The 57,671-nt window shown below is 39.3% G+C and carries 59 protein-coding genes and 3 pseudogenes (1 of these 62 running past the window's edge); 57 read left to right on the top strand and 5 right to left on the bottom strand.

Going from position 1 to position 57,671, the window contains the following annotated elements:
- From fliY to COJ96_RS02275, 3 genes are all read left to right on the top strand, one after another.
- Nucleotides 1-818, top strand: partial view of a flagellar motor switch phosphatase FliY gene (gene fliY, locus COJ96_RS02285; protein WP_098571389.1) — the 3' portion only. The gene continues 304 nt to the left of window position 1, outside the view; only the last 818 of its 1,122 coding nucleotides appear in the window; the start codon falls outside the window, past its left edge; the stop codon is at nt 816-818.
- A 25-nt stretch (nt 819-843) separates the two neighbouring features.
- Nucleotides 844-1,206, top strand: coding sequence for a response regulator (locus COJ96_RS02280; protein WP_098571388.1), 363 nt, complete (start codon nt 844-846; stop codon nt 1,204-1,206).
- Nucleotides 1,207-1,268: 62 nt separating this feature from the next.
- Nucleotides 1,269-1,664 (top strand): flagellar protein, encoded by a 396-nt coding sequence (locus COJ96_RS02275; protein WP_098571387.1) that lies wholly within the window; start codon nt 1,269-1,271, stop codon nt 1,662-1,664.
- Between the two features lie 188 nt (nt 1,665-1,852).
- On the opposite strand, the gene COJ96_RS02270 is transcribed toward COJ96_RS02275, so the two are convergent.
- Both COJ96_RS02270 and motA read right to left on the bottom strand, forming a co-directional pair.
- Nucleotides 1,853-2,611: an OmpA/MotB family protein gene (locus COJ96_RS02270; protein WP_098571386.1), complete on the bottom strand. Its 759-nt coding sequence runs from the start codon at nt 2,609-2,611 to the stop codon at nt 1,853-1,855.
- A 16-nt stretch (nt 2,612-2,627) separates the two neighbouring features.
- Entirely contained in the window at nt 2,628-3,413 is a 786-nt protein-coding gene (motA, locus tag COJ96_RS02265; RefSeq protein ID WP_098571385.1) for a flagellar motor stator protein MotA, read from the bottom strand.
- Between the two features lie 278 nt (nt 3,414-3,691).
- On the opposite strand from motA, the gene COJ96_RS02260 reads away from it, so the two are divergent.
- The 17 genes and pseudogenes from COJ96_RS02260 (at nt 3,692) to COJ96_RS02185 (ending at nt 20,441) form a co-directional block, all read left to right on the top strand.
- Complete coding sequence (locus tag COJ96_RS02260; RefSeq protein ID WP_098571384.1) at nt 3,692-5,695, top strand: chemotaxis protein CheA; 2,004 nt, start codon at nt 3,692-3,694, stop codon at nt 5,693-5,695.
- 18 nt (nt 5,696-5,713) lie between these two features.
- Nucleotides 5,714-6,139, top strand: a complete 426-nt coding sequence (locus COJ96_RS02255; protein WP_098571383.1) for a chemotaxis protein CheW — start codon at nt 5,714-5,716, stop codon at nt 6,137-6,139.
- A gap of 58 nt (nt 6,140-6,197) precedes the next feature.
- Complete coding sequence (locus tag COJ96_RS02250) at nt 6,198-6,677, top strand: chemotaxis protein CheW (protein ID WP_098571382.1); 480 nt, start codon at nt 6,198-6,200, stop codon at nt 6,675-6,677.
- Nucleotides 6,678-6,745: 68 nt separating this feature from the next.
- Nucleotides 6,746-8,896 (top strand): HAMP domain-containing methyl-accepting chemotaxis protein, encoded by a 2,151-nt coding sequence (locus COJ96_RS02245; RefSeq protein WP_098571381.1) that lies wholly within the window; start codon nt 6,746-6,748, stop codon nt 8,894-8,896.
- 62 nt (nt 8,897-8,958) lie between these two features.
- A pseudogene (locus COJ96_RS29545) lies at nt 8,959-9,435 on the top strand (MCP four helix bundle domain-containing protein); the annotation flags it as partial.
- Nucleotides 9,436-9,591: 156 nt separating this feature from the next.
- Entirely contained in the window at nt 9,592-11,112 is a 1,521-nt protein-coding gene (locus COJ96_RS02240) for a methyl-accepting chemotaxis protein (protein ID WP_373561648.1), read from the top strand.
- A gap of 78 nt (nt 11,113-11,190) precedes the next feature.
- The gene (locus tag COJ96_RS02235; protein ID WP_098571379.1) at nt 11,191-11,985 is read left to right on the top strand and encodes a CheR family methyltransferase; all 795 of its coding nucleotides are present in this window, start codon (nt 11,191-11,193) and stop codon (nt 11,983-11,985) included.
- Between the two features lie 116 nt (nt 11,986-12,101).
- Entirely contained in the window at nt 12,102-12,545 is a 444-nt protein-coding gene (locus COJ96_RS02230) for a YaaR family protein (protein ID WP_098571378.1), read from the top strand.
- A gap of 33 nt (nt 12,546-12,578) precedes the next feature.
- Nucleotides 12,579-13,001 carry a flagellar basal body-associated FliL family protein gene (locus COJ96_RS02225; protein WP_098571377.1) on the top strand — a complete coding sequence of 141 codons (423 nt, stop codon included), beginning with the start codon at nt 12,579-12,581 and terminating at the stop codon, nt 12,999-13,001.
- 79 nt (nt 13,002-13,080) lie between these two features.
- Complete coding sequence (locus tag COJ96_RS02220) at nt 13,081-13,527, top strand: DUF6115 domain-containing protein (RefSeq protein WP_098571376.1); 447 nt, start codon at nt 13,081-13,083, stop codon at nt 13,525-13,527.
- A 15-nt stretch (nt 13,528-13,542) separates the two neighbouring features.
- Nucleotides 13,543-14,433 carry a flagellar hook-basal body protein gene (locus COJ96_RS02215; protein ID WP_098571375.1) on the top strand — a complete coding sequence of 297 codons (891 nt, stop codon included), beginning with the start codon at nt 13,543-13,545 and terminating at the stop codon, nt 14,431-14,433.
- Nucleotides 14,434-14,460: 27 nt separating this feature from the next.
- On the top strand, nt 14,461-15,318 hold the full coding sequence (locus tag COJ96_RS02210; RefSeq protein WP_098571374.1) for a flagellar hook-basal body protein: 858 nt from the start codon (nt 14,461-14,463) through the stop codon (nt 15,316-15,318).
- 226 nt (nt 15,319-15,544) lie between these two features.
- Nucleotides 15,545-17,113 carry a flagellar filament capping protein FliD gene (gene fliD / locus COJ96_RS02205; RefSeq protein WP_098571373.1) on the top strand — a complete coding sequence of 523 codons (1,569 nt, stop codon included), beginning with the start codon at nt 15,545-15,547 and terminating at the stop codon, nt 17,111-17,113.
- Nucleotides 17,114-17,468: 355 nt separating this feature from the next.
- Nucleotides 17,469-17,792 (top strand): carbon storage regulator, encoded by a 324-nt coding sequence (locus COJ96_RS02200; protein WP_098571372.1) that lies wholly within the window; start codon nt 17,469-17,471, stop codon nt 17,790-17,792.
- Nucleotides 17,793-17,947: 155 nt separating this feature from the next.
- Nucleotides 17,948-19,261 (top strand): flagellin N-terminal helical domain-containing protein, encoded by a 1,314-nt coding sequence (locus tag COJ96_RS02195; RefSeq protein ID WP_098571371.1) that lies wholly within the window; start codon nt 17,948-17,950, stop codon nt 19,259-19,261.
- 341 nt (nt 19,262-19,602) lie between these two features.
- A pseudogene (locus COJ96_RS02190) lies at nt 19,603-19,719 on the top strand (flagellin); the annotation flags it as partial.
- Between the two features lie 146 nt (nt 19,720-19,865).
- Entirely contained in the window at nt 19,866-20,441 is a 576-nt protein-coding gene (locus COJ96_RS02185; protein ID WP_180229954.1) for a DUF6470 family protein, read from the top strand.
- Between the two features lie 122 nt (nt 20,442-20,563).
- On the opposite strand, the gene COJ96_RS02180 is transcribed toward COJ96_RS02185, so the two are convergent.
- Entirely contained in the window at nt 20,564-21,598 is a 1,035-nt protein-coding gene (locus COJ96_RS02180; protein WP_098571369.1) for a GGDEF domain-containing protein, read from the bottom strand.
- 295 nt (nt 21,599-21,893) lie between these two features.
- Between COJ96_RS02180 and flgM the strand changes: the two genes are divergently transcribed.
- The 7 genes from flgM (at nt 21,894) to COJ96_RS02145 (ending at nt 29,946) form a co-directional block, all read left to right on the top strand.
- A complete protein-coding gene (gene flgM / locus COJ96_RS02175; protein ID WP_098571368.1) occupies nt 21,894-22,169 on the top strand; it encodes a flagellar biosynthesis anti-sigma factor FlgM in 276 nt (91 codons plus the stop codon).
- Between the two features lie 11 nt (nt 22,170-22,180).
- Nucleotides 22,181-22,666: a flagellar protein FlgN gene (locus tag COJ96_RS02170; protein WP_098571367.1), complete on the top strand. Its 486-nt coding sequence runs from the start codon at nt 22,181-22,183 to the stop codon at nt 22,664-22,666.
- A gap of 35 nt (nt 22,667-22,701) precedes the next feature.
- Nucleotides 22,702-24,249, top strand: coding sequence for a flagellar hook-associated protein FlgK (gene flgK / locus COJ96_RS02165; RefSeq protein ID WP_098571366.1), 1,548 nt, complete (start codon nt 22,702-22,704; stop codon nt 24,247-24,249).
- A gap of 10 nt (nt 24,250-24,259) precedes the next feature.
- Nucleotides 24,260-25,168: a flagellar hook-associated protein FlgL gene (gene flgL / locus COJ96_RS02160; protein ID WP_098571365.1), complete on the top strand. Its 909-nt coding sequence runs from the start codon at nt 24,260-24,262 to the stop codon at nt 25,166-25,168.
- A 135-nt stretch (nt 25,169-25,303) separates the two neighbouring features.
- Nucleotides 25,304-28,033, top strand: a complete 2,730-nt coding sequence (locus tag COJ96_RS02155) for a bifunctional diguanylate cyclase/phosphodiesterase (RefSeq protein ID WP_180229953.1) — start codon at nt 25,304-25,306, stop codon at nt 28,031-28,033.
- A gap of 48 nt (nt 28,034-28,081) precedes the next feature.
- On the top strand, nt 28,082-28,696 hold the full coding sequence (locus COJ96_RS02150) for a flagellar brake protein (protein WP_098571363.1): 615 nt from the start codon (nt 28,082-28,084) through the stop codon (nt 28,694-28,696).
- A gap of 344 nt (nt 28,697-29,040) precedes the next feature.
- A complete protein-coding gene (locus tag COJ96_RS02145; protein WP_098571362.1) occupies nt 29,041-29,946 on the top strand; it encodes a hypothetical protein in 906 nt (301 codons plus the stop codon).
- 100 nt (nt 29,947-30,046) lie between these two features.
- Here COJ96_RS02145 and COJ96_RS29540 read toward each other — a convergent pair whose 3' ends face one another.
- On the bottom strand, nt 30,047-30,217 hold the full coding sequence (locus COJ96_RS29540) for an aspartyl-phosphate phosphatase Spo0E family protein (RefSeq protein WP_180229952.1): 171 nt from the start codon (nt 30,215-30,217) through the stop codon (nt 30,047-30,049).
- 183 nt (nt 30,218-30,400) lie between these two features.
- On the opposite strand from COJ96_RS29540, the gene COJ96_RS02135 reads away from it, so the two are divergent.
- The 29 genes and pseudogenes from COJ96_RS02135 to COJ96_RS29100 form a co-directional block, all read left to right on the top strand.
- Nucleotides 30,401-30,733, top strand: coding sequence for a flagellar protein FlaG (locus tag COJ96_RS02135; protein WP_180229951.1), 333 nt, complete (start codon nt 30,401-30,403; stop codon nt 30,731-30,733).
- Between the two features lie 68 nt (nt 30,734-30,801).
- On the top strand, nt 30,802-31,182 hold the full coding sequence (gene fliS, locus COJ96_RS02130; protein WP_098571359.1) for a flagellar export chaperone FliS: 381 nt from the start codon (nt 30,802-30,804) through the stop codon (nt 31,180-31,182).
- Nucleotides 31,183-31,195: 13 nt separating this feature from the next.
- Nucleotides 31,196-31,543, top strand: a complete 348-nt coding sequence (gene fliT / locus COJ96_RS02125) for a flagellar protein FliT (protein ID WP_098571358.1) — start codon at nt 31,196-31,198, stop codon at nt 31,541-31,543.
- 279 nt (nt 31,544-31,822) lie between these two features.
- On the top strand, nt 31,823-32,128 hold the full coding sequence (locus tag COJ96_RS02120) for a hypothetical protein (RefSeq protein ID WP_098571357.1): 306 nt from the start codon (nt 31,823-31,825) through the stop codon (nt 32,126-32,128).
- A gap of 198 nt (nt 32,129-32,326) precedes the next feature.
- Nucleotides 32,327-33,004: a glucosaminidase domain-containing protein gene (locus tag COJ96_RS02115; RefSeq protein WP_257148388.1), complete on the top strand. Its 678-nt coding sequence runs from the start codon at nt 32,327-32,329 to the stop codon at nt 33,002-33,004.
- The gene (locus tag COJ96_RS02110; RefSeq protein WP_098571356.1) at nt 32,991-34,472 is read left to right on the top strand and encodes a sensor domain-containing diguanylate cyclase; all 1,482 of its coding nucleotides are present in this window, start codon (nt 32,991-32,993) and stop codon (nt 34,470-34,472) included. Before COJ96_RS02115 ends, COJ96_RS02110 begins: the two co-directional genes overlap by 14 nt.
- A 175-nt stretch (nt 34,473-34,647) precedes the next feature.
- Nucleotides 34,648-35,040: a flagellar basal body rod protein FlgB gene (flgB, locus tag COJ96_RS02105; RefSeq protein ID WP_257148387.1), complete on the top strand. Its 393-nt coding sequence runs from the start codon at nt 34,648-34,650 to the stop codon at nt 35,038-35,040.
- A 5-nt stretch (nt 35,041-35,045) separates the two neighbouring features.
- Nucleotides 35,046-35,501 (top strand): flagellar basal body rod protein FlgC, encoded by a 456-nt coding sequence (flgC, locus tag COJ96_RS02100; RefSeq protein ID WP_098571354.1) that lies wholly within the window; start codon nt 35,046-35,048, stop codon nt 35,499-35,501.
- Nucleotides 35,502-35,512: 11 nt separating this feature from the next.
- Nucleotides 35,513-35,812: a flagellar hook-basal body complex protein FliE gene (fliE, locus tag COJ96_RS02095; protein WP_098571353.1), complete on the top strand. Its 300-nt coding sequence runs from the start codon at nt 35,513-35,515 to the stop codon at nt 35,810-35,812.
- 29 nt (nt 35,813-35,841) lie between these two features.
- On the top strand, nt 35,842-37,428 hold the full coding sequence (gene fliF, locus COJ96_RS02090) for a flagellar basal-body MS-ring/collar protein FliF (protein WP_098571352.1): 1,587 nt from the start codon (nt 35,842-35,844) through the stop codon (nt 37,426-37,428).
- Between the two features lie 5 nt (nt 37,429-37,433).
- Nucleotides 37,434-38,447, top strand: a complete 1,014-nt coding sequence (fliG, locus tag COJ96_RS02085) for a flagellar motor switch protein FliG (protein ID WP_098571351.1) — start codon at nt 37,434-37,436, stop codon at nt 38,445-38,447.
- Nucleotides 38,428-39,255, top strand: a complete 828-nt coding sequence (locus COJ96_RS02080) for a FliH/SctL family protein (protein ID WP_098571350.1) — start codon at nt 38,428-38,430, stop codon at nt 39,253-39,255. Before fliG ends, COJ96_RS02080 begins: the two co-directional genes overlap by 20 nt.
- Entirely contained in the window at nt 39,239-40,558 is a 1,320-nt protein-coding gene (gene fliI, locus COJ96_RS02075; RefSeq protein WP_098571349.1) for a flagellar protein export ATPase FliI, read from the top strand. Before COJ96_RS02080 ends, fliI begins: the two co-directional genes overlap by 17 nt.
- Nucleotides 40,555-40,989 carry a flagellar export protein FliJ gene (gene fliJ / locus COJ96_RS02070; RefSeq protein WP_098571348.1) on the top strand — a complete coding sequence of 145 codons (435 nt, stop codon included), beginning with the start codon at nt 40,555-40,557 and terminating at the stop codon, nt 40,987-40,989. The genes fliI and fliJ overlap by 4 nt, the downstream gene beginning before the upstream one ends.
- A gap of 14 nt (nt 40,990-41,003) precedes the next feature.
- Complete coding sequence (locus tag COJ96_RS02065) at nt 41,004-41,855, top strand: MotE family protein (protein WP_098571347.1); 852 nt, start codon at nt 41,004-41,006, stop codon at nt 41,853-41,855.
- A 26-nt stretch (nt 41,856-41,881) separates the two neighbouring features.
- Nucleotides 41,882-42,454, top strand: coding sequence for a flagellar biosynthetic protein FliO (locus COJ96_RS02060; RefSeq protein ID WP_098571346.1), 573 nt, complete (start codon nt 41,882-41,884; stop codon nt 42,452-42,454).
- Entirely contained in the window at nt 42,451-43,197 is a 747-nt protein-coding gene (gene fliP, locus COJ96_RS02055) for a flagellar type III secretion system pore protein FliP (protein ID WP_098571345.1), read from the top strand. The genes COJ96_RS02060 and fliP overlap by 4 nt, the downstream gene beginning before the upstream one ends.
- A 16-nt stretch (nt 43,198-43,213) precedes the next feature.
- Nucleotides 43,214-43,483 (top strand): flagellar biosynthesis protein FliQ, encoded by a 270-nt coding sequence (gene fliQ, locus COJ96_RS02050; protein ID WP_098571344.1) that lies wholly within the window; start codon nt 43,214-43,216, stop codon nt 43,481-43,483.
- A gap of 3 nt (nt 43,484-43,486) precedes the next feature.
- Complete coding sequence (gene fliR / locus COJ96_RS02045) at nt 43,487-44,263, top strand: flagellar biosynthetic protein FliR (RefSeq protein WP_098571343.1); 777 nt, start codon at nt 43,487-43,489, stop codon at nt 44,261-44,263.
- A 2-nt stretch (nt 44,264-44,265) separates the two neighbouring features.
- Nucleotides 44,266-45,360 (top strand): flagellar biosynthesis protein FlhB, encoded by a 1,095-nt coding sequence (gene flhB, locus COJ96_RS02040; protein ID WP_098571342.1) that lies wholly within the window; start codon nt 44,266-44,268, stop codon nt 45,358-45,360.
- A complete protein-coding gene (gene flhA / locus COJ96_RS02035) occupies nt 45,357-47,390 on the top strand; it encodes a flagellar biosynthesis protein FlhA (protein ID WP_098571341.1) in 2,034 nt (677 codons plus the stop codon). The genes flhB and flhA overlap by 4 nt, the downstream gene beginning before the upstream one ends.
- Nucleotides 47,387-48,742, top strand: coding sequence for a flagellar biosynthesis GTPase FlhF (flhF, locus tag COJ96_RS02030; protein ID WP_098571340.1), 1,356 nt, complete (start codon nt 47,387-47,389; stop codon nt 48,740-48,742). The genes flhA and flhF overlap by 4 nt, the downstream gene beginning before the upstream one ends.
- Nucleotides 48,699-49,583 carry a MinD/ParA family protein gene (locus tag COJ96_RS02025; protein WP_098571339.1) on the top strand — a complete coding sequence of 295 codons (885 nt, stop codon included), beginning with the start codon at nt 48,699-48,701 and terminating at the stop codon, nt 49,581-49,583. The genes flhF and COJ96_RS02025 overlap by 44 nt, the downstream gene beginning before the upstream one ends.
- Nucleotides 49,584-49,596: 13 nt before the next feature.
- Nucleotides 49,597-49,962: a hypothetical protein gene (locus tag COJ96_RS02020; RefSeq protein ID WP_098571338.1), complete on the top strand. Its 366-nt coding sequence runs from the start codon at nt 49,597-49,599 to the stop codon at nt 49,960-49,962.
- A 26-nt stretch (nt 49,963-49,988) separates the two neighbouring features.
- Entirely contained in the window at nt 49,989-50,792 is an 804-nt protein-coding gene (locus tag COJ96_RS02015) for a sigma-70 family RNA polymerase sigma factor (protein WP_098571337.1), read from the top strand.
- A 268-nt stretch (nt 50,793-51,060) separates the two neighbouring features.
- On the top strand, nt 51,061-51,696 hold the full coding sequence (locus COJ96_RS02010) for a response regulator transcription factor (RefSeq protein ID WP_098571336.1): 636 nt from the start codon (nt 51,061-51,063) through the stop codon (nt 51,694-51,696).
- Between the two features lie 48 nt (nt 51,697-51,744).
- On the top strand, nt 51,745-53,607 hold the full coding sequence (locus tag COJ96_RS02005; protein WP_098571335.1) for a PAS domain S-box protein: 1,863 nt from the start codon (nt 51,745-51,747) through the stop codon (nt 53,605-53,607).
- Between the two features lie 213 nt (nt 53,608-53,820).
- The gene (locus tag COJ96_RS29535) at nt 53,821-54,006 is read left to right on the top strand and encodes an Ig-like domain-containing protein (protein WP_142332949.1); all 186 of its coding nucleotides are present in this window, start codon (nt 53,821-53,823) and stop codon (nt 54,004-54,006) included.
- Nucleotides 54,007-54,278, top strand: a pseudogene (locus COJ96_RS29100) (ABC transporter permease); the annotation flags it as partial.
- Between the two features lie 84 nt (nt 54,279-54,362).
- Here COJ96_RS29100 and COJ96_RS01990 read toward each other — a convergent pair.
- Nucleotides 54,363-54,815, bottom strand: a complete 453-nt coding sequence (locus COJ96_RS01990) for a staygreen family protein (RefSeq protein WP_098571333.1) — start codon at nt 54,813-54,815, stop codon at nt 54,363-54,365.
- A gap of 422 nt (nt 54,816-55,237) precedes the next feature.
- Between COJ96_RS01990 and COJ96_RS01985 the strand changes: the two genes are divergently transcribed.
- Entirely contained in the window at nt 55,238-57,289 is a 2,052-nt protein-coding gene (locus tag COJ96_RS01985; RefSeq protein ID WP_098571332.1) for a choice-of-anchor J domain-containing protein, read from the top strand.
- Nucleotides 57,290-57,671: the final 382 nt, after the last annotated feature.

Below are 57,671 nucleotides of genomic sequence, written 5' to 3'. Positions count from 1 at the left end.
TGATTAAAGAAGAAGATGCTAAAATTATTGCTAATTTAATGATGGGCGGAGATGGCACTGTTCTCGACCCTGAAATTTCAGAACTTCATCTAAGTGCTGTTCAAGAAGCCATGAATCAAATGATGGGGTCAGCTGCTACGTCTATGTCGACAATGTTGCAGCAAAAAGTGGATATTTCACCACCGTCTATCGATTTGCTTGATTATCCCCAAAATAAATTAGAACAACTGGATGATGATATCATCATCAAAGTTTCCTTTCGTTTGAAGGTAGGAAACCTCATTGATTCCAACATGATTCAGCTCATCCCTCTGTCCTTCGCGAAGGAGATGATCCAGCAGGTCTTTATGGCCGGAGAAGGAGCACCAGCCAGTACAGCTCCGGAGGAACCAGCACCAGTCACATCCAATCAGGAAGTACCAACACAAACTAGTTCGGCTTCACAGGTTGAAGAAAGTATGGTTCCACAAAGCCGGGCCCATACACCGGCAAATGCGAATGTACAAAAAGTCGAATTTGCAAATTTTTCCGAGGCAAATAAGGGAAGTAATGGCGTCGGTAATATCGATTTGTTATACGATATTCCATTGGCGATTACTGTTGAGCTGGGGCGAACGGAAATGCAAATACGCAAAATCCTTGAATTGGGGCCGGGCGCTGTTATACAGCTGGATAAATTGGCAGGTGAGCCTGTAGATATTTTAGCTAACCATAAGTTAATAGCTAAAGGGGAAGTGGTCGTAATCGAAGAGAGCTTCGGTGTTCGTATTACTGACATTATTAGTCCAGTCGACCGTCTAACTAAAATGACCATGTAAATATAACAATTGGAGGAGAATATGTATGGCAAAGGTATTAATCGTTGATGATGCGGCTTTTATGCGCATGATGTTAAAAGATATTTTAAATAAAAATGGGCTAGAAGTTGTTGGGGAGGCTGTGAATGGTGCAGATGCCGTTGAAAAGTACCGGGAATTAAAGCCTGATGTAGTGACGATGGATATTACGATGCCTGAAAAGGACGGAATTACGGCGGTTAAGGAAATTAAGGCTCTTGATCCGCAGGCAAAGGTGATTATGTGTTCCGCAATGGGACAGCAGCCAATGGTATTAGAAGCGATTCAAGCAGGTGCAAAGGATTTTGTTGTAAAGCCTTTCCAAGCCGATCGGGTCATGGATTCCATCAACAAAGTGTTGGGAAGTTAAAGGCTCTTACGCAACCTGTAGTAATGTTAAAAACGAATATGCAAAAAAAAGGGGAGGGTCCTTTGGGTACACCAAAACTGGGGAATTGTCCGAAATGTAGAAAGTTATTCCTGAGAACGAGAGATTTATGTGATGCTTGTTATCAAAAACAAGAAGATGATTATCTGAAGGCATCGGCTTACCTGCGTGAAAATCCGGGCAGCACAATTCAAGAAGTCAGCGATAAAACAATGGTATCCGTCACTCAAATTCGCCATTTTATAGTAGCCCGTCGAATTTTCGCGGGTCAGTTCCCTAACCTGTCTTACCCATGTGAAACGTGCGGGGAGATGATTCGAACAGGGAGAACATGTAACAGCTGTATGGATACTCTTAACCAGCTAGCCGCGCAGCTGGAGAAAAATGAAGGACAGCAGCATAACAAACATCATTTAAAAGTGATGACGCAACGGCTATAGGAGCTCCCTAATTTCAAAGATTCTTTTTTGTTTTTTTTGATTGCCTGTATTGAAATGAAATTATATATAACAGAAAGGTCAGTGCAGTTCACCGAGATTGCACTGCTTTTTTACGAATTTGTTAAAACAAAAATAGATTCATTGGTGGTTGTCCACAAAAAAAGCGAGAGTTCTGTACTCTTGCTTTTTTATTTACGTAAAATAATGATATTTACACGGCGATTAGCTTCCCTATGTTCAGGGGTATTATTTGGGTAAACCGGTTTAAACTCACCATACCCGCTAAAACGTAAGCGATTTGGAGCAATGTTATGATTTTGAAAATAATGGACTACAGATAACGCTCTGGCACTGGATAATTCCCAATTGGATGGAAAATTCGAACTATGGATCGGCTGATTATCGGTATGTCCTTCAATGATGATTGAATTATCGACCATTTTTAGCATCTTGACGATATCTTCAAGGATGGGATCAAAATTCCGATTGATATGATCACTCCCGGAATCAAAAACAATTCGATCTTTTAGGGTGATTTGGATTCCTTCGCGCAAATCGGTAAGACTGATCTCCGCATTTAATTTGTTTTCATCAATAAATTTCTGCAATCGTTTCATTAACTGTTGCAGTCTCTTTTCATCTTCACTATCTTTTTTATCTTTATTCTCCGATTTAGGATTTGGAATCGGTTCGGGTTTGATTTCATTGTTTGTGTTATTGGTATTACTTGGTGTCTGCCCTCCGCTGTTTGTCTCAAACACGGAAACCGTGTTAAAGGCGTTGTAGAGGGATTCCATCATGGCAGATGTCTTTGCTGTATCTTCGGAGCGCTGAGCAAATAAAACGATGAATAAGGCGAGAAGAAGGGTTAGCAAATCGGCATAAGGGATCAGCCACGACTCATCAACATGTTCTTCATGCTCCTCGTGAAGTTTTTTCTTGGCCACGGGTTACCTCCATATACTAGTCTGTTTCTACATTTCTCTTTTTTAATTCGTCTGGAGTTAAGAATACATTTAACTTATGCTCTAATTGTCTGCTGTTAACCCCTTCCTGTAAAGAAAGAAGCCCTTCCACCATAATTTGCCGAATTTCCAACTCTCTTTTGGATAGTAATTTTAATTTGTTAGCCATTGGATGCCATAACACATATCCTGAGAAGATCCCCAAAAGTGTAGCAATAAAGGCTGCGGCAATCGAATGCCCCAGTTTATCAATGTCTGATAAGTTCCCTAATGCAGCAACGAGCCCCACAACGGCTCCCAGTACTCCTAAGGTTGGAGCATAAGTTCCTGCCTGTGTAAAAATCAAGGCACCTTTTCTGTGTCGTTCTTGCATGGCACTCATTTTTTCTATTAATATGTCACTGGCAAAATCAGAATCCGTTGAGTCAACGATGAGCTCCATTCCCTGCTTAAGGAATAGATCATCAATAGTTGCAACCTCACTCTCTAGACCCAGCAAGCCTTCTTTTCTCACGATCGTTGACCAATTGGTAAACATATCGATAACATCTGCCTTAGAAGGAAGTTTTTGACCCCCGCCAAATATAATTTTGATTAACTTTGGGAATTTTTTAACCTCTGACAGAGGAAAACTTACAAATAGCGTGGCCGCCGTTCCTCCGAAGATAATTAAATAAGCGGCAGGATTGACTAATGCTACTAGACTGGCTCCTTTCAATACCATCCCTACTCCAATGGCCACTAACGCTAAAACAATCCCTATTAGCGATGAAGGATCTTTCATCGTGTGTCCCCCTTTTATATGAATTAAGAATCCTGATTTTTATTTTATGGGATTTTGATAGATAAGACAACAGTTTGTTTGATAGAATTATCAAAAAAGGCTTAAATAAAAAAGTTCTTGCGAAAAACCACCCAATAAAAATGAAAAACTATCAAAAAAATTATTTGTAAAATCAAAATATATGATAATATGAAGTATATATTTTGATTTTTTTACGACTATTACCCCAATGTCGAGGGGGAAGCTTTTTGTATGCTATTTAGCGAGGGGAGTTTGTAATGGATTTAAATGGGTATTTAGAGATGTTTATTGAAGAATCAAAAGATCATTTGCAGGCCATAAACGATGAACTTTTAAAACTGGAAGCAGAACCGGAAAACACAGCCATCGTAAACGAGATCTTTCGTTCGGCTCACACTCTTAAAGGGATGGCTGGTTCTATGGGGTTTGAAGACTTGGCCTCATTGACCCATGAAATGGAAAATGTCCTGGATCTTCTCCGTAATGCCAAATTGAGGATCACTCCAGAAATCATGGATGTCATTTTTAAGTGTGTTGACCTTATAGAAAAAATGGTGGACAGCATTGAACAGGGCGGAGATGGAAAAGAAAATGTCAAGGACATTGTCACTCAACTAACAAGGATACAAGCCCCATCCCCATCCCCTCATTCCGAAGATTTTGATTCATCTCAAGAGGTCGCTGCTGCATCAGAGATTTTGATAGATGAGTATCAAGTTTCTGTAATCAATGAAGCGAGGAAGACAGGCAATAACGTATATGAATTCAAGGTTACACTAGATGAAAACTGTGCAATGACATCGGTACGAGCGTACATGGTATTTCAAGCCGCGGAAGAACTTGGTGAAATCATAAAGAGTCATCCATCTGTTGAGCAAATAGAAGAAGGAGATTTCGGTCAATCTTTTACTATTTTGATGGTGTCTGAGTTTGAAGCGCAAGAAATCCAAACACAACTAAGCAATGTCTCAGAGGTAAAAGAAGTAATCCTGTCTGAGAAAGTTCATCAAAGTTTGGGAGATTTTTCGAAATCTGATATCTCCAAAAAAGAACAAACAAACCGACCGCAGACCAAAGAGGGGTTGGATGGAAGTAAGAAAAAACAACGGACAAAATCAATTCGTGTGGATATTGAAAAACTGGATCACTTAATGAACCTATTCAGTGAATTAATCATTGACCGAGGAAGACTGGAACAGATTTCGCGGAAGTCTCAGCTTTCCGAACTGACCGAGACAGTGGAACATATGACCCGCATATCAACTGATTTACAAGGGCTCATTTTGAATATGCGGATGGTTCCGGTAGAGCAGGTATTTAATCGTTTCCCGCGGATGGTACGAGACCTAGCCAAAGATTTGAATAAGAAAGTCCAATTGGTGGTGGAAGGCGCAGAGACAGAATTAGATCGTACGGTCATTGATGAGATCGGAGATCCTTTGGTACATCTCTTGCGAAATGCTTTAGATCATGGGCTTGAGACTACCGAGGAAAGATTAGCAAGCAAAAAACCAGAAGAAGGCAAGATATTATTGAAAGCCTTTCATGGCGGAAACCATGTATTTATAGAAGTCACTGATGACGGAAAGGGAATTAACCGCGAAAAAGTTCTGAACAAAGCCATTGAGCGGAGCGTTGTTACTGAAGAGGAAGCCAAATCGCTTACTGATCAACAAGTTTATGCGCTTATTTTCTCCTCTGGATTTAGTACAGCAGATAAAATATCAGATATTTCCGGGCGAGGTGTTGGTCTAGATGTCGTGAAAACCAAGATTGAGTCTTTGGGTGGGGTGATCAGTATTGATTCCACACTAGGACAAGGATCTATTTTCCGCATCCAGCTGCCATTAACGTTATCCATCATCAATTCGATGTTAGTGAAAGTGGAAGAGGAAACTTATGCGATTCCATTTAGTTCGATTGTGGAAATTACAACAGTATCACAGGAGCATGTTTCTACCCTTCATGGTCAGAAAGTAATCCAATTCCGTGGACAAGTCGTTCCTTTAGTTTATTTAAACGAGGTCTACCATGTACCACCGGTTGAAACAAAGTCTAATAAAGAACAGCTATTTATTGTTATTGTTCGAAACGGAGACCAGACAGTGGGGTTAGTGGTGGACTCAGTTCTGGGACAGCAAGAAGTAGTATTAAAATCCTTAGGCGGCTTTTTAAATAACCTATTTGCTATTTCAGGAGCGACCATCCTTGGAAACGGAGAAGTGGCATTAATTATAGATTCCAATCAGTTTATTAAATAGAAAGGATGAGCCTTCTCAATGGAAATGTTAAAAATAGTCGCCTTTAAATTAGGAGAAGAAGAGTATGGATTAAATATTAATCATGTCCAGTCCATCGAACGAATCCATCATATTACAAGGGTTCCAAATGCCCCTGAATTTGTAAAAGGCGTAATTAATCTTAGAGGAAATGTTACCCCGATTATTGACCTTCGAGGCAAGTTAAACCTGGGGAATGCGGTTTACACGGAAAATACACGGGTGATCATCACGCAATTTGAGGAAATCGAATTGGGTTTGATTGTTGATAAAACTAGCGATGTTATTGATGTGGCGCCTGAAGCAATCGAAGCTGCATCATCTAGTAGTTTTGATTCTGACTATTTTGGCGGTATTGCAAAGGTCGACGGACGTTTAATCATTCTTCTGAAATTAGAAGAGTTAATGAAAACTACAACAAATTAAACAAAGAATCCAAGTTTAATAGACAAAGACTATACTTTTGAGCAAAAGAGGGGACCGTATGAAGGATCAAATCAAGTTTCAGGATGACAAAACTCTCATTTTTAAAGTTGGCCAGGAAGAGTATGGGGTACATATCAGTCAAGTAGTTTCAATCGAGCGAATGCAGAATATTACTCCCTATCCCAATCGGCCGCCGCATGTGTTAGGAGTAACTACGATACGGGATGTCATCACGCCTGTAGTGGACTTACGGGCGGCGCTAACAGGAGAAACACTAAAGCCAACCGATGCTACCAGGATTATTATCGTTCAAGTCCATGAAAAAGCAATCGGACTTGTGGTCGATGCCGCCACGGATGTATTGGATATTACTCCCGACACGGTTCAACACCCAAATTTAATGGAAACAAAAGAAGTTTCTTATCTGAAAGGAATCTCAAAACTAGACGAGCGTTTGTTAATCCTATTAGATATCGAAGAGTTACTTGAAGACACAACAAATTTAGATGAATTGAAAGAAATAAAAGATTCGTTATAGCTTAGTGCGGTTTACCTAAAAACTTATTAACAACTAATTGAACCCGAAAAAGGGGAAGGGTGAAAATAATGAGTAAGTTGTCAATGAAAGTGAAACTCTGGGGTAGTTTTATCATTGTGCTATTATTCTTAGCACTTGTATCTTTTGTATCGTATCAAAATATAAACGGTTTAAGTGATGATCTTCATAAAATTGGAGATACTCAAGTGCCAAAAATTGAAAAAGTAGGAGAATTAAAAGAAGGATTAACCCGTGTTCGCCTCTATGTTACAAAGCAGGCATATGAGCGTAAAGCAGAAGATAAAGCAAACATGGAGCAGCATGTAAACGAAGACATCGCAGACGTCAGAAAGAATATTAAAGAACTGGAACCATTGCTTCTTTATGCCGAAGATAAAAAACAACTAGCAGAGTTCAGTGAAACTTTTGAAGATTACGTGGCCTATATTCCAGCTTTCATCGAAGCATCTAAAAGCAATAATTATGACTCCGTACATGAAAAGATGGTAATTATGACACCCATTGGAGAAAAGACCATTATTTCTCTTGATGAACTTGCAAAAGGTGTCAAAAAAAACAACGATATTATCATCAAAAATTCCGCACAAAAATCATCTAGTTCTGTGAATCAAATTATTATCCTTTCCATAATTGCCGTTCTATTTAGCATTTTGATTTCTTTCCTAATCAATAAACTAATTAGTCGTTCTGTTACTGGGGTGGTAAAAAATGTAGATATCACGACACATTCAGTTGATGAAATTAAGAAATCTATTGATAAAACCGCTATCAGTGCACAAGAGTTAGATGCTTCTATGAACAAAGCCAACGATTCCGTAAGTGAACTTGTTGCTTCTATTCAACAAGTGGCTGGAAACACCAATGTAACAGCTTCAGGTGTCGATGAAATCTCTGCGGCGGTCGATCAAATGAGTGCTTCTATTAATGTGGTTGCAGGAAATGCCGATACTTTAGCCGCTTCTACTGAAAAAACATCTTCCTCCATCCAAGAAATGATGGCTTCGATTGAACAGGTAGCAGGAAATGCAGGGAATGTAGGGGCAAGTGTGGAACAAATATCTGCGGCGATTGAAGAAATGAGCAAATCTATTAAAGGCGTAAGCGAAAATGCCGGTAGTTTGACAAATACGGCTGAAAAAACCTCTGAAACCGTTGAGGAAATGGTGGTATCCATTAAGCAAGTAGCAGAAAGTGCGCAAACAGTTAACCAACTTAGCAACTCTGTTAAGAACGATGCTCATGAAGGAACCATCTCACTAAATGAAACATTAAATGGAATGAAAGAAATTTCTAATGTGATTAACCAAGCAAGTGATGTGATGGAAAACCTAGGTAAAAGTTCTGAAGAAATTGGCAGTATTATCAAAGTCATTGATGAAATCGCAGAACAAACCAATTTACTAGCACTCAATGCTGCAATTGAGGCTGCACGTGCTGGAGAACATGGAAAAGGCTTTGCGGTTGTAGCAGATGAAGTCCGTAAACTAGCGGAACGTTCTGCAAAAGCGACAAAAGAAATTGCCATCCTCATCAAAGGTGTTCAAGATGAAACCGCTGTTGCTGTAACTTCTATTAAAGAAGGGGCCCATAAAGTAGAAGTAGGAAATCAATTGGCCGATAAAACGAACCAAGCGATTAGGAAAATTTCAGAAGGTCTTGCACAAGTAACAGAGGAAATGGATCAAATCGCAAAAACAACGGAGCAACAAACGAAAAATAGCGAATTCATCACAGAAGCGGTTAAAGGTGTAACCAAGCAAGCAACTGAAATGACTCATTCAACAAAAGAACAATCGATCAGTGCGGAAGAAATCGTTAAAGGCATTATCAATACAAGAGACCAGATTCAACAAATCACGGTTGCTACGGCCGAACAAGCGAAGGGCGGTCGTGAAATCGTAGCTGCGGTTGAACATGTGGCAAACCAATCTAGCTCGGTAACAAGGACAACAAAAGAGCAGGCCCTTACCGCTGAGGAAATTGTCCGAAATATAAATAACATTAAAGAAATGGTCAAACAAATGACGGTTGCAACCAGCAACCAAGCAGAATATGGTCAAGAAATTGCGAAAGAAGTTGAAAGAGTCAGAAAACAAACCGACGAGTTGAACGTGAGTATCGCAACACAAACGGAAGAAGTAGAAGAAGTAGTAAAAGCGATTACAGGTGTTAATAACGAAGTAGATAAATTAAACTAATTTATCATGTGAACTGTTGGTATTAACCATTCTTGTAAAGTATTTTTTTTTTGGAGGTAGTAATGTTAAATAAATTCTCAATGAAGGCAAAATTATGGACAAGTTTTATTTCTATTTTATTATTACTTTTCGTGATTAGTTTAATTTCTTATATTAACTTGAACAAATTGTCTGTATCCGTAAACGATATATCTGATACCCAAATTGTCAAGCTTAAAACTATAGGTAACCTTACTGAACATATGACTCGAGTAAGACTATTCGTTGCAAAGCATGCAACAGAAGTAGACCAGGATAAGAAAGATACGGCAGAAGATTTTTTAAATAAGGATATTGAAGAAGTAAAGAAAAATATCGGGATTTTACGTCCTTTACTTAAAAAAGAATCGGCTAGACAAAAACTGGACGAATTCGAACGCCAGTTTAACGAATATCAAAAATTAATTCCCATTGCTTTGGCACAGTCAAGAGAGATGGACATGAAAGGATTTGCAGATGTTTTTGTTACGATGGGTCCAGTTGGCGAAAAAGCTGTTGCTGAGTTAGCATCTTTACAGTCTGATATTGATGCATTTGTAACTAATACAACCGATGATGCCTCTAAACAAGTAAATACAAGCAAGCTTGTCATTCTTATTGTTTCTGCTCTTGCAACGTTATTAAGTATAGTGATCGCTTTCTTCGTTACAAGAGTAATGGGACGCTCCGTAGCAGGGGTTGTGGAAAACGTTGAGATCACCACAGATTCAGTTAGCGAAATCAAAAAGACTATCGATAAGACCGCGATTAGCGCAAAAGAGCTGGATGCATCAATGGATAAAACCAATGACGCTGTAAGCGAACTCGTGGCTTCGATCCAGCAAATTGCCGGGAACACGAGTGATACGGCCTCCGGCGTTGAAGAAATTTCAGCCGCAGTAGAGGAAATGAGTAAGTCGGTCAACGTAGTTGCAGGAAATGCAGACAACCTCTCTGCTTCTGCCGAAGAAACATCTTCTGCCATTCAAGAAATGATGGCTTCAATCGAACAGGTAGCTGGAAACACAGGAAATGTAGGTGCAAGTGTGGAACAAATCTCTGCTGCGATTGAAGAAATGAGCAAATCGATTGATGGTGTTTCTGCTAATGCAGTTAACCTGACAACAACGGCAGAAGAAACTTCGGAAGCTGTTCAAGAAATGGTCGCTTCGATCCAGCAGGTAGCTAGTAGTGCCCAGACTGTAAGTGAACTAAGCCATTCTGTTAAGAATGATGCAGTAGAAGGAACGGCAACAGTAAATGAAACCTTAAATGGAATGAAAGAAATCTCCAAAGTAATCAACCAAGCAAGTGACGTTATGGTGAATCTAGGAAAGAGTTCTGAAGAAATCGGCAATATCATCGAAGTCATCGACGAAATTGCAGGGCAAACTAATCTACTTGCGCTAAATGCAGCGATAGAAGCTGCAAGAGCAGGGGAACATGGAAAAGGTTTTGCGGTCGTTGCAGACGAAGTAAGAAAATTAGCTGAACGAAGCGCTGAAGCCACAAAAGAAATAGCTGACTTAATCAAGGGCATCCAACATGAAACGGCTGTTGCGATTCACTCCATCAAAGATGGTGCAAACAAAGTGGAAGTAGGAAATCAACTAACTGATAAGACAAACCAAGCAATCAGAAAAATTTCTGAAGGTATTACAAAAATGACCAATGAAATGAATCAAATTGCCCAAGCGACGGAACAACAAACTCAAAACAGTGCGCTAATAACCCAAGCGGTTGGAAATGTTACGCAGCAAGCTGCACAAATGACACTTTCTACGAAAGAACAAGCGATTACAGCTCAGGAAATTGTCAAAGGTATTAATGATACGAAAGATCAAGTTCAGCAAATTACAGAGGCTACTGCCGAACAAGCAAAAGGCGGAAGGGAAATTGTTGTTTCCGTTGAAAACGTAACAAACCAATCTAACTCGGTCACAAATGCAACACGGGAACAGGCACTTACATCTGCCGAAATTGTACGCAATTTATCGAACATCAAAGAAATGGTCAAACAAATGACTGTTGCCACGAATGATCAGGCTGGATATGGTCAAGGAATTGCTCTCGAGGTTGAAAACGTTCGTAAACAAACGGAAGAATTAAATGCTAGCATTGAAATTCAAGCCAAAGAAGTAGAAGAGGTATCAAACGCGATTACGGAAGTTAATACGCAAGTTGATAAACTAAAATAATTGGCTTTCGGATGAAACGCTTTCGCACAATTTGCGGAGGCGTTTTATCCGATTAGCCATGAACTAGGGGCGAGTTAAGTGAAAGATGGTCTGACAGAATTGGCATTTAAAATAAGAGACTATTGCGGCATCGATTTTACAGGTAATCTTGCAAGTCTAGAATTAAAAGCAGCTAGAAGACTAGTAAAGTTGGGCTTAAAAATAGAAGAGTATGGTCCTTTTTTGCAAAAAGAACCGAAAGAATGGGACAAATTAGTAGAGAATATCACCATAAATGAAACTTACTTTTTCCGAGAATTCAACCAGCTGGAGGAATTTCAGAATTTGCTAAAGAAGAAAACGGGGCAGCAAATCAATGTCTGGTGTATCCCTTGTTCCACTGGAGACGAGGCTTATTCCCTTGCCATCTTAGCAAAGGAAATCGAACTATCAACGGGTAACCGCGTAAGGATTGTGGCATCCGACTTAAATAAAAAGGTGTTAGACCATGCAAAGAACGGCTTTTACCCCAAAAATTCCCTATCTTTCAGAAGAATTCCGGAACACAGGGAGTATATAAAAAAATATTTTATAGAAACCGAGCTTGGCTATGAAGTGAAAAAGGAAATCAAACAAATGATTTCATTCGAACCCTTTAACTTGACCGACTACCACGCCTATGCCAAATACAGTCAAATGGATTTTATTTTCTGCCGAAATGTTTTATTTTATTTTAACGAAGAGATAACTAAACAGATTATCAGAAGCTTTTACTCTATTTTAAAGAATAATGGAACCTTATTCTTGGGCCACGCCGAGTCCATCTCTAATTTTAATAGTAAGTTTCTCCCTATTCATACCAAAGATACGTTTTACTACACGAAAAAGGAGTAAGAAATTTCCTATAACTAGTAATGAATTTTTTTGGGAATTGGGGTATAATGACTAATATATTTTGATTGATTTTGATTGATTTTTATTAATTTTGATTAAAACAAGGGGGTAATCAATTGAAGATACAGGACCCAGTAAGGGTTAATATTAGTGATCCCCGTCTCTCTACATCCGAGCGGTCTTCTACCAGCAAAGCATCTTTTCAAAAATTAATAGACTCCTATTCAAAAGAACTCACCCAGGATCACCTCCAGGAGCTGCTGCAGGATATTGATCAACAAGGCCAGCAGTTAAGCGAAAAACCCACATTTCATGAACTTCGCAAATACAAGGATTTGGTCAAACGATTTATGGGTGAGGTATCGAAAAATGGGGTAGGGCTGTACCAAACAGAAACCTGGGATCCTTATGGAGGGAGTAAAACACTAAAAACCATCCAAGTGCTTGACCGCAAATTGATGGAATTATCGGACCATGTGCTGCACCAACAAAATGCCAATCTATCGATTATGGAACGAATTGGTGAAATCAAAGGCTTATTGGTCAACCTCTATACCTAAATTTTTACTAATGAAAAAAGGGGTTATGAAAGAATGAATCTGTATAAAAAATCCATGCTGATTATAGGGATCATCACATTGGTTGGCGTCGGCGGGTACTTTGGTTGGGAGAAGTTAAATGCCCCTAAGGAAGAAATAAAAGAGCCGACGGCAGAAGAACTGTTAGAGCAATCGGTGGATACCGAGATGATCACAACGAATTTCGCAGATGAAGGCTTTATCAAAATGAGGTTCAAAATCATTACCAAGTCGAAGAAAGACGCAGAAGAAATTGGTAAACTTCAATTTCATATTGAAAGTTCGATTATCCAATATGTTAATAACATAAAAAAGGAAGAAGCTAACGGACCGAAAGGACTTACATTAATAGAAAACAATTTACAAAAGGTACTTAATCAGGAATTAGGTACAAATTACATTACTCGGGTTTACATGATCGATAAAGTTGTCCAATGAGTTCCTCGGTCGCTTGAAGTTAGCAGCGTTGTACCGTTCTTTCTACTACTACTTTAGAATCCAGAGAGGAAGAAAACAAGTGCAAAACTATCTAAACGAAATACTTTTAGGTCTCAACTTGATCGGAGTGCTTTACTTGGTCGCACGAGGTTCTTCCCGCCGAGATATTGTATCTCAGCGGGAATTTTATCGAAGTATTGTTGAAAACAATAAAAAAATCAGCCCTGAAATAGCTGAGTTAAAAAGGACAATAGATGAGTTCAAAGGGACCGTCCAGGAATACCACACATTTTTTCAGCAAGTGCGTGAACAACAATGGGGAATGGAGAAACCAGTAGATGAACGATCCGTTCAATCTAGGACCATATCCAACAATGGCCAAAAATTATTAGTGCAAGATCGATACAAGGAGATTTTTGAATTACGGGAACAAGGGCTATCCGTGGAACAGATTGCTAGAAAACTAGAAAAGGAATACGACGAAGTATCCTTCATTATCCAGTTTGCTGACAAAGCACGTGCCTAAGAAAGGGGTTTTATCATGATAAGAGGTTTATACTCTGCCGCTTCAGGAATGTTTTCGATGGAGCGAAAGCAAGAAGCACTAGCCGATAATCTGGCCAATGCACAAACACCGGGATTTAAGAAGGATGATACGGTTCTACGTGCCTTCCCGAAACTATTAATTCAACGAATTCAGGATTTTAATCAAAATGGCGGGGGACCTATTGCCGGAGCACCGCAAATACCCGGACAGCAAGTTCCTGTAGGTGAACTGGTTACCGGTGTCTATGCACAGGAACGCATACCCAGCTTTAATCAAGGACCTCTTGTGCAAACCGGCAGCCCGCTGGATATTGCGATCGAAGATCAAGATATTCCCTCGCAAGACATCAATGGCAGACAAGTGAAGCCAGCTGCCTTTTTTGCTGTTCAGCTCCCTGATGGAACGGTTGGATACACAAGGAATGGCAAGTGGGATTTAGATGCAAGTGGGAACCTGGTGACCTCGGAGGGGTATCGTGTGTTGGGCGCTGATCACCAGCCTGTCAAAATAACGGATAGTATTCAAAAAGAAGACCTTTCGATCGACTCTAATGGAAATATCATTGCCTATCCCGGTGATCCAGCAAAAACAAAAACTGCTGGTCAGATTGGAATGGTGGTCGTACAAAATCCATTCGAGCTTCGCCGAATGGGCGGGAATGTATACCAGTCAGCTAATCCAGTGCCATTTATTCAAGACCCAGGAGAAACCAATCCAGGCGTTTCTCTTAATCAAGGGTTTATGGAGCAGTCGAATGTTGATCCTGGTCAAACGATGGCAGACATGATGATGACTGTAAAGGCATACGAGGCCAATCAAAAGGTAATCGGCACCTATGATCAATCGTTGCAACAGTTGTACTCAGTTGGAAAGATTAATGGATAAACACAACAAGAATAGGAGAAAAGGAATTTGAATACGTCACTTTTTATTTCTGCCGGTGCTTTGCGAGCCTACCAGGAAAAAATAGATACCACTTCAAACAATGTGGCCAATGTAAATACCGCAGGCTATAAACGAAGAGACCAAAGCTTTTCTGAAATTTTAGCTTCTCAAATCAACAATCAGGGACGCGTCGATCGGGAAATTGGCCGGCTCACCCCTAATGGCCTGCGCGTCGGTTATGGCACACGGACGGGACTTACCCAATTGGATATGGAACAAGGACAAGCGATGCAAACAGGTAATCCTTTTGACTTAATGATACAAGGAAAAGGATTTTTTCAGATCGGCTATCCTGCTCAGACGGCTGGGGCACCGATGGAAGTAAGGTATACACGTGATGGGAATTTCCACTTGAGTCCAAATCCTGCAAAACCGGGAACTTATCATGTAGTTCATCCGAATGGAGGCTATTTACTGGATCAGTCTGGAAAACCGATAGAGTTAGATGGCCAGTATGAAGTTCAAATTAGTGCCAATGGTGAAATTCAATTGAAAAATAAAAATGGCCAAGGGGCAGCGTTCATTTCACCGCAACAGGTGGGCATCGTTGATATTCAAAATCCACATGTTTTACGAAATCTGGGTGATAATGAATTTGCGATTGATGCAGCGTCGTTACCAAATGGTGCAAATGCGGAAAACTATGTGAGAATGATGGGGCGAGGAGAGGTTCAGGTATCAAAAGGTTATCTTGAAGGATCTAACGTGGATTTGTCGAAAGAAATGACGGACCTAATGAGCTCGCAGCGGAGCTTTCAAATGAACTCGAGAGCCGTTTCTTACGCTGATCAGATGTTGGGGATAGCGAATGGGATTTTGAGATAGCTTAAGTTGGAGACGTTTTTTGGGCGTCTCTTTTTTTCTATGGTCGGTATGGATGTAAATCAGGACAAAAGTCTCCTTAACTAAGTTGAAATTTTTCCGATAGAGTATACAGGTTTATTATTTGTGGCCAGGTGAGCTTAATTGGAAAAATCATACTAAAAGGGGATGTGACCAAGCTGGACCTAAGTTAAGTTTCTTTAAAATAAATTATAGAGGAGAAATAATTATGCGAATTAACGGATTTTCAGGATTTGATGTAGACTCTGCTGTTAAAGAACTGATGACTGCTGCTAGAAAGCCAGCAGATAAGCTACATCAACAAAGAGAGTTGACAACTTGGAAAATTGACTCCTATCGGGAAGTTAATACTAAAATCTCGGAACTTCGTAATATGATGCAAGAGATGCGTTGGACAGGCGATTTTAATAAGAATTCGTCTGAGTCCTCCAATCCTAATACTGTAGTAGCAACTGTCACCGGCTCTCCCACACAAACAACTTATGATGTTACCGATATTAAATTAGCTGAATCAGAAAGAGCTGCCTCCGTTAAGTTCTTTGGCAATGTTGCAGACCCAACTAAAAAAATGACAGATCTCGGTGCACAAGCAGGGTCTATAGTGATTAATGGAAAAACAGTAACTGTCGATGCTAATGAAACACTTAACGCCTTTATGGATAAGGTAAATGCAACTGCAGGTATAGGTTTAACAATGAGTTATTCTGCAACAGAGAAGTCCATTACATTTACTAGTTCTAGCCCAGGCGGTTCATCTAAGATTACAATCGCAAGTGACCCTGCCAGTGCAGTAATCAATCCTCTCTCTGATTTAGGCATAATACCCGGATCGACTACCGCCACTGATACCAATGCTTTTGTGAATAGTGATACTTTATCGTTTGTACAGGGTCGTACTAAAGCTCAAGCAGAAGCTACCATTAATGGTATACGATATAAATCAGATACTAACTCGATTACTTATGATGGTGTTAAGTTTGATCTTAAAGGAACTTCGGCTACTCCTGCGTCTCCTATTACTATCAGTCAAAAGAAAGATAATGATGCCATATTCGATAGAATCAAAAAGTTTGTTGACGTTTATAACGGTTTAGTAGACGATCTCAACAAGAAGCTGGACGAAAGAAAACCGAAAGGATTTGCCCCGCTTACCGAAGAACAGAAGTCTGCTATGAATGATGATCAAATCGAAAAGTGGGAGTCCAAGGCTAAAGAAGGCTTATTAGGTCGAGACCCTATCATTTCTAATCTTGTTATGAAAATGCGATCAGCAGCACATGCTCCCGTTATTAATTTTAAAGATGATGGCACTAAAGAAACTATTGGGACATTAGCATCTATCGGTGTCGGCTTAGGTGACAGCTGGAGAGACAACGGAAAGTTAAAGATAGACGAAACCAAGTTAAAGGCAGCGATAGCCGATGATATAACTAAGGTTACAGATATCTTCACCAAGAGCACTAGCAATCTCCCATCTACCGATACTTCTAACACTCTTAAAAGCTCAACTAAGTATGAGCAAAGTGGTATTGCTGACAGACTGTATGAGCAGTTAGACTCCGTCATGATAGAACTTGGTAAGCAAGCTTTGGGTGGACCTCAGAGTCTGATAGGTAAACAAATTTCTCAAATCGATAATCGTATTAGTGATTTTGAAAAACATTTAGTTTCTATGGAAGATAAGTATTATAGACAATTTACTGCCATGGAGAAAGCCATGCAAAAGGCTAACAATCAAAGTAGTTGGCTAGCCAGTCAATTAGGCGGCGGATACTAGAAATTTATGGGAGTAGGATAATGAATCCTACCCCCGTTTTTTAAAAAACTCACTAGACTTTAATAACAGGTCATTCCACTTGGAGTGACCTGTTTTTTTAGCTAGGGACCCCAAAAACACTAAACAATTTTTTCGAACCTCCGATAAGTATTAATAGCTAGGAAATTCCTTCAATGATAAAGGAAGGACATAATTTGGTTATCTAAACAAATTTTTGGATTCTCCGATAATAATTAATAGTAGAAATTCCCTCGAATGTAAAAGGTTAGAAATTTTCATTAAAATTACTAAACAATTCCTTTGATTAACCGATAATAGAATTGTAAAGGAAAATGAACCTCAGGAGGATGGGAACATGCTCATTGTAGGAAGAGAAATTGGTCAATCTGTGATTATTGGTGAGGGAATTAAAGTTAGCGTTCTACAATATGATTCCAAGCTACGATTAGTAATTGATGCACCAAAGCACCTTCGAATTTCTAAGGTGAAACAGAAGGAAGGCAGCTCCCTAAATTTAAAAAAGCGGGCTACAATAATCGGAAACACTATGCTAATCGGAGATGATATAAAAGTAACCATTCTCCGAACGGAATCTGGATTACTCCGCTTCGCGATTGATGCTCCAAAAGAAGTGAGTGTATTTCGTGAAGAATTATACAAAACCAGATCTCTTATCTGACAATCCAATAGTACATAGGTTCTCAATTTTGATAATTCTATCAAAATCGTACTTCAAGTTTATTTTGTTAATAGACCCACAGGGTATATTATAGATTATTTTCAAAAGGGAAATACCCCAACAAAAATCATATTTTTCTAGGAGGAAAATTATTTATGCGTATTAACCACAATATTGCAGCACTTAACACACATCGTCAGTTATCAAGTGCATCTAATGCACAAGGTAAATCAATGGAAAAATTATCTTCAGGTCTTCGTATCAACCGTGCAGGAGATGATGCTGCAGGTCTAGCAATCTCTGAAAAAATGCGTGGACAGATTCGTGGTCTTGACCAAGCTTCACGTAACTCTCAAGATGCAATCTCCCTAATCCAAACCGCTGAAGGCGCGTTGAATGAAACTCACGACATTCTACAACGTATGCGTGAATTAGCGACTCAATCTGCTAATGGAACGAACACGAGTACAGACCGTGGGGAAATTCAAAAAGAAGTTAGTCAGTTAACTCAAGAAATCGACCGTATCCGTGATACTACTGAGTTCAATACAAAGAAACTTTTGAATGGCGACTTGGCTGTTGCAGCCTCTTCTTCCACAGTTGGTGTATCAAAAGTTACTGTTTCAAATGACAGTATGACCGCAGGTACTTACGATTTCAAAGCTACGGCTCCTGCTGATATCAAGATGGGAGCTACAGTTAACACATCTACTATTACAGGGTTTGATGCAGCTGCTGACGTAGTCACTGCAGCGGATGCGGATTTGGAAAACTTGAAACTTGGTGACTACAAACTAATTTCCTCTGATGCAGGTGGTGGTAACTTCAAACTTGAATTGCAGGATGCGTCCGGTAAAGTAGTTGCTTCCAACGCTTCTGTAGCTGCTAATGCTGCAGCAACGTTATCTGGAACAGGGGGCGTAGTCTTTAAAGTTGGAGCAAACGCAGTCGCTTCTACTGGTGAAGCGAAATTTAGTCTTGAAGCAACAACAAGTGCAGCAACGACCCTCTCGAATGCTGGTGGAACTGTTGCAACTTTGGCTTCTGGCACAACTTCCAAGAATGGTGTATTTGAAGTTGGTGGTTTAAAGATACAATTGGATTCTGAAGCATTTGGAGGTGCTGCTGGTGTACTTAACGGTACAACTGTAGCGACAGCAACTGTGACAAATAATGCTGAAACGTTCCAAATCGGTGCAAACGAAGGGCAAATAACAAAATTGGGTATTGGTGACATGAGTGCAAAGGCTCTTGGTGTGGATAAAGTTGATTTGTCAACTTCTGCAGGAGCGCAATCTGCAATCACAGCTATCAACAATGCTATTGAGAGTGTATCTGGCGAACGTTCTAAATTGGGTGCTAACCAAAACCGTTTGGAACACACTATCAATAACTTAAATACTTCTTCTGAAAACTTAACTGCTGCAGAATCTCGTGTTCGTGACGTAGATTATGCTTTAGCTGCCTAGGTAGTGAAAAGCACAGTCGTCCTAGCTGGTAACGGCTAGAGATCATTATCGGGTGAATTGCTGGAAACCCCTTAGAGCTTTTCTTACCACAACGTAGTTGGAAACGACAAGCGGGATGGTTTGAAAAAAGAAAAGATTGGGCAATCAGCAGCCAAGCTCCTGTCTCGAAAGAGTGGAGAAGGTTCAACGACTAGGATATACCATCTAAGGCGAGAGCTATGATGATGAAATCCATAGGTGAAACAATGGTCATCAGCATTGTGAATCCGAAGTGCCCGACCCCTACTAGAATGCAAGAGGGTGAAGATATAGTCTGGTCATTTATGAAAGTAAATGTTCGCACGATGGCGAAAGAAATGATGACTCAAACTAAGAACTCTATTCTTAGTCAAGCTGCTCAAGCTATGCTTGCTCAAGCTAACCAACAACCACAAGGAGTTCTACAACTTCTTCGTTAATTTAAATATAAAAGAGGCTCTAGATTTTCTAGAGTCTCTTTTCATATAAGAAATGAAGCACCATGATATGAAAAAAATAGCCGAAAATGGCTCTCCATTTATCCGATAAGACAAAAGATCAAACACGTTTAGAAGGCGGTGAATTCTTGCAAATCCCACAAATACGTTTACAACAAACCTACGCCCAAATTGGTTTGCGTTCGACCCAGCCAGTACAAGAAATACAACAGGCTCCTGCCGATTTATCCATCAAACAGGTACCGTCAACGTTGACGATCGAACACCCACCATCCAGTCTTGAAATTGATCAGGAGCAGGCCTGGAATGAGCTTGGTTTTAAAAATCTTAATGTGTTAACAGCAGACACGGCTGAATTCTCCAAGCAAGAAGGGATAGAGGCAATTGCTCAAGCCGCCCAAGAAGGCGATCAAATGGCAGCTATTGAACATAAGAGTGATGCAATAGCTTCCATCGCAACAGAAAAGGGCAACCCAGCACCAGCAGATTTCAATATCGCTTTTATACCTAGCTACGGCTCAGTCCATATTAATTTTACTCCTTCAGAGGTACATATCGACTGGAAAAAAGGCGGAGCGGAAATTGAATCCACTCAACATAAGCCCATTCATGACTATACACCTGGGAAGACGGAAGTATACTTACGTCAAATGCAGCAGCTTCAAATCGACTTTGTTGGGTTAAATGTGAATAATAAAGGGTGAGAATTTTACCTCTAATGAAATGTTTACCAAAATAAAAAGGATGCGGATCTATTCACGGGCAAAACCCGCGATACTATCCGTATCCCTTTTTTATTACTCTATTTAAGTTATCCAATATGGCATCAAGCTAGATGAACTTTTACACTGTTTCTTCCGCTAAGTTTAGCTTCATACAGTCCTACATCTGCACGCCATATGATGGTTCGAGGTTGATCATTGGCAGTGAAAGTTGAAACACCAAAACTGGCTGTTATACTTCCAACTTCAGGAAAGAAATGATCCTTGATTATGTCTCGAAGACGTTCTGCCAGTTCTGTTGCTTCTTTTGTTGAATGATTAGGCGCTACGATTAGAAATTCTTCCCCACCCCAGCGACCCAAATAACTATTATTAGGAACGTTTTCTTTAACGATTGCGGCAAATTCTTTTAGAACCTCATCACCCACCTCATGACCATGTTTGTCATTAACTTTCTTAAAATGGTCAATATCAAAATAGATTACTGAAAATGAGGAATGATTCGTTTCCGATAACTGGATTTCATTTTCCAGCCATTTATCTAGCATTCTGCGATTGGGAATTTTTGTCAAAGTATCCTCGAACGCAATTTGCTTCAATAGATTGGCTTCATGGTAGTAGGTTACAAGCGTTTGAAAAAAGTATACGACAACAATATAAATGAGATGAGAAAAAAATAAATGAGTCAATACACTTTTGGCTTTTACAGTGTCGAACATATCAGGCATTACAATAACTAATGTAATGAAGAAAATCATCAAGGAAAATATCAAAGCCTTCTTCCGATCCAATACCATAAAAGAAAAAATGATGAACAAAGGAGCCCAGAAAATATACAATACAATACTATTTTGTACTAGCTGATTCGCTAATTCAATCACTCGGTTTATGTGAAATATTCCAAAGAAACATAAAAAGCAAATTTCGAAAGTCCTTACGTACATATTCTTATATACGAATATCCAAGCCGCTGTTAAGAAAATGATTTGCAGGGGCAAAGTGACTTTAATATATTGGTCGAGGTATGGAGAAAATTTCAATTGAAGCAGTGTTGATACATTTAAAATAGGTATGATTGTCAGATAGATGGTACGTTTTAATTTTAAATAACTGTTCGTTTCATCATTACTAGTTAACAAGATAATTTGTCCTTTCTTTTGTCAGTTTATGAGTTTAAAATATAGCCCCTTCGACCTAATTCCAACTATCTATTACAATAACTTGACAACTATTGGTTAGGAAACGAAAAAAATGATTCGTGATACCGAAAAAAACCGAATACCACCGGAAAAATACAGTACTTACACTCACAAATAAATCATCCCAACAGTAGTTAGTCCATTTGAACTAACTACTGTTTTCTATTATTATTTAACTAAACTTATTTTTAAAATAACCGATCATAAATATATAGGAATAGGAGGGAACTTTGTAATGCGAATCAATGATATGAAATCTAGTTTTTTTTCCTACCAAAGTCAACAGAACCGTTCAAATATAACGAATATCACAAAAAATACATCTTCTTCAGCAGATGTGAAAATATCGACGCGCGGCCGGGAAATTTCGCAGGCGATCATGTCAGAACAAGCACAACGTCAGCAGCGAGTTCAAGAATTGAAGCAGCAAATTGCCGATGGAAGCTACAAAGTGGACAGCAGCAAAATTGCTGAGAAAATGATCGATTTTTGGGACAGCAATTCGAAGTAGGAGGCAAGAAAATGGAAGCCCTGAAAAAACTTAAACAAACGATGGAAACCATGGTCGATGCCCATACTCGATTACTCGATTTAGCCAAAAAGAAAAGGACCATCCTTGTCGAGGGGAATAATAAAGAACTTCAAAGCCTGATTTATCGCGAAAGTTCATGCGCGGATGAAATTCAAAAATTGGAACAGGAAAGAAAGCGATACGTCCAAGAATATTTGCTCCACAAAGGTTTTTCGGGTCATTCTTTCACGCTTGAAGAATTAATGAAAATACAGGACGATCCCACTTCAAAGACCTCTATATTATTCATTGCCAAACAACTTCGCGTTTTGATTCAGGAAATTACCAATTTAAACGAAAACAACCAACAATTAATTGAAACTTCCCTTTCATACCTTCAATATTCGATTGGGATGCATGTTCGAAAAGAACCGGCTATCGGGTACGGTCCGAAAGCAGGAAACCGGTTTGCAAACCTGTTGGATGCAAAAATATAAAGAGTTATTATTTTTGAAAGACGGAGGGAATAAGTATGGCTTCAACCTTTCATGGACTTGAAGTGGGGAAACGAGCACTTTTTGCGCAGCAGTCGGCTCTTTCTACTACAGGACACAACATTGCCAATGCAAACACGACCGGATATACGCGTCAACGGGCAGAAATGCAAGCTACCCCGGCGATTTCAAACCCAGGGATGCACAGCGATCAGTCTCCATCCCAATTGGGAACCGGTGTCGAGGTTAATAAACTAGTTCGCTTAAGAGAAGAATACTTGGATGTCCAATTGCGCGGAGAAACCAAAAATGCCGGTTATTGGGAAGCCAAAAGTGATTCGTTAACCAAAGTGGAAGAACTGCTGAACGAACCCTCTGACGATGGGTTAGCCTATACGATGGATGAATTCTGGAAAGGCTGGCAGGAGTTATCCAAAAACCCAGATAGTGCGGCTGCCCGTGCCGTTGTACGACAAAGAGGGGTGGCGGTGACAGAAACCTTTGATCACTTTTCGGACTCCTTGACTCAAATGCGGCAAGATTTGAATAACGTTATAGGTACTAAATTAAACGATATTAATAGTCTTGCTAAACAAATTGGCAGTCTAAATGATCAAATCTCCCGCTTGGTCCCAAATAATTACCAGCCCAACGATTTATATGATCAAAGGGATGTCCTTATTGATCAATTATCGAAACTAGTAAGTGTAAACGTACAAACCTCTCCTAATAAAAATGGAATGGTACAAGTGTTTATCGGTAATAGTACAAAAGCATTGGTGGATGATCGGACGGCAAATACGCTTACTCTTGGCAGTTTTACTAAATCTAGTACATCCATAGTGGAGGGGCAGATTGCCATAGTAGATGCCAATAGTGGTGCTGCGACCCCATTTTTGCTAGGTTCTGGTGAACTGCTTGGCAGGATTGAATCCTTTGGATTAGATAAAAATGGTTCATTAACAGGAACGATTCCAGAAATGCAGGAGAAGCTCAATAAACTGGCCAAAACGTTTGCAGAAAAAGTGAATGAAATCCATCGCAGTGGGATGAACCTAGATGAAATTAGACCACCACAAGCCGGAAGCACAATTTATAGAAATCTAGATTTCTTTGTAAAAAAAGATACTACTGCACCAGACCTTGCAGCGGGCAATTTAGAGGTTAATCCCCTCTTGTTTGAATCATTAGATAGAATTGCAGCAGCACAAGTGGAGGGTACAAATACATCCTCAACTGGAAATGGACAGAACGCTCAGCTGATTGCTGGGATAAAATTTGATCATCAATTGGATTTTGGAAATATTGGTCAATCTAATAAAACGACAGCAGATGATTTTTATCGGAACATAATCGGTCAATTAGGGATTGATTCACAAGAAGCGCAGCGCATGCAGGATAATTCTGAGGTGATCATTAGGCAGGTGGAAAATCGCCGTCAATCCGTGTCAGGCGTTTCTTTGGATGAGGAAATGGCCAACATGATTAAATTCCAGCAGGCGTACAATGCTGCTGCACGAGTCATCACGACGATGGATCAATGCTTGGACAAAGTGATCAATGGCATGGGCCGGGTAGGATTGTAGGAGGGTTAATATGAGCATGCGTGTTACTCAAAATATATTAAATTCGAATATGTTGTTTAATTTGAATCGAAGTAATAAGGCCATGGATAAATATCAAGAACAACTATCGTCTGGTAAAAAAATAAATCAAGCATCGGATGATCCAGTTACAGCGGTAAGAGGCATGTTTTACCGTTCATCACTAAATGAAATTGACCAATACAAAAGAAATAGCGATGATGGACTCTCGTGGATGACCACTACAGATGAAGCGTTGGATGAGGTAACCACCGTGCTGCAGCGGGTACGAGAGCTAACAGTACAAGGTCTGAATGGAACCAATGATCCAAGTGCCCGTTATGCGGTTGCGCAAGAAATCAATCAATTAAAAGAACATCTTGGAGAGGTTTCCAATTCTCAGATAGCAGGGAATTACATTTTTGCCGGAACCGATACGAAAACACCTCCCTATAGAACTGACCCGGCGGTGGCGAATTCATCGAAAGAATTTCGAAATACCAACCAAGAAAAGCTGGAGCTGCAGGTAGGATCGACAAACAATGTCCAAATCAATGTTCCCGGAACCAATGTATTTAATAATGATGGCGCTGGAGGCATCTTCAAAGTCCTGACAGATATCGTTTCCGACTTTAATAATCAAACTGCGGGCGCAACTGACCATTTAAGCAAATTGGATATACAGTTGGATAACCTTTTAAAGGAACGCTCTGAATTAGGGGCAAGAATGAACCGTATGGAATTAAGCATGTCACGGATTGATAGCCTTGAGGTTTCCACGACTCGGTTATTATCCAACGAAGAGGATGTGGACATTGCTAAGGTGATTATGGACTTGAAGGCACAGGAGAATGTTCAGCGTGCTGCATTATCCGCTGGAGCCCGTATTATTCAGCCTTCTTTAGTAGATTTCTTACGCTAATCCAATTTTTTATGCTTTCTTTCTTAATCAAAAAAAATCAAAATCAATGAGTGGTTAAACATGATAAATAAAAAACATCCCCTACGATCACGGTTTGTTTTTCGAAAAGGAAGTATCTTTTGGAAGACATACCTTTTGAATTTAATCCTTATACTATTGATTTTGGCTGTCGCGTTTTTTACAGCACATACGATTTTTCCAAAAATGGCCCAGGAAAATTACAAGTCGATCACTGATGAACAAGCCAATCGAATTAAAGAGCAATTGATGTTGATTCACACTGAATGGGACAAAACAGTAAAAAATATTCAAACGAATCCTCAATTTCTATCAATCGACGAGGGGAGTTTTGATGACCTTTTAAAGGAAGTTGTTGCCAATAACGTGCTAATTGATAGTGCGATGGTTTTGAGTAACAATGGAACCGTAGAAGCCGTTTTTCCAGAGGGTGTGCAAAACTTGAAGGGGTCAGACTTTAGCGATCGAGTCTATTTTCAAAAAGTTTTAACCACAAAGAAAGCTTACATGAGTGAAGTAATTACCGCACCCAGTACAGGGAGACAACTAATTGTCCTAGCTGTACCCATTTTGAACAGGTATCAAAAAGTGGAAAAAGTAATCGGATTAAATGTTCGCCTCTCAGAAAATCCAATGCTGCGTTCATTTTTTGGCGAAATCAAATTGGGTGGATCCGGGTATGCTTATATCGTTGATTCACAGGGGAATATTATTTCGCACCCCAACCCCGATCGAATAGGTCAATCCGTAAAGAACAATTTTGTTGTCCAATCGCTGTTAAAGCAACAATCAGGTTACCGAGAAATCCAAAATACCGAAGGGGTCAGGATGTACGCCAGTTATCGGTATATACCCAATCTACACTGGGGAGTTATCGTTCAAGTTCCTGTTAGCACAACAATTAAAAGCTTGAAATCCTTTGACAAAAAGCTCTGGGAATTAGTTGCTATGATGATGCCTTTCTTGTTCCTGATTGTCTGGTTTTATACCTACCGGATGATTCGTCCCATCAAAGAACTGTTTGAGGCTGTTGACCAGGTAACAGCCGGGAATTATGAACACCATATTGAGACAAAACAGCAAGGTGAGTTAGGCAGTCTGGGTATTCAGTTTAATAAAATGATCGATAATATACGGGGAAGTAAAAACAGTTTGTTGAAGAAAGAGATGCTTTTGCGACAACAACAATTATTTTTACGACAAATGATGGATATGAATCCTAACCTTATTTTTGCCCGTAATCGTTCAGGGAAATATACACTCGTTAATAAAGCATTTGCTGATCTTTATCAAGAATCGATTAAGGATGTACTAACTAAAACAATTTTTGATTTAATTGACCCGGAAGTGGCAAATGAAGATTTTGCTAATGATCTAAGCCTGATGGATAACCTGCAAGAGCAGTTTGTCCCAGAGTGGGTGCTGATGGATAAAGAGGGGAAAAAACGGTGGTTTCAATTAACGAAAATTCCCATTATTTCATCAGAAGGAACAAGCAACGAAGTGCTGTGTGTGGCCACGGATATTACGGAGAGAAAACAGAAGGAACAGGTCATTGAGTTTCAAGCATACCATGATTCCTTGACGAAGCTGCCTAATCGACTGTATTTTGAGAAACACATCAATCAAGACCTTCAGAATCCTACTCTCAAGACAGGTACTGTTATGTTTTTAGATCTGGATGGTTTTAAGAAAGTCAATGATAGTTTGGGGCATGCGGTAGGGGACGAACTTATTATAAAGATAGCGGATCTCTTGCAGCAATGCATTCCAGAGTCGGCCTTACTGTCCAGAATGGGCGGCGATGAATTCACTTTATGGATCCCACATGCTTCCCCTTACCAAGCGGAAGAGACCGCACGAAAAATCATCTGTAAGCTGGGTAAACCTCTATCAGTTGAAAAGCATGAGCTTCATGTCACCGCCAGTATCGGCATCAGTTTTTTTTCACAGCACGGCGAAAGCGGAGAAACACTGCTAAGCCATGCAGATAATGCGATGTACGGGGCCAAAAATAAGGGGAAAAATACCTATCAAATATTCAGTCCTGAAATGAGTATTAATCTGCTTGAACGGGTAGAAATGGAAAGCCTGTTACGGAAGGCCTTAGAAAAAAATGAATTACACTTAGTATATCAACCTAAACTGGATCTTAAATTAGGAAAAATTACAGGCGTTGAAGCTTTATTGCGTTGGGACAATCCCAAGCTTGGTTCGGTTCCCCCAGACAAATTCATCCCGATAGCAGAGGAAACTGGACTTATTGTTCCCATTGGGGAATGGGTCATCCATGAAGCGTGCAAGCAAACTAAAGAATGGCAACAAGCAACTAACTGTTATGTTCGCATGGCCGTGAATCTTTCCACCAAACAATTTCAACATGAGGGTTTGTTAAATACCGTTCAACAAATTCTTCACGCAACTGGACTAGAACCTAAGTGGTTTGAATTGGAAATCACAGAGTCAACCATTATGGAGAACGCGGAAATAGTGATTTCGATATTGGATGGATTTAAATCGATGGGAATTACCCTGTCCATTGATGATTTTGGGACAGGATATTCATCCTTGAGTTATCTCAAACGACTGCCGGTGAATGTACTTAAAATTGATCGCTCCTTTATACGCGATATCATAGTAAATGAGGAAGATCGGGCCATTACCAATGCGATTATTGCGATGGCAAAAAGTTTAAAAATGGAAGTAATAGCAGAGGGAGTAGAAACAGAAAAACAGATGCAATTCTTACGGTCTAGAGGTTGCCATCATATCCAGGGCTACCTAATTGGAAAGCCAATGGGCAAGAACAATTTAGAGAAATTATTGTATAAAGAACTAGTGAGTTAATTAACCTTTAACAGATATTCATAATAAAAAATATATCAGGAGAAGTTTATGTATCCTACTGTTAATCAAAATATTGTGATTGATATAAAAAGCGAAAGTCGGACGTGCCGATCGATTGTTGCGGAAATTGGGGAGAAGGAAATTCTAATTGGCTTCCCTATAGATGGAAATAAAATAGGGATGCTGCCCGAGGGAACGAAAATAGAAGTCACCTTTATTGCTAAAGAAAATCAATTTAAGTTCCAATCGGAAATTAAGGGTAGAAAAAAAGATATTATCCCATTATATCGAATAAGCAAACCACATGAAAAAGAGATTATAAAGATTCAACGAAGAAATAATTTTCGTGTGAATAGCAATTTACGGCTTACTATTAACGAAGTCGAGCTAAACACGATCAATATTAGCGCAGGCGGTGTGTTGTTCAGCTGTCGGTCGGATTTCCTTATACAGGAGGGAGAATTCGTTAAGGGGATATTGCATGTCCCGAGTGCAGCAAAAAAGGAAGTAGACTTCATTCCGTTTAAAGGCCAAATCAAACGAATCAAAACAGTAGAAGACCAAGAGAGAAAGAATATTGGGATGGAGTTTGTTGAGGTCGAAGAGCGAGATCAAATGAAAATTATTCAATATTGTTTTCAAAAACAAAGACAAATGCGATAAGACAACATGAAAAAAATAAAGTAAAAACCTGGTGAGCCCTCTTTGAAGAAAGAGGGCTTTTCGTATAAATAATGATTTTGTATATGTTTGATAAATAAAAAATGTTGTCAATTATTTGAAAACAATGTAATATGAAGAAAAAGTCGAATTCTTTTTATAAAAACAGAAAAATTTTTAGTTTTTTCGATAGATACCCACAAAAAAATATGATAAAAATCGTATTATATGATAAAAATTAATATTGATTATATAAAGAAATTTGGAAAATAATCAAAAACGCATTTACATTAAACAAAAAACAAAATTATTTTCATTTCTCGTGTCCATTTTAGGAGGGTATTCTCATGAGTTTAAAATCTGCACTATTTGAAATTAAAGAAACAATAATGAATCAGGAAATAGTATCTGAGGATGATTTCATTCATGCTTTGGAATCTAAACACAATTTAAGTGATGGAACATTAATTTTTTACTTCAATAGTTTGATGCTTTTAAACATCAATAACAAAGAGTATGCAAATCAGTCTTTAGATGATTCCAAAAAAGTTAATCGTAAATGGACCAAAATTGAAATAGAGTTTATGTTTCAATATATTAAGGAACGTCAAGAAGAAGGTGCCCTAAATATCACAGAGATTTTAGAGGAAGTAGCACAACTTTTAAATCGCGGGTATCAGTCTGTTAACTATAAATATTATTCCCTGGTAAAGGAAAAAGATAAAACCAACCAGGTAAAGCAAAATGACTTTCAGTTTACCACGATATCTCAAAATGAAATCCCTGTTGTGTCGACTGAAGTCATCAAGGATACGCCGCCGGCCGCCCCACAAGTGAAGGAGATGAACCCTTCACAAGATGATAATTTGCTTGATATTTTGTCAGGGTTAATCACAAATGTACAACGACTTCCCGGTATTAATTTAAATGAACTTCTTGGTAGCTTATACCAGTTAACAACCATGGCTATCCAGAATCAGGACGCAGTTCAACAGGTCGAGAGTATGAGATCGGAAGTTAATCTCGAAAAGGAAACGTTGAGAGAGAACTTATTGAAGAAAGAACATCAATTAAAGCAGGAAAAAATCCGGAACGATGCATTACAATTAGAGGTAACTAAGTTGGCACAGGAAATTAGAGCGTTTAACCAGTTAGGAGATGCTGCAAAAGTACAAAATCTGAAATCTTATAATCAAAGGCTTAACTACATCATTGATGGTTTTGGGGTAGTCGTTCAAGTAGCATCAAAATAAAAAAGTTATTCCACACGGAATAGCTTTTTTATTTTGGAAACAATATAGAGACAAAAATTAATCATTCAATGATCTATTTCTGCTATTTCTTTATTTTGAATCAGACAGTGGGACTATCGGATTTTTGGAGTGCAATTATTCTACTATCTAGGAGCTGACTTAAGCTGAGTACGTCTGGATGACTGATCCCTTTCTCGGATGCCGTTTTTATTAGTTGACTCCTAATAACTTCTATCTCTAGCTCAAGTAAATGCCTATTATATCGCTTCATTTTGACCACCTGCATTTCCCTACTTTGTCTCTTTTTGACATTCTCTTTGATATAAATATATAGTAAATCCATTTTTATGACTATATATCAAACACAAATAAAATCAAATTTATTTTCCCTCATTTCCTTAACTTTTTTTCTGTTTATCCGATAATCAATAAAAGCAGGAAAAGGAGGATGTGTATGGAGGTACCAAAAATTCCTTCTATTCAAAATCACGCTGCTTCAGATCAACGCGAAAATCAAACACCCAAAGAGCAAACTCCAGTAGTGAACCGATCTGAACAACAAACGGATAAACAGTTAGAAGATACAGTGAAACAACTGAATGTACTGGCCGACCAATCACAGTTTTTTTTGAAATTCACATTACATGACAAATCAGGAGAATATTTTGTCAAGGTGATTGATTCAAAAACGAACGAAGTCATTCGAGAAATTCCCTCCAAGAAGATGTTAGATTATTTTTCAGATATGAAAAAATTTTTAGGAATAATTTTTGACAAAAGTATATAAACCGGTACTGTGTATAAAATTTCTTCTGACTAGTCCTAGTATCATGGAAAGGGGTAAATAAAATATTTATGGCTATAAACAATCCTTATCGAACCTATCAAAAACAAGCTGTTACTACTGCAAAACCGGAGGAATTAACCTTCATGTTATACCAAGGAATGGTCAAATTCATCCGATTGTCTAAAATGTCACTTCAAAATAAAAATATCGAAGAAGCTCACAGCTATAACTTAAGAGTCCAAGATATTTTGAGTGAGTTAATGGTAACCTTAAAACAAGGAAACACCATCGCTGATCATTTGCTACCGATATATGATTATATGAAATATCGGCTAATTGAAGCCAATCTTCATAAAAAGCTAGACCTATTAGAAGAAGTGGAAGGTTATGCTGTGGAATTATCTGAAACTTGGTCTGCAGCAATGAAAGTAAATAAAACAAATAACTAAGACTGGGATACGAATGGAAGAATTAATTAAATCGATTTATAAAATAACTGTAGATTTGATACGTATACTCAATGAAGAAAATTATCAGGAGTTTGAGAAACAGTTGAATGATCGAGACTTCTTAATGAATAAGGTGGATATCTGGAGGGCAGAACAACCGCTTTACCAATATACCCCAAAAGAAAAACAATTGTTGGAAGATATACTTCGCCTTGATGAGCAGTTCATTTCTATATTAAAAGGGAACCTAGATAAGACGCGAACCTTATTAAATCAAATAAAAAACAAAAAAATGGTCTCTAAAAAGTACCACCCTTATATGAAACAAACAAATGGTGCATTTTTAGATGCGAGAAAATAACTACGAATAGGGAATTGCGTGAATACACACTTCGGATAGTGCGTGGCCACGCATTTTTTTTATGTCCGTCTAGTTTATTTTTTGCGTGAGTCCGTACGGATTTTTCGGTTAAAAAAGTTAAATTATCGTATAAAATAACCATATGAATTCCAAGGTTGATAGTTATTTATAATTACGGATGGATGATTTTATTCTGTTCTCTCTGGTTTCTTATTTTTATCAAGGGTAGAACATAAATATTTTTTACATTTAGGTACGGAGAGGAAGACAGATATATATATGATGCATCAACAAGTGATGACAGACGAAGGATTGGATAGTAAGGTTTATGATTTTATGGAGTATAAAAAGAAGAAGCCATTCTATTTGAAGCCTATTAAAATAACGACATTAAATGAAACTTATCATATGGTGAAAAATGTAGTTTTTCAGGGGAAACAGATTCTTGCACTGAAAACAGAACAGGATCCCAACACAGTCGTTTTAGTAGAAGCAATAATTGAAGACGGCCACCTTATAAATTTATCTATGCTATCAGATGAATGTATGGAAGACGTTAGCAGGATGTTAGTAGGAATCATTTAATATTATTTAGAAGCCGATTCAACGTACCATCAAAAACTATATAAACCAATATTTAATGGGGGATCACCAAATAAATTGCGTGATCCCGCATTTTTTGTCGATTTAGTTTTGAAAATTATTTTTTACTGATTGTTTTTGATAAATTTTTGTTACAACCCATGAATAATTTTTTGCATAAGGAAGAAAGGATGTTTTCGATTGATTCTAGGTGATAATTGGTTTACACAAACCATGCTTATTAATACACTGTCCCGAAATGAGACATTACGTTCTCAGTTGGTGCCAGCCAGTTCAAAGAACGATCATCTTTTTGCTACAGTCCTAAGTCAATTAATGAAGCAAAAGGAAATACAAATGACAGTACCGCAGCAGATTCATTCTTTTGTACCAAATTTTGATAATGTTTTACCCCCCTCTATATATAATTCCAGTATACCCTTGAACAATAATGAACCATTGCGATTTCAATCTATAAATGCAGAAAAATTAAACCAAGTGTTGGAAGGGAAATTAAATGGGATGGGGGATGCTTTTATTGGCGCCGGGAAGCGATTTAATATTAATCCTGCATTACTGGCAGCTATCGCACAACATGAATCAGGCAATGGCAAATCCCGTGCAGCGAATGAAAAAAATAATATCGCTGGAATGATGGGTGCAACAGGTTTGAAATCTTACTCGAAGGTTGAAGACAGCATTATGGATATGGCACGCAATTTAAGTAAGAACTACCTGGGATTAGGATTATCCAATATAGCTAAGATCGGCGCAAAGTATGCCCCTATCCACGCGAAAAATGATCCCACTGGTTTAAATAACCACTGGGTAGCTGGAGTGACCAAGTATTTTGAAGGCTTAGAAGGTGATAAGGTTTGAAGAGAAATTCATTCGCAAAATGGTTGACAATACTTCTAAAAAGGAAAAAGAAATGGAACACAAAAATACCTATAGCCTAATAAACATACCAACTACGCTGAATCAACAAAAAAATGTGATTGTAATAGGGATCATGTTATTCCTTTTATTTATCATAGTGATTCCTTTTGGTACGTTTCAAATGACTGAGATCAAACCATTTCTGCCAATTTTTATTGCTTGGATATTTTTTGCCGAATTGATTACGTCCTTTTTACTCTATAGTCAATTCCTGACTACTGGAAAACTTCCATTACTATTGCTAGCATCCTCCTTTCTATATTCCTGTTTGATTACGGTTCCTCTTATTTTGACTTTTCCGGGAGTTTTTTCGGAGTTTGGTTTGCTGGGTGCAGGGAAACAAACAGCTATTTGGTTATGGGTGTTTTGGCACGGGGGATTTCCTTTTGGTCTATTGTTATATGGGCTCACAGCTAGAAAAAAGATGGAATCGATGGGTCCAAAAAAAATTAGGTTGTCTATCTTATTGAGCGTTCTGATTCTGTCAGGACTACTATATTTAATCTTTTTATTGGCAACAAAATATCAGGCCGCTTTGCCTGAAATCATTAAACAGGGTGATTATAGATTCCTTATCACTTCAGGAATAGGTCCTTTTGTATGGTTGATCAATTTATCTGCCTTTTTCATCCTGGCTTTTTCATTTAAGGGTAGAGACGTACTTAATTTATGGTTAACCGTTTCTATGTTCGCATTTTTCTTAGATGTGACCCTAACTTTATTTGCGGGAGCACGCTATAGTTTAGGCTGGTATGCGGCCCGAGTTAATTCATTGCTCTCAGCAACCGTCGTGTTAAGCGCGTTTGTTTTCGAAATGAATCGGTTATATATCCAATTAGTCAGAAATCAAAATAAGCTTCGTGATTCTGAGTGTAAGCTTAAGGAGATGAATGAAAGACTAAAGCGGCTTTCTTCGCTGGATGGTCTTACGCAAATAGCTAATCGACGTTCTTTTGATGAAACGTTCTTAAAAGAGTGGAAAAGGGGGAATCTTGCCTCTACCCAGTTGTCGATGGTGTTATTTGATATCGATTATTTTAAAAAATATAACGACCATTATGGGCATCAAGGTGGCGATTACTGCTTAAAGGTTGTCGCTGCTGCCTTGGCCGAAAGTGTGCAGCGCCCAGAAGATTTTGTTGCCCGTTACGGAGGCGAAGAATTCGTCATTATTCTTCCCAATACGGATAGAAAGGGTGCCTTATACATTGCTGAGAGGATACGCCAAAGTATTGAGGATTTAAGGATTCCTCATCCTGAATCCACTGTAAGTGATTGGGTGACAATCAGTGTGGGAGTAGCAACATGCTTTCCAGGTGTGTCCAGAGCACATAAACTGATCGCTGATGCCGATAAAGCTCTGTACTCCGCTAAAAAAGAGGGAAGGAACAGAGTGAAGGTCTACTGAAAAAACGGAAAAACGTAATGCTATCGTGGATATGTTAAAAAAATTACCATCTTCTGTTAATACAAAAAAGTTGTGGATTTGTATTCCTTTTTTTAGTATATTGATTTATATTGAATTATTTTGATTGATAATCAGAAACTATCAAAATGATTAAAGTGGAAAGGAAGGGAATATATTGAACAATATTGGCCTCCTACAATCGGCATTAGATGCTTCCAGCTTACGCCAGCAGGCTATTTCTAATAATTTAGCGAATGCGGAGACTCCTGGTTTTAAAGCAAAACAAGTCTTGTTCGAGGATATATTAAAACAACACATATCCAATCAATCAAAATTTGTGGGATCGCGCACAGACTCCCGTCATTTGATGATTGGTCAACCCGAACAAATTCCTACTGCAAGAACGGTAGAAAATACGGAAACGGTCATGCAAAACAACGGCAATAACGTAGATGCCGACGGAGAAATGACAAACATGGGAAAAAATGCATTGTGGTATTATACGCTAACGGAACAAATGAATAGTGAATTTCAGCAATTGTCGATTGCGATTAAAGGAAGGAGCTAAGGAAGATGTTTGATTCGTTAAATATAAGTGCATCAGCCTTAACCGCTCAACGCTTACGGATGGATGTAAACTCCTCTAATATTGCTAACGCCTCGACCACTCGTGGAGCCTTAGTAAATGGGAAATGGGAACCATACCGCCGGAAGATGGTCGTGATGGAACCGAGAGAAAAAGCCTTTAATCAGGTTTTACAGGGAGAAATGCAAAAACAAACGCAGTCCCAAACAGGACTTCAAGGTGTAAGGGTATCTGGAATTGTGGAGGATCAAACACCGTTCAAGATGGTCCATGATCCTGCTCACCCTGATGCGAATGCTGACGGGTATGTGATGATGCCAAACGTCGATTTATCGAAGGAAATGGTCGATTTACTCGCTGCATCAAGAGCTTATGAAGCCAATGTCACATCGTTTAACACAGGAAAATCAATGATGTTAAAAGCTTTAGAAATCGGCCGATAGGAGGAATATAGATGCCCATTTCACGTATAGATAGCGGACCAATCAAAATTTATCAAAGTCCTTTTCAAAAAGTAGATGCTGATAAAACCAAAACTTCATTTGCAGGCTTGCTCCAAGGTTATATGGAAAATGTAAATACAACGGTTAAGCAAGCCTCTGATTTAACTACCAAAGCCGCAGCTGGGGAGATTGATAACATACATGATGTCACAATTGCTTCCCAGAAAGCAAAGTTAGCATTGGAACTCACGGTCGCTATTAGAGACAAGGCCGTTGAATGTTATCAGGAAATGATGAGGATGCAAATTTAAAGAAAATGGAATGCTGGGCAGGGTGAGAAATGAAACGATCATGGACAGATCAAATCAAAAAAACAATAGAACTCTTCAGTAACTACTGGAAGGCAAGAAGCATGAAACAAAAAGGACTTATCATAGGGATATTCTTACTCTTTTTTGTTGCTTTGTCTATCTTTATTTTTGTTGCGTCTCGCCCTCAATTTGTCCCCTTGTATACGGGTCAATTGACCCAGCGGGAAGTAGGGGATATAAAAGCAGAGTTGGACAAACAAGGTTTTACCGATTATAAGCTTTCCGAAGCTGGAACGATGTTGTTAGTTCCACGAAAAGATGCACCTGATTTAATCGTTACTCTTGCTTCAAAAGGGTATCCAAAAGACAACAAAATAAATTACGATATTTTTGGCCAAAATCTCTCATTTGGAGCAACGGATCGTCAGTACAACATACTTGAACGGGAAGCCATGCAAAATCAAGTGGCTGCAATCATTAGCCGGGTAGATGGAATCAAAAATGCAGAAGTCATTTTGACTTTGCCTGAGGATACTGTGTTTATCCGCCAAAATGAAGAGCAGCCAGCTAGCGCATCCGTAATGGTAGAAGTGGAGCCTGGGGTGCAACTTAATCCCCAGCAAATAAAGGCACTTTATACGTTAGTTTCGCACAGTGTACCGAAACTTCCAGAAGAAAATATCACCATCATGAACCAATATAGCGAGACATTGGCACGGCAAAATGCTGACAATGGGGATCAGTCACTGGATAAATATGACGAACAGCGAAAAATTCAACAAAATATAGAACGAGATATTCAACAGAATCTTCAAAGTTTGCTAGGGACCATCCTAGGAACCAATAAAGTGTATGTTCATACATTTGTCAAACTGAATTTTGATAAAGTCAAAACAGAAGAAAAATTAGTAAAACCGATGGATAAAAGTAATAACGGAATTGCTATTAGTTCTGAAAAATCCTCCAAAACATTCACCGGAAAAGGTTCAAGTCCCGGCGGTGTTGTCGGAACCGGCCCCAACGATGTTCCTGGTTATCCTGGTTCTAGCTCTAGTGGAGATAGTAATTACGAAGAAGCCCAAAATAAGGTGAATTATGAGGTCAACCGAATCAACAGCGAGATCATCAAAAGCCCATATCAAATAGATGATATCACGATAAATGTAGGTGTCGAATCCGACACAGCCTCCAATAAATTATCGAATGCGGCACAAGCTAATATTCGTAATATCGTATCTAATACCGTTCGTACGGCACTCGGGCACCCGAATTTAAACCAAACAGAGATTGATCAACGGATTACCGTATTCCCGCATAAATTTGCGAAGAACACTACTACGGTCAGCAACGGATCATCTAAATGGATGTATATCGTTGGTGGAGCAGCTTTAGTCCTGCTTTTGGTGGGCGGCCTGCTATGGTGGCTGGCACGTCGAAGAAAACAAAATCAATTAGAGTCAGAGGAAGATATGGCGTCTGCATCCGAAATGGAAGAACCGGACTATTTTGCCGAGCAGGATATGGGTGTAGAAAGTCAATTAAAGAAATTACTTGATCAAAGGCCGGATGATTTCTCTAAAGTAATAAGAACATGGCTAAATGAAGAGGAGGCGTAATTCCTATGGCAACAGCATTAAAGTTAACCGGAAAACAAAAAGCGGCGATTTTACTCATTTCGATGGGAAGGGAGGCCTCCTCTAAGGTCTTCAACCATTTGCCAGAAGAAGAGATTGAGCAGCTTACCCTTGCCATCGCTAATATTCATAAGGTTGATGGCAAAGAAAAAGAAGAAGTATTAAAGGAATTTCATGAAATGTGCATCGCCCAAGATTATTTAGCATCGGGAGGAATCAGCTATGCGCAGGATATATTGGAATCTGCGCTGGGCAAAGACAAAGCTAAAGATATTATTCAGCGATTAACGGCTCAGCTTCAGGTAAAACCCTTCGATTTTGCCCGCCGTATTGATGCTATGCAAATTTATCACTTCCTGCAAAATGAACATCCGCAAACGATTGCTCTAGTATTAGCCCATTTAGAGCCGCAACAGGCTTCAATGATTCTATCATCGCTCCCTAGTGAACTTCAATCGGACGTAGCGAGACGAATCGCGTTATTAGAACAAACTTCACCGGATGTGATTAAAGAAGTAGAAAATATATTAGAACAAAAGCTATCCGCCACTATTCGTCAGGACTACAGTGTGGTTGGAGGAATTGAATCAATCGTCAACATCCTAAACGGTGTAGACCGCAGTACGGAGAAGGGGATCTTAGATCATCTTGGGGTTCATGACCAAGAATTGGTGGATGAAATCAAAAAATTGATGTTTATCTTTGAGGATATCATTAATCTTGACCGAAGAGCCATCCAGCGTGTGATACAGGAAGTGGACAATCAGGATCTCCTCTTATCATTGAAAGCTGCTAGTCCTGAAGTTAAAAAAGTCATTTTGGAAAACATGTCCCAACGGATGGCCGAAACGTTCAAAGAAGAAATGGAATTTCTTGGACCGGTCAGAGTCAAAGATGTTGAGGAAGCACAAGGAAGAATTGTTTCTGTCATTCGCCGCTTAGAGGATTCTGGAGAGGTAGTTATTTCACGAGGTGGAACTGATGATGACATCCTATTCTAAAGTGTTTAAGGCTTCAAACCTTTCCTTATTGGAAGAAGTGAAGGTCATTACCCAGCCGTTTATTAACCGGAAAGATAACCAAACGGATGCAGAAGACCAGGAAGAAACACTCGAAGGTGAAGGGATTGATCAAGACCACCCATTGGTTCTTGAGGCAAAAGTACAGGCGCAAGCGATCATCGAAATGGCCGAGCAAAACGCCCGTTCATCTGAAAAGGCAGCAGAGGAAAAAATCAATCAATGGTGGGAAGAAAACAAGAAGAAGCTGGAAGACTTGTCTTCGGAAGCGAAAAAGCAAGGTTTTGACGAAGGATTTTTACTGGGAAAACAAGAGGCAGAAGACCTTGTTCAGCAAGAGTATCAAGGAAAATTAGAGCAGGTTCAAGACTTGCTGCAACAAGGCTATGACCAAAAGGAAGCAATTATCTCAGAAGCAGAACCGTTTTTACTTGAGTTAAGTACTGTTATTGCTTCCCAAATTGTGAAACAGGAGTTGCAGAGTAACCCTGACATTTTGGTGGAGTTAATCAAGCAGCACATCCTGCGCTTTAAAGAAAAAGAGTTTATTACGGTTTGTGTTCATCCTGATGATTTTGAATTTGTCCAAGCGCAGCGAGCACACCTGGTTGCTGTTGTTAATGGTGAAACAGAAATTAAAATCATACCAGACCATTCCGTTTCATCCCAAGGCTGTATTATTCGAACGGCATACGGCAGCGTCGATGCGCGGATCGATACCCAGATCGAAGAGATAAAAAAGGTCATTCTTGAGGCGGGAAGGGAGCCGGATAATGATTTTATCATCTGAAAACTATATTAAGCTTGTTCGTAGTATTGACCCGGTAAGAGTCAACGGGAAAATTACACAGATCATTGGGCTGACCATTGAATCTCAAGGACCAGATGTGCGAATTGGTGATTTGTGTTCGATTTATCCAGCGCAGTCCAATAGCCCTATTCAAGCAGAGGTTGTAGGTATAAAAGAAAATAAGGTGCTCCTCATGCCATTGGGTGAAGTTCGAGCAATAGGACCTGGCTGTGATGTTGTCGCGAGCGGCAAACCGATGATGGTAAAAGCGGGAACCCATTTGCTCGGAAGGATTCTAGATGGTTTAGGCCAGCCCCTCGACGGAAAGCCCATGCCACTAGGCCTAGAGGAAGTGCCTACACACGCGAACCCCCCTAATCCGCTCAGCCGGCCACGGATTCACTCTCCCTTAGGAGTAGGTGTACGAACCATTGATGGATTGTTAACGATGGGTAAGGGGCAAAGAATGGGGATCTTTGCCGGCAGTGGGGTTGGAAAAAGTACGCTTCTTGGGATGATCTCTCGAAATACGACAGCGGATGTAAACGTCATCGCTTTAATCGGAGAAAGAGGACGTGAAGTTCTCGATTTTATAGAACAAAATTTAGGAGAAGAAGGGTTGAAAAAATCTGTTGTCATTGTCGCAACATCCGATCAACCGGCCCTGATTCGAATTAAGGGTGCATTGACAGCGACTTCCATTGCTGAATATTTCCGAAATCAAGGAAAGGACGTTTTACTCGTGATGGATTCAGTCACTCGATTTGCAATGGCGCAAAGAGAAATTGGACTGGCAATTGGAGAACCTCCCACCACCAAAGGATATACTCCTTCAGTGTTTGCTATGCTCCCACAGCTATTAGAACGGGCCGGAACTGGACCTAAGGGGTCGATTTCAGCTATTTATACGGTTCTGGTGGATGGAGACGATATGAATGAACCAATTGCAGACGCCGTAAGAGGAATTTTAGATGGTCATATTGTCCTAAACCGTTCCATTGGGGGCAAGGGAATATTTCCATCCATTGATGTGCTGAACAGTGCAAGTCGGGTAATGAATGATATTACTTCGGATCAACATGCAAACGCAGCACGAAACTTTAAAAAGCTGCAGGCTGCCTTTAAAGAGGCAGAAGACTTAATCAATATAGGAGCATATAAAAAAGGCTCGAATCGAGACATCGATTTGGCGATCCGCCTAAAGCCGCAAATGGACCAATTTTTACGACAAGGAATCTATGAAACTTCTAATCTAGAGGATGTTGAATCCTTCTTAACTTCACAATTTGGAGACATGCGATGAAATTTAAGTTTTCTTTTCAAAAAGTGCTGGATTTTAAAGAAAAAGAGAAGGAAATAGCTCAGCAAGAGTATAGCACGATCAAACACAAGCAACTGGAACTACAGGAACAAATCGAAGGGCTAGAATTGGAAAAAGAGAAGGTTTTTAACCAATACAATGATGTCCATCGAAAAAGGGTATGGGAGATTTTAGAGGTTCAACAAGGAATCGATCATGTAAACCTGCAGAAGAAAAATTTGGAGGTTCAATCACAGCAAATTCATAAGGAAGTAGAGCAAAAACACCAGATGCTAATCGAAAAATCACAGGAAACAAAGATGTGGAACCAATGGAAGGCAAATTCAAAGGATGCTTTTCAAAAGCAGCTGGAACGAACAGAACAAGTCATGCTGGATGAAATCGCCGTGTTACGCTATTCCCGAAGGATATGAGGAGAGAGAAACAGATGGAAGAGAAACACCAAGGAAAACTAGAAAACTTTTTTTACTTAGTTTTTTTTCCTTTACTTTTTACAGTTATATTCGCTGCGGTTGTATTAAATTTTTTAGGTATTCCAGTATGGAAGACAGGTCAAGATTGGGGAAATAAACTTCCCGTTCTAAACCATGTCATTCCTGGTCCTGCGCTCGTGAAAGAGACAGATTATTCAGATGAATGGGAAGAGAAATATTTAAAAAGCCGCACGGAATTGAAAGAGAAGAATCAAAAAATCAAGGAGTTACATCATCAACTAAGTTCCACTCAAAAAGGATTAAAGGATTTAGAATTAAGCTTCGAACAATTGCAGAGACAGCTGGAAACGAATCAAACACAAGATTTTAAGGATCAGATGAAAACTGTAGCAGGAATCTATGAAAATTTACCCCCGTCAAAAGCTGCTGCTATGTTGGAATCCATGCCGCTAGAGGATGCCTCTTTAACTATTTCACTGCTGGACCGAGACCTGCAAAGTAGTATTCTCGGGAGCATGAAGGATGCCGGGAAAGCAGGTCAAATGATGATAATCATTAAAGAAATTTCGATCCTAAAGGCAACAGATCAAAATGCTCTAAAAAAGAAAATACATGAAATCGTACAAAGCCAAGAAAATCCAACGGAAACCTTATCTGAAACGATTTCAGGGATGCCGGCCGTACAATCAGCAGGAATGGTTGTATCTATGATGGGAACGAACTCTCAAGTTGCGATCAATCTCATGAAAAATATAAACACGAATAATCGTTCACAAATTTTAACAGAAATCGCCAAAAAAAATGCTAAGTTAGCGGCTCAAATTACCGCCAGTTTAAACAATTAGAAATAACTCCAAGGAAGGAGAAAATCATGAAACGCTCTATGTTCTTTTTTATACTGTTCTTTTACCTATTTTCTTTTCAATCTACTAGTTATGCCGCAGGTTCTAAAACTGTTGGCGAGCCTACCGTCTATGACTCTATTCATAAAGGTGAGGAAAAATCGGAACCACCTCAGGCAAAAGCCGTGGATAGCGAGTCACCTACATTATTTCCTTTATTCACCAAATTTATTATTTCATTTATTTTCATTATTGCTTTAATCTTTGTGCTATTTCGCTTTCTATCCAAACGAAGCCGCTTATTGCAATCCAATGGGCCCATCCTCCGATTAGGAGGTCACGTACTGGGGAATAACCGTTCCTTACAGGTCTTACTTATTGGTCAGACGATTTATATCATCGGAGTGGGTGAGACGATTTCTTTGATTCGGTCGATTTCCCAAGGAGAGGAATATCAAAGTCTACTGGAAGGCTATGAAAATCAAACGGAAGGTCTATCTCCTAAATGGATGGCGATGAATTCAAAAAAAAGATGGAACTCTGTTTTTCAAAAACACGTTCAAAATATGCAGCAAGAAAATGGAAAGGGCGAGGAGTTATGATCCGTAAATTGGCCGTTCTCGTTCCGATTCTTACACTTGGTGTCTTTTCAATCGCACATGCTGCTGACCTATCCCCAAACATTCTTCCAGGAATTGATTTGGGCTCCGGGGAACCTGATAAAGTCGCAAACTCATTGCGCATTATCATGTTGATAACGGTGCTGTCGATTGCACCAGCTATTCTAATTTTAATGACGTGCTTTACTCGTATCATTGTCGTGCTAGGGTTTGTTCGTAATGCCCTGGGTACCCAGCAGATGCCGCCGAATCAAGTATTAATCGGTTTAGCACTCTTTATGACTTTCTTTATCATGGGGCCAACATTTTCGGAAATGAATGACCAGGCACTGCAGCCGTTTATGGCCGGAAAAATGAGTCAGCAAGAAGCATTTCAAACAGCAAGTACACCAATAAAGGAATTTATGACCAAACAGACAAGAGAGAAAGACTTAGCATTGTTTATGGATTATGCAGGTATGAAAAGACCTGATCAAGTGACAGATATCCCACTTAGAGCTTTAGTTCCGGCCTATGCCATTAGTGAATTAAAAACAGCCTTTCAGATGGGATTTATGATATTTATCCCCTTCCTAGTCATAGACATGATTGTCTCAAGTATTTTGATGTCAATGGGGATGATGATGCTGCCGCCGGTGATGATTTCGCTGCCGTTTAAGATCCTATTATTTATTTTGGTGGATGGTTGGAATTTAATAGTCAAATCATTACTCATGAGTTTCTAAGAAGGGAGTGTGAGCCATGACCACTGAAATGATTTTACGACTTGCTCAAAATTCTGTTTATACAATACTCATTGTTATCGCACCAGTTGCCGGGGTGGCGTTAGTGGTTGGCCTGTTGGTTAGTATTTTTCAAGCTACGACACAAATTCAAGAACAAACACTGGCATTTGTGCCCAAAATAGTTGCGGTATTCTTAACGATCCTCTTCTTTGGTGCGTGGATGCTGCGGCACGTAGTTGAATTCACTCAAAATTTGTTGGGAAACCTTTCCCAGTTTGTGGGTTAAAAGATGGCGATGGATGCATCTTCCTGGGTGAACTTTTTACTTGTATTCGTCCGAATAACTACATTTATGGTTACCGCCCCTTTGTTTTCCGGGCGTCAAATACCAGCACACTACAAGATCGGTTTTAGTGCGGCACTTAGTGTACTATGTGTTGGGGTAATGAAAGAACCTGTTGGCTCCGTGTCCGAGGCGACAATCGTCTTATTGATACTCAAAGAGTTTTTGGTTGGTATTGTCTTAGGTATGGCGGCGAATATCTTGTTTTATGCTGTCCAGCTGGCAGGATCGTTAATTGACTTACAAATAGGCTTTTCCATGGCTAATCTTTTTGATCCAACTTTTGGAACGAACACGCAGTTAACGGGACGTTTAAAAAATATTTTGGCTATCTTGGTTTTACTTTCTACGAATTGTCATCATCTGTTAATCCAAGGGATTTTAGCTAGTTTTGACTGGATTACACTAAAAGAATTAGTGCCTGCATGGAGTGATGGACGACTGTCCACTTTCTTGTTGGAGTGTCTTACGCAAATGTTTATGCTTGGCTTTATGATGGCTGCGCCAATCATCGGCACATTGTTCGTTGTGGATGTTGCCTTAGGAATTATCGCAAGGATAGTTCCCCAGATGAATATATTTGCCGTTATGCCTCCGATCAAAATATTATTGTTTTTTTTGATATATATATTTATTTTACCTAGTTTTTTTTACTTGTTGAAAGTGCTTTTTGATAACATGTTTGAATCGATGTATTCTATTTTGAAGATAATGGGAGGGTAATCATGCTCCTTCGACTGGATCTGCAACTCTTTTCCGGAGAAAAAACGGAAAAAGCAACGTCGAATAAACGCCGAGATGCAAGAAAAAAAGGGCAAGTTTTGAAGAGTCCGGAAGTATCATCAGCCTTAACATTGCTGCTCTGTTTCTCCTTTTTCTTGATAGGAGGAAAGAGTTTACTAGAAGGTTGTTTCCAAATCTATCGCGGCAGTTTTCAGGAATATATGCTTTGGGATCTATCGATTTCAAGTGCACAGGTTTTATATAAACAGTTGCTGATCGAGGGTGCAAAAATTGTCGCCCCTATCTTTGCTGTTGTACTGGTAGCAGGCCTTTTTGCTAATTATATCCAAGTTGGATTTATGTTAAATATCGAATCACTAAAAATGAATTTTGGAAAACTCAATCCGATTCAGGGAGCGAAACAAATCTTATCTATCAGATCCATCGTGGAATTAATAAAGTCGATTTTAAAAATTGTCCTGACTTCCAGTATTGCTTTTGGAATGATTTGGCAACAGAAAAACGAGTTGTTTGTCATAGGTGAAAAGAACCTTTGGGACGCTGTGAGAATGATTGGTTCTTTAACTATTAAACTCGGAATGGCTGTAGCAGGCAGTTTGGTGATACTAGCGGCTGCCGATTATCTTTATCAATGGTTTGAACACGAAAAAAAGCTTCGGATGTCTAAACAGGATATCAAAGATGAATATAAGAAGATGGAAGGCGACCCGGTAATCAAAGGAAAGAGGAGAGCAAAACAACGAGAGTTATCCATGAATCGAATGATGCAAGATGTGCCAAAGGCGGATGTAATCATCACAAATCCTACGCACTTTGCTGTTGCGATTCGCTACGATATTGAATTGATGGATGCTCCTGAAGTGATTGCCAAAGGAAAAGATCATATTGCTTTAAAAATCAAAGAGATCGCCAAGCAAAATAAAATTATGACCGTTGAAAATAAGCCGCTAGCTCGTGCATTGTTTGCTGCGGTAGACATCGGGGAGACCATTCCGGAAGAATTGTTCAATGCAGTCGGCGAAATTTTGGCTTATGTATACTATCAGGAAGGTCGGTATAAGGGGATGAAGGCATGAAAATAAAAGATCTATCGGTTTTAGTCTTAGTCATATTGATTGTTGCGATGATGATCATTCCCATGCCAATTTTACTATTGGATTTTCTCTTAATGGTCAACATCAGCCTGTCATTGATGATCTTGCTGGTAGCGATGAATGCCAAGGAACCACTGGAATTTTCCATTTTTCCAACAGCAATCTTACTCACTACCTTATTCCGCTTAGCTCTTAATGTATCGACTACTCGTTCGATATTATCCAAAGCTGATGGGGGACATGTCATCGAGACGTTTGGTTCCTTCGTTATTGGCGGAAGCCCAGTCGTCGGTTTTGTCGTATTCCTAATCCTAGTTGTTATTCAATTCATTGTTATTACCAAAGGATCGGAAAGGGTTGCGGAAGTAGCTGCTCGATTTACATTAGATGCCATGCCAGGAAAGCAAATGAGTATTGATGCTGACATGAATGCAGGATTAATCAGTGAGCAGGACGCCCGCACCCGCCGTAAGAAAGTAGAAATGGAAGCTGACTTTTACGGAGCGATGGATGGTGCGAGTAAATTTGTCAAGGGGGATGCCATTGCAGGAATTATTATCCTGCTGATCAACGTTATTGGCGGATTCATAATTGGAATGGTGATTCATGGGATGGCGTTTGCCGAATCAGCCAGCACCTTCACGCTGTTATCGGTAGGGGATGGATTGGTTAGCCAAATCCCTGCCTTACTCATTTCCACTGCGACAGGGATAACGGTTACCCGTGCGGCTTCCGACGGCAATTTGGGTTCAGACATCATGAACCAAATCTTTCAATATCCTAAGTTGCTTTATATCGTCGCTGGAACCATCTTTATGTTTGGTTTATTAACACCAATAGGAATTTTACTGACTCTCCCTGTGTCGGGAGTGCTGGCGTATAGCGCTTATACCATGCAGCGGAACAGGAAAAAAGAAGACCTCGATAAGGAACAAGCGGAAATCGAAGCTAGTGATGAAGATATTAGCAGTCCAGAGAAAGTCATTAACCTTTTGCAGCTCGATACGCTGGAATTGGAGATTGGGTATGGATTGATTCCATTAGCCGATCAAAAACAAGGCGGAGACATTCTCGATCGGATTGTCATGGTTCGCAGACAATTTGCAATGGAATTAGGGTTAGTTATTCCCACTATACGGATAAGGGACAATTTACAATTACCACCAAATGAATATGTTCTTAAATTCCGCGGTAACCGGATCGCTTCAGGAGAAGTATACCTTGATCATTTTCTTGCGATGAATAAAGAAGCTAATGAAGAGGGGATGGAGGGTATTCCGGTGATTGAGCCTGCTTTTGGACTGCCGGCCATTTGGGTGAGTTTAGAAGCGAAACAAAAAGCCGAGCTTTTAGGTTATATGATTGTCGATCCTCCTTCCGTCATTGCCACGCATTTAACAGAGGTATTAAAACGATATGCTTACCAGCTGTTGCGTAGAGAGGAAACAAAGGAATTAATCGATAATCTAAAGGAAACCCATCCAAATCTGGTCGATGAGCTCGTTCCGAACTTACTATCAGTCGGAGAAATTCAGAAGGTGTTACAGAACCTTCTACGTGAACAGGTTTCGATTCGAGATTTAGCAGCCATCTTTGAAACATTAGCAGATTTCGCGGCCTATACAAAGGAACCGAGAGTTTTAACAGAGTATGTCCGTCAGTCCTTGACCCGTCAAATTACGGAGCAGTATGCAGACGAGGGTGTCATTCATGTGTTAACAGCCGGGGCCACTTTAGAGAAAGGAATCTCCGATTGTATTCAACAAACGGAAGCTGGAGCGCATTACCTTTCAATGGATCCCCAAACATCTAGAAAGATTACACAAGAATTACACGAACAAATTAATCGGGTCGTTAAAGCTGGCAGTCAGCCTATTTTCCTGACCTCTCCATCGATTCGGATGTATTTGAAACAGTTAGTCGATAAAATTATCCCAACTGTACCAGTCCTTGCTTATACAGAGCTTGAGCCCGATATTGAGATCCAAAATATAGGAGTGGTCAACATATGAAAACGAAAAAAATCATTGCAGATTCCATGCCTCAGGCTTTAAAAATGGTGAGGCAACAATTAGGGGATAACGCCATTATTGTCAACACTAAGGCGATAAAATCAGGCGGGGTGTTTGGGCTTTTTACTAAACAAAAATTTGAAGTGACTGCTTATTCCATAGATAAAGATGGTACTGGTGCGGTACCAAAATTTGTATTAGAACGAAAAGAGAAGATGGAGATCAACTCTCTGGAGCAACACATTGATGAGGGAAAAACCGAGGTGGAGGAGAACCATAACTCTGTTTTCCACAGGAACCCTCAAAGTCTATACCATTACTATTCTCAACCCTCGGCGGTAACGGAAAAATCCATTTCCGATGGTAAGAAAGAAAATGCATCAGTCAAAAAGGAAGAACCCGCACCTTCTAAGCCGGAAACTTTGGAAACGGAAAAACCTTTGCTCGATGAGTTGCAGCATATGCGAAAAATGATGATGACCTTCATGATGAGTAATAAGCAGGAAAACTCCCTGCCTTCTGGACTTGCCAAGTGGGTGAACCGTTTAAAAAAACAAGGTGTAGATGAGGAAATTGTTGAACATATTGTGAGTTCCATCCTAAAGAAATATGAGTCCATCATCGACTTGGATGATGATGTTGTCAAACAAGAGATCATGAATATGATCCATGCCATCATCGAAAAGAGAATCCCGGTGTCAAACAGGGTCCCCGATTATACACGTATGATCAATATTATTGGACCTACAGGTGTCGGAAAAACAACCTCCATCGCCAAACTAGCTACTGAACAAGTTTTAAAACAAAAGCGGAGAGTCGCTATGATCACAACCGACGTCTATCGAATTGCAGCAGTAGAACAGCTAAAAACCTATGCTGGAATCTTAAATGTCCCGATGGAAGTGGTTCGCTCAGCAAAGGAACTAGAGAAAGTACTAAACGTACTTGAACACTATGATCTTATCTATATGGATACCACCGGTAGGAATTACAAGGATGTAAACTATCGAGAATCGATTAACGATTTTTTAATTCATCCGATTGAGAGTGAAAACTATTTAGTTTTAAGTTTAACTACGAAGTATGAAGATTTAGAAATATTACTGGATGAGTTTTTGGATAGTCCGATCAAAAAATTGATCCTGACTAAGTTTGACGAAACGACAAGTTATGGTTCTATCCTCAATATTGCATACAAATACGACTATCAATTAGCATATATCACCAATGGACAAAGTGTCCCAGAAGATATTACGGCAATCGATGCAAAACAACTTGCGAGATACTTGTTAGGAGAGGAAAAAGAAAATGGATCAAGCACAAAGCCTGCGAGAATATATGCATCGATTTAATGATCAGCAGCAAAAACCACATACCTCTCGTGTGATTACGATTACCAGTGGAAAAGGCGGGGTTGGCAAATCAAATTTTACGCTTAATTTTGCCTTAGGGTTAAAAGCAGTCGGTAAAAGAGTCATTATCTTAGATTTGGATTTATCAACTGCGAATATCAATATTCTGATGGGAATTACACCGCGGTACAGTTTAGTAGAGGTCTTGCATCAGAGGAAATATATAAGGGATGTAATCGAACAAGGAACGGAAGGAATCGAGTATATATCCGGCGGCCTCGAAATACAAGATCTTTTGGAATTAGATCAAATTAAGCTCTCGTTTTTTTGGAGCCAGATTCAAGAGCTTCAAACCTATGCCGATTTTATTTTACTCGATACTGGTGCTGGAGTATCAAAAGAGCTCGTGGATTTCATTTTAGCTTCGGACGAAACAATCTTGGTCACCACACCTGAGCCCACAGCTATGGCCGATTCCTATGCCGTGTTGAAAACTGTTCTTCATTTCAGCCAACAAGCTCCGAAATTTCGTTTGGTGGTGAATCGCGCACAAACGTACCGAGAAGCCGCTGAAACATCAAGATCACTGCAAAATGCTTGCAGTCATTTTCTGAAGCTACACTTAAAAACATTGGGCTGTCTCATGGAAGATAACCACGTAAGGCAGTCGGTTCGATCACAAACACCATTTTTTATATCGTATCCTAATTGTTCAGCATCAAAAAGCATCAAACAAATAGTCTATTCTTATTTGCCAGATTTGGAAGAGCATTCTTCTGTTGCCACTACAGGGATTCGAGGGTTTTTCGAAAAAATTATATCTTTAGGTAAATCGTCGTAAAAGGGAGGACCAGATGGTAGCAAATTGGATAGTTAATGCAAGCCTAGGATTAACAGCATTCCTTTTTACCTATTACTTTTCTTTGCAAAATAATACATGGCAAACAGCATTGTTCAGAGCGGGTATAGGATTTCTTCTCTTCTTCATTTTGGGTATTATTTTGCGATTTATTTTGCATCAAATTATATCAAAGAAAAACCCAGAACTTTCCCAGAAACAAAATACGGTCGAGGAGAGCAGCCCAGAAACGGAAAGGACAAACCATGTAGAAGAAGTGCCGATGGCAGAACCAGTGTTCCAATCTATTCCTCTGGACTCTTTACATACTCGGGAGGAAGGAAAAGATCCTGAAAGAGTCGCTCACACCATCCGTACATGATCACGAACAACAAGGAGGGGTAATACTTGACACCTGCTATCAAAGAATCGATTCCACATTCTTCTTTATGGAGGACGTATCAGGAGAACCATGATGCAATATTGCAAGAAAACCTAGTAAAACAGTATGGGCATTTGGTAGAGAAAATGGCTAATCGTTTAAGCATGAGTATCCCCCAACATATTATTCCCAGGGAGGACTTGATTGGGTTAGGTTATATCGGTTTAATCGAAGCGATCAGAAAATTCGACTACAAAAAGGGGTATCAATTCGAAACCTACGGTCTTTGGCGGATAAAAGGAGCGATGCTTGATGGGATTCGCCAGATGGACTGGGTACCGCGCGGATCAAGAGATAAAGCCCAAAAAATAAATCAGGCGTTTCGCTATCTGGAGCAAACGTTGATGAGATCGCCTTCCGAAGAAGAACTATGCAACTATTTGAATATGTCAATAGATGAAGTGAGACTGGGTATGGCTACTTTATCCTTGTCAACACTGCTCTCCCTTAATGAATCCGTCAATGCTCATGAAGAGGAAGGAAAACAGCAGAGCCGATTGGATCAAATTAGGGATAATACATTACTATCCCAAGAACGACAAGCGCAAATGGTGGAATTCCGGAAAATGATGGCGGCAAGCATTGATAAGATGTCAGAAAAAGAAAGAATAGTCATCTCATTATTTTATTACGAGGGACTTTCTCAAGTAGAGATCGCCGAAGTCATGAATCTCACAAAAGGGCGGATTTCCCAGATCCATTCCGGGGCTATTCTGCGCTTGCGAAAAAGTTTTGAAGCTAAGGGTTTTTCATTGGATTCCTTCCTTTGATCCAATTTTAATCATTCAATTGCCTATAAGATATGAACGTGCCTAAGATAATACCTCCTGGAAGATTTCTAAAAGAAATCCTATGGGAGGTATTTAATGTTTTTTTCTATGGACATAATAACAATATTAATCATTTGTAGCTTGTCTGGATTTAAAAAGTGGTGGTACTATACTAATGGAGAAAATAGAGTTATACTCGCACTAGAAAAGGAGTCAATCTTTGGGTGGAAAAGAAACTCCAACATAGCATGGTATTTGAGGTGTTAAAATGATTCAAATTTTGCTTGTTGATGACCATCCATTGGTTGTTGAAGGCACCAAGTTAATTATTGAGAATGAAAAGGATATGAAGGTCCATATTGAGACGTCTAGTTTACAGGCTTTGGAAAGGGTAAAAAAGCAAAAGTTTGATGTGATGCTTTTTGATCTTCAAATGCCTGAAATGGATGGCTTCGAACTCACGAAAAAGGTGTTGGCCATAGACCATAAAGCTAATATTTTGATATATACCGGTTATGATATCCTCCCGCATTTAGGATTGTTAATGGAGTCAGGAGCGGTGGGGTTTGTTCCCAAAACAGCAACAAAGGATCACTTAATTAGGGCTATTCGATGTGCTTTAAATCAAGAAGTTGTGATTCCATTCTCCATGTTGAGAGAAATTTATCAAGGAACTGGACCTTTGATCCAGAAAGAGTCACATACGGAAATGATCACTCTCAATGAAAAAGAAAAGGAAATTTTAAAAGAATTAGTAAAAGGTAAGACGAACAAGGAAATTGCCCAAGTCCTGTATATTGGTCAACGATCATTGGAATACAGTTTGACGAATCTCTTTCAAAAATTAGGGGTGCAAACTAGACTTGAGGCTGTCGTAAAAGTGAAAGAAATGGGCCTTATTTAATATGATCAGGGCAAAAATTCTTCAATTATCTTTTAATGGTGATAACTAATGAATAAATTATTTTCTCATGCTTTTGAACATGCTCCTATTGGGGTGGGATTAGTTTCCTTGGAGGGTAAATGGATGCAAGTGAATCCTGCCCTGTGCCAATTTATGGGTTACAGCCAAAATCAATTCTTACAGCTGACGATGATGGATATTACCCATCCAGACGATATGGAACGGGGCCTTAAGCATGCACATAAACTCTTAAACAACGAAATCACAGCTTATGAGGTCGAAAAACGGTTAATTCACCGCTCTGGACACCCAGTATGGGTCCAACTTAATGTATCGCTCGTACGAGATGAAGATGAACATCCTTTGTATTTTGTTTCGCATATTCAAGACATCACGGAAAAGAGAAAATTAAAGGAGGATTTATTAGCTAGCCAGACTAAATATCGATTGATTGCAGAAAACACGACCGATATGATTGGTATCTTGGATAGTGATTTACATGTTGCCTATGTTTCTCCCTCTCATCAAAAAGTGTTAGGCTACACTAAATATGAGGGTGAAGATCCACGTCGTTTTTTCCATCCTGATGATTTATCCCTGTTTCATAAAGAGATAGAGGAATTGAAAAGAACCAAAAGTATGCGAAGATTCGGGTTGAGGTTGGTTCAAGAAAATGGTCAGATTATTCACATTGAGACACAGATTGTACCAATATACGATGAAAATGGGCAGCTCGGAAATATCGTGTATGTATCGAGAGATATCAGTGAAAAAAAGAGAGCAGATGAAATCCTGATTCAAAGTGAGAAACTTTATCGAAGTCTCTATGAAGGTCTTAATTTCATCTCCAAAGAAACACAAAGAGTAATAAAAAAAGAGGATCTGTTTAATATTCTTGTGGAGATTATCGGTAATATTTTTGAAACGAAAAATGTAGGGGTGATTTGTGTAACCCCTGATGGCCGGATTGAGTCCTCTAAACCCATTGCGTTTCCTGAGGAAAATTTCTATACAACCGACAAAGTTCTGATCCAAGGTAAAGGTTTTATTTTCACGAAAGTTGCAACCTGTAGCGATAGCAAATACTTTGTATACGTTGAGAATGGTAAGGATTCATCCTGTCAAAAACCTTTGATTCAATGGTTACTAACAATTTCTCGCTTTTCAGAAATTTTTTCAGAAAACATCCACCACATCGAGGACTTATTATCAGAACTAAAATATGTAGTCAAGGAAAAGCAAGGACCTGCTTGGTTATCAAGACTCCTTTTTAAGGTAGCGGAACAGCAGCGGATTAAGCTTTCGATTGATCTTCATGATTCAGCGTTACAGGAACAAATATTATGGTATAGGCAATTATCAGAATTTATCGAGGAGGCCCCATTACCGGAACCGATGCTGCAGCGGTTGAAACGAATTCATGAAGGATTTGAAGAAGTGATTCATCAAATTAGAATTACTTGTAACGAACTCACTCCTCCTTTTATAAAAAAATTAGGAATTGTAAAAGGGCTTGAGTTTTTGATTCAAGAAACACACATTCGATCCGGTGAATACGTGATTGAATTTAATAAACAAGGTATGTTTGACCAGTTAAATGAAGACCAACTCTTAGGTATCTATCGAATCGTCCAAGAACTTTTGGCAAACGCAACGAAACATTCGCAGGCAACAGGTGTCCAAATTGGATTGTTTAATGAGAATGACCAGATAAAGTTAATCTATCAAGACAATGGGATCGGGGTAGAGGAAAAAGTATTTTACGGGACATCTAAACAAATTGGTTTGTATGGAATTCAAGAAAGGGTCCGAAGCCTAGATGGACAGATCATGTTTCATACATCTGATTTGGGTTTACAAATCGATATATGTCTCCCCTTACAAATTCAATGGTATGATGCTTTAACTTAAATTGACCTAAAGCGGACACTCGAAAATCTTGCGATATTCATCCAGACAAGATCAACCGAAAATAAAAAGATCAATCCCCTTCACCGTGTGTGGAGGGGACTTTCTATCTGATTACTATCTCAATAGCGGTTCAAAAAACCGGCACAAAGTTAGCCATCTCGGCAAAAGATAGCGCTGGAAATGTAAGTTCAAGTGTGACAGTAATTGTTGTGGATGTTATTGCACCGAAAAACCCAACCATTAATTAAAGTAGATGATAACGACAAAAAGGTAATAGGGAAAGCGGAAGCGAACTCAAGAGTTACCGTGAAAGTAGGAAATAAATCCCTTGGTTCAGCAACTGCTGATTCCAAAGGAAAATTCTCCGTCAAGATTAAAGCGCAGAAAAAAAGGAACTAACAAACAGTCCGTAACTCGTTTACCTTGGCCTATCGTGTGGTGTTGAAAATTCGCCGCAAACCTGAACAATAGTTTGATGTTACGCTCCAGCCCAGCATTTTCACATTGATGTTTACGTATATTTTCGGCGGTGCTATCTCTGGGAACGTACAGAACTATTTATCCTTCATCCTGGTATCCTTGTTCAACCGGTGATTTCAACCTCCATTGTCACTGGCGTCCAGCTACGTGAGGACATGAATAAAGGTGTGTTTGGTCGATTTAAGTCAATAATGGGAGCAGCTCTCCGCTGTTTTCCATAAAGACACAATGAATAGATTACACCCCCTTTGATTTAATGAAATATCAGAGGGGGGTTATTTGGAATAACTGCAGAAATTTCCCCAATTCTCTTGTCTAGCAAATTGAGGATAGACCGACATGAAATTCACGATTATGGAAGCATGATCTAGATGTGGGGCTGCGTCGAATAAGAAACGATCGCCGTATCGAATCACTGATAGAGCAAGCGGTAATTCACGTCTGAATATTTCCGCGCGTTTAGCTGATACATTTTGGTTATACTGCCCTTGATCTATATTTAAATAAACACAATAGTACAAGGAAATTCCGTTGGTTTTCCATTCCCCTAATACCTCATCCCGCAAAGGATTGATTTTATCCCAGGCATACTGCTTTCCAATGGCTAAAAATAGTTCACCAGTTACATCAGAGTGTGTTAGTGTGTAACGTCTTGGAATAACAGGTTCCGTAGCCGTAACACCATCATTGTATTCAACAGATAGTTTTTCTGGAATGAAAGTGGCCAAGCCATCAACTCCGATCAGCTTTTTTTATCATTATGCTCATTCGAATTTATTCATTCGTTCTTTCTGACTGAACATTACTATGTGAATTTATTTGGGTGATAGAGGTATAGAAGAGAGGGATAGAATAATAGAAGTTCGTTAGAAATATAGCTTTTTATGTAGAAAGGTAGGATATTTCCTGCGGAATTTTTTTACGTATTTCGACGATCTTTATGTTCTTCTTCAAAGGAGAATTCCTAATAATTCAGTACTTGTAGTGAATCTAATCAAACGTTTGATTAGATAGCCTACTTGGTATTTACTCGAAAAATACGAGAATTTAGCTTTTAAAAAAAGAAACTAGAATTCGAGATGCGACAAAATACTCGCTATATTATTGTTACAATTTTAGGTAATACATAACTTTAATTAGGGGGAAAAAAATGAAAGAATCTAAAAAGGTTTTATCTGTTTTATCTAATACGGTTCTAGTAGCTGGTATGTTACTCCCTGTTGGTGTAAGTGCAAAGGTAAATGGGTATAACTCAAATCCAGCCGTGCAGGAAATCGGGTCAGATTTTCGATCGGAAACGGTAGAAGAGGCTATTAGAAATAACAAGGTTAATTTTAAGTTTGATGTTAACGGAGATTCATCAGCGAGCGGACAAGCAGGGGTGGCATCGGTAACGGCAGGTGATATCGGGAAAGTTGTGCCGTGGGTTACTCACGATGATAGAGATGGAAGATATAAACTGAGAAACTTTACCCTTAAAGGTGTAGGTAAATATGGAGAGGTATGGGTAGCAAATGATTTGTCGTATAATGCAGGAGATCCAAGAAATGCAGCCGGTGTTTCTGTTGTAACCGATGATCAGGTAAAATATCTACTAAATGAATTTGATACAAAAATCTATGAACAAGAGATTGCTTTTTTTGGGGCACCAGCAGAAAGAAAGGGAGAACATGGTGCTAGACCGGAATATAAGGATGAATCGGGACGTGTCGTGATTCTAGTCGATAACATTAAAGATGCAAATTATGATAATCCGAATTATCCAAGTTATATTGCAGGTTATTTTTCAAACACGATTAGTGATTTAGCGGACCGCAATGTCATGACCATTGATAGTTTTGATTGGAAAAATAGGACAGGCCCAAATGCGGCAAGACCTTATCTGTATGAAGGAACTTTTGCCCATGAGTTTCAGCATTTGCTTCATCGGGACAGTGATGATGCCGAAGAGAATTTTATCAATGAGGGATTAGCTGATTTTGCACAATTTGAGGTTGGCTATGGTCATTCAGCATCACACGTCGACTTCTTTATGAATAACCTGAAGAATTCCTTAACACAATGGGGAGACCAATCTGATCTTCAAATCCTAGGAGACTATGGAACTGCTTATCTATTCCAACTTTATTTATATGAGCAATTCGGTAAAGAATTTATTCAGAAAGAATTTAAAAATCAATTACAAGGAATCAATAGTATTAATGCGGTTCTAAAAGAAATGGGCAGTAAGAGAGACTTTAATGCTCTATACCAAGATTTCTTGACGGCAGTTATGCTCGATGGGAAGTATCAAGGAGATAGTAAGACTTATAATTTTAATTCGATTGATCTTACCCCTAATGTCGATGCAGCAGCAAAGTTAGGGAAGTCTGCACCCGCATGGGGAACGGATTTCAAACTGATTACTCCTGATAAGAAAATCGACCATCTCTATTTTAAAGGGGTTGATTTCCTTGGTACGAACTGGACAACAGTTAAAGATCCAGTAAAAGGTGACGTACTTTGGGGGAATCAAGGGGATGAACAGGACAATTTCTTAATTAAGGAGCTTGATTTAACAGGTAAAACCAATCCGACCCTATCTTTTGATACAAAATATGATATTGAAGAAGGTTGGGATTATGGTGCGGTTCAAGTATCAACGGATAATGGAAATACATGGACTTCGTTGGCAAATGACCATACATCTACTGTCGTTGACCCTAATGGATATCCAAAAATTAAAGCAAATGTTCCAGGCTTTACTGGAAGTTCAAATGGCTGGACAACAGAAAGTTTTGACCTTTCGCAATATGCAGGTCAGAAGGTACTTGTAGCCTTCCGCTATATGACAGACTGGGCTTCTAATGAAGCAGGCTGGTATGTATCAAATCTTAAGTTGGACGGCGGGGTGGTTGATGCAATGACAACTACCGAGGGCTTCATGAGCCTAGAACAAGCAACTAAGGATTATGTTGATTATCAAGTACAATTTATCGGCTATAAGAAAGGCGTTGCAAAGGGGAACGACAATCACGTCAAAGTGATTAAATTCCCGAATCTGCTAAATATGAGTGAAAGTGATAAGGTAGACCTCCGTGATATGCTGCGAAGTGCTCAATACTCTAAGGTCGTAATGATGGTCACCTATGCACCTGCCCCAGGTAAGGGTGGAAGTGCTGATTATGATTTTGATGTAGTTATGAAGGTGAATAAAAAGTAAGTGAAATCTTAGAAAAGCTGTCCAAAAATAATTAGGGGACAGCTTTTTTGTGTCTGTAAATTAAGGTTAGAACTAGAACTCCACTTAACTAATTTTTACTTAAAGTAACTGAGGTTATTTGAAATAAGAAAAAAACGAGCTTCCTTAGAGTATATAATTATGGTGCTTTTTAGTTAGAGTATGATGCTTTTAAAAACCTCTTTTATGTTTAAAGTTTTTTGCAAAAAGATGTTGACGTACATGCACGTTATTTGTTATATTATTATTTGTCGCTGAGGCGGCGAAGTTGATTTTTAAAAAGAAGTTGACTTCTGCGAGGCGAAGTGTTAAGATTAATTTCGTTGTCGCTAATTAAAGTGATGCATTGTTCTTTGAAAACTAA

The sequence above is a fragment of the Bacillus sp. AFS073361 genome, assembly GCF_002567005.1.
Taxonomy (GTDB): domain Bacteria; phylum Bacillota; class Bacilli; order Bacillales; family Cytobacillaceae; genus Neobacillus.
This window is presented reverse-complemented; position numbering and strand designations above follow the sequence as displayed.

Coding starts and splice junctions, on each gene's coding strand:
- COJ96_RS02280 (WP_098571388.1), top strand. CDS start 844: ATGGCAAAGGTATTAATCGTTGATGATGCGGCTTTTATGCGCATGATG.
- motA (WP_098571385.1), bottom strand. CDS start 3,413: ATGAAAGATCCTTCATCGCTAATAGGGATTGTTTTAGCGTTAGTGGCC.
- COJ96_RS02260 (WP_098571384.1), top strand. CDS start 3,692: ATGGATTTAAATGGGTATTTAGAGATGTTTATTGAAGAATCAAAAGAT.
- COJ96_RS02255 (WP_098571383.1), top strand. CDS start 5,714: ATGGAAATGTTAAAAATAGTCGCCTTTAAATTAGGAGAAGAAGAGTAT.
- COJ96_RS02250 (WP_098571382.1), top strand. CDS start 6,198: ATGAAGGATCAAATCAAGTTTCAGGATGACAAAACTCTCATTTTTAAA.
- COJ96_RS02245 (WP_098571381.1), top strand. CDS start 6,746: ATGAGTAAGTTGTCAATGAAAGTGAAACTCTGGGGTAGTTTTATCATT.
- COJ96_RS02240 (WP_373561648.1), top strand. CDS start 9,592: ATGGGACGCTCCGTAGCAGGGGTTGTGGAAAACGTTGAGATCACCACA.
- COJ96_RS02225 (WP_098571377.1), top strand. CDS start 12,579: ATGAATCTGTATAAAAAATCCATGCTGATTATAGGGATCATCACATTG.
- COJ96_RS02215 (WP_098571375.1), top strand. CDS start 13,543: ATGATAAGAGGTTTATACTCTGCCGCTTCAGGAATGTTTTCGATGGAG.
- fliD (WP_098571373.1), top strand. CDS start 15,545: ATGCGAATTAACGGATTTTCAGGATTTGATGTAGACTCTGCTGTTAAA.
- COJ96_RS02200 (WP_098571372.1), top strand. CDS start 17,469: ATGCTCATTGTAGGAAGAGAAATTGGTCAATCTGTGATTATTGGTGAG.
- COJ96_RS02195 (WP_098571371.1), top strand. CDS start 17,948: ATGCGTATTAACCACAATATTGCAGCACTTAACACACATCGTCAGTTA.
- flgM (WP_098571368.1), top strand. CDS start 21,894: ATGCGAATCAATGATATGAAATCTAGTTTTTTTTCCTACCAAAGTCAA.
- COJ96_RS02170 (WP_098571367.1), top strand. CDS start 22,181: ATGGAAGCCCTGAAAAAACTTAAACAAACGATGGAAACCATGGTCGAT.
- flgK (WP_098571366.1), top strand. CDS start 22,702: ATGGCTTCAACCTTTCATGGACTTGAAGTGGGGAAACGAGCACTTTTT.
- flgL (WP_098571365.1), top strand. CDS start 24,260: ATGAGCATGCGTGTTACTCAAAATATATTAAATTCGAATATGTTGTTT.
- COJ96_RS02150 (WP_098571363.1), top strand. CDS start 28,082: ATGTATCCTACTGTTAATCAAAATATTGTGATTGATATAAAAAGCGAA.
- COJ96_RS02145 (WP_098571362.1), top strand. CDS start 29,041: ATGAGTTTAAAATCTGCACTATTTGAAATTAAAGAAACAATAATGAAT.
- COJ96_RS29540 (WP_180229952.1), bottom strand. CDS start 30,217: ATGAAGCGATATAATAGGCATTTACTTGAGCTAGAGATAGAAGTTATT.
- COJ96_RS02135 (WP_180229951.1), top strand. CDS start 30,401: ATGGAGGTACCAAAAATTCCTTCTATTCAAAATCACGCTGCTTCAGAT.
- fliS (WP_098571359.1), top strand. CDS start 30,802: ATGGCTATAAACAATCCTTATCGAACCTATCAAAAACAAGCTGTTACT.
- fliT (WP_098571358.1), top strand. CDS start 31,196: ATGGAAGAATTAATTAAATCGATTTATAAAATAACTGTAGATTTGATA.
- COJ96_RS02120 (WP_098571357.1), top strand. CDS start 31,823: ATGATGCATCAACAAGTGATGACAGACGAAGGATTGGATAGTAAGGTT.
- flgC (WP_098571354.1), top strand. CDS start 35,046: ATGTTTGATTCGTTAAATATAAGTGCATCAGCCTTAACCGCTCAACGC.
- fliE (WP_098571353.1), top strand. CDS start 35,513: ATGCCCATTTCACGTATAGATAGCGGACCAATCAAAATTTATCAAAGT.
- fliF (WP_098571352.1), top strand. CDS start 35,842: ATGAAACGATCATGGACAGATCAAATCAAAAAAACAATAGAACTCTTC.
- fliG (WP_098571351.1), top strand. CDS start 37,434: ATGGCAACAGCATTAAAGTTAACCGGAAAACAAAAAGCGGCGATTTTA.
- COJ96_RS02080 (WP_098571350.1), top strand. CDS start 38,428: ATGATGACATCCTATTCTAAAGTGTTTAAGGCTTCAAACCTTTCCTTA.
- fliI (WP_098571349.1), top strand. CDS start 39,239: ATGATTTTATCATCTGAAAACTATATTAAGCTTGTTCGTAGTATTGAC.
- fliJ (WP_098571348.1), top strand. CDS start 40,555: ATGAAATTTAAGTTTTCTTTTCAAAAAGTGCTGGATTTTAAAGAAAAA.
- COJ96_RS02065 (WP_098571347.1), top strand. CDS start 41,004: ATGGAAGAGAAACACCAAGGAAAACTAGAAAACTTTTTTTACTTAGTT.
- COJ96_RS02060 (WP_098571346.1), top strand. CDS start 41,882: ATGAAACGCTCTATGTTCTTTTTTATACTGTTCTTTTACCTATTTTCT.
- fliP (WP_098571345.1), top strand. CDS start 42,451: ATGATCCGTAAATTGGCCGTTCTCGTTCCGATTCTTACACTTGGTGTC.
- fliQ (WP_098571344.1), top strand. CDS start 43,214: ATGACCACTGAAATGATTTTACGACTTGCTCAAAATTCTGTTTATACA.
- fliR (WP_098571343.1), top strand. CDS start 43,487: ATGGCGATGGATGCATCTTCCTGGGTGAACTTTTTACTTGTATTCGTC.
- flhB (WP_098571342.1), top strand. CDS start 44,266: ATGCTCCTTCGACTGGATCTGCAACTCTTTTCCGGAGAAAAAACGGAA.
- flhA (WP_098571341.1), top strand. CDS start 45,357: ATGAAAATAAAAGATCTATCGGTTTTAGTCTTAGTCATATTGATTGTT.
- flhF (WP_098571340.1), top strand. CDS start 47,387: ATGAAAACGAAAAAAATCATTGCAGATTCCATGCCTCAGGCTTTAAAA.
- COJ96_RS02025 (WP_098571339.1), top strand. CDS start 48,699: ATGGATCAAGCACAAAGCCTGCGAGAATATATGCATCGATTTAATGAT.
- COJ96_RS02020 (WP_098571338.1), top strand. CDS start 49,597: ATGGTAGCAAATTGGATAGTTAATGCAAGCCTAGGATTAACAGCATTC.
- COJ96_RS02010 (WP_098571336.1), top strand. CDS start 51,061: ATGATTCAAATTTTGCTTGTTGATGACCATCCATTGGTTGTTGAAGGC.
- COJ96_RS02005 (WP_098571335.1), top strand. CDS start 51,745: ATGAATAAATTATTTTCTCATGCTTTTGAACATGCTCCTATTGGGGTG.
- COJ96_RS29535 (WP_142332949.1), top strand. CDS start 53,821: ATGTTATTGCACCGAAAAACCCAACCATTAATTAAAGTAGATGATAAC.
- COJ96_RS01985 (WP_098571332.1), top strand. CDS start 55,238: ATGAAAGAATCTAAAAAGGTTTTATCTGTTTTATCTAATACGGTTCTA.